General features: G+C 71.2%; 51 protein-coding genes and 3 pseudogenes (2 of these 54 only partly in view). 24 read left to right on the forward strand and 30 right to left on the reverse strand.

The window, feature by feature from the left end; translation table 11 throughout:
- Positions 1-482: pseudogene (locus AB0N16_RS05440) on the reverse strand (alpha/beta hydrolase) (it extends 494 nt beyond the left edge of the window).
- A 152-nt stretch (positions 483-634) separates the two neighbouring features.
- Between AB0N16_RS05440 and AB0N16_RS05445 the strand changes: the two are divergent.
- Both AB0N16_RS05445 and AB0N16_RS05450 read left to right on the forward strand, forming a co-directional pair.
- The gene (locus tag AB0N16_RS05445; protein WP_365793306.1) at positions 635-844 is read left to right on the forward strand and encodes a hypothetical protein; all 210 of its coding nucleotides are present in this window, start codon (positions 635-637) and stop codon (positions 842-844) included.
- A 75-nt stretch (positions 845-919) separates the two neighbouring features.
- Positions 920-1,801: an LLM class F420-dependent oxidoreductase gene (locus tag AB0N16_RS05450; protein ID WP_365793308.1), complete on the forward strand. Its 882-nt coding sequence runs from the start codon at positions 920-922 to the stop codon at positions 1,799-1,801.
- A gap of 181 nt (positions 1,802-1,982) precedes the next feature.
- Here the strand turns inward: AB0N16_RS05450 and AB0N16_RS05455 are convergent, their stop codons facing one another.
- Complete coding sequence (locus AB0N16_RS05455) at positions 1,983-2,540, reverse strand: NAD(P)H-dependent oxidoreductase (RefSeq protein WP_365793310.1); 558 nt, start codon at positions 2,538-2,540, stop codon at positions 1,983-1,985.
- Between the two features lie 102 nt (positions 2,541-2,642).
- On the opposite strand from AB0N16_RS05455, the gene AB0N16_RS05460 reads away from it, so the two are divergent.
- Positions 2,643-3,323, forward strand: a complete 681-nt coding sequence (locus AB0N16_RS05460; protein WP_365793312.1) for a TetR family transcriptional regulator — start codon at positions 2,643-2,645, stop codon at positions 3,321-3,323.
- On the opposite strand, the gene AB0N16_RS05465 is transcribed toward AB0N16_RS05460, so the two are convergent.
- A complete protein-coding gene (locus AB0N16_RS05465; RefSeq protein ID WP_365793314.1) occupies positions 3,298-4,464 on the reverse strand; it encodes an NAD(P)/FAD-dependent oxidoreductase in 1,167 nt (388 codons plus the stop codon). The two genes, AB0N16_RS05460 and AB0N16_RS05465, sit on opposite strands and share 26 nt — an antisense overlap.
- Before the next feature lie 43 nt (positions 4,465-4,507).
- Positions 4,508-5,170 carry a TetR/AcrR family transcriptional regulator gene (locus tag AB0N16_RS05470; RefSeq protein ID WP_351704198.1) on the reverse strand — a complete coding sequence of 221 codons (663 nt, stop codon included), beginning with the start codon at positions 5,168-5,170 and terminating at the stop codon, positions 4,508-4,510.
- A 367-nt stretch (positions 5,171-5,537) separates the two neighbouring features.
- Between AB0N16_RS05470 and AB0N16_RS05475 the strand changes: the two genes are divergently transcribed.
- From AB0N16_RS05475 to AB0N16_RS05485, 3 genes are all read left to right on the forward strand, one after another.
- Positions 5,538-6,584 (forward strand): LacI family DNA-binding transcriptional regulator, encoded by a 1,047-nt coding sequence (locus AB0N16_RS05475; protein ID WP_365793316.1) that lies wholly within the window; start codon positions 5,538-5,540, stop codon positions 6,582-6,584.
- A gap of 121 nt (positions 6,585-6,705) precedes the next feature.
- Positions 6,706-8,142 (forward strand): benzaldehyde dehydrogenase, encoded by a 1,437-nt coding sequence (locus tag AB0N16_RS05480; protein WP_365793318.1) that lies wholly within the window; start codon positions 6,706-6,708, stop codon positions 8,140-8,142.
- 264 nt (positions 8,143-8,406) lie between these two features.
- Positions 8,407-9,315 carry an aldo/keto reductase gene (locus AB0N16_RS05485; RefSeq protein WP_365793320.1) on the forward strand — a complete coding sequence of 303 codons (909 nt, stop codon included), beginning with the start codon at positions 8,407-8,409 and terminating at the stop codon, positions 9,313-9,315.
- A 94-nt stretch (positions 9,316-9,409) separates the two neighbouring features.
- Here the strand turns inward: AB0N16_RS05485 and trxA are convergent, their stop codons facing one another.
- Entirely contained in the window at positions 9,410-9,790 is a 381-nt protein-coding gene (gene trxA / locus AB0N16_RS05490; protein ID WP_365793322.1) for a thioredoxin, read from the reverse strand.
- 135 nt (positions 9,791-9,925) lie between these two features.
- Here trxA and AB0N16_RS05495 point away from each other — a divergent pair, with 135 nt between their 5' ends.
- On the forward strand, positions 9,926-11,353 hold the full coding sequence (locus AB0N16_RS05495) for an NAD(P)/FAD-dependent oxidoreductase (RefSeq protein ID WP_365793324.1): 1,428 nt from the start codon (positions 9,926-9,928) through the stop codon (positions 11,351-11,353).
- 112 nt (positions 11,354-11,465) lie between these two features.
- On the opposite strand, the gene AB0N16_RS05500 is transcribed toward AB0N16_RS05495, so the two are convergent.
- Positions 11,466-12,110 carry a peptide deformylase gene (locus AB0N16_RS05500; RefSeq protein WP_365793326.1) on the reverse strand — a complete coding sequence of 215 codons (645 nt, stop codon included), beginning with the start codon at positions 12,108-12,110 and terminating at the stop codon, positions 11,466-11,468.
- Positions 12,111-12,233: 123 nt separating this feature from the next.
- Here AB0N16_RS05500 and AB0N16_RS05505 point away from each other — a divergent pair, with 123 nt between their 5' ends.
- Together AB0N16_RS05505 and AB0N16_RS05510 are read left to right on the forward strand one after the other, a co-directional pair.
- Entirely contained in the window at positions 12,234-13,682 is a 1,449-nt protein-coding gene (locus AB0N16_RS05505) for a PepSY-associated TM helix domain-containing protein (RefSeq protein WP_365793328.1), read from the forward strand.
- A 60-nt stretch (positions 13,683-13,742) separates the two neighbouring features.
- Positions 13,743-14,162, forward strand: a complete 420-nt coding sequence (locus tag AB0N16_RS05510) for a BlaI/MecI/CopY family transcriptional regulator (protein ID WP_365793330.1) — start codon at positions 13,743-13,745, stop codon at positions 14,160-14,162.
- 372 nt (positions 14,163-14,534) lie between these two features.
- Here AB0N16_RS05510 and AB0N16_RS05515 read toward each other — a convergent pair whose 3' ends face one another.
- On the reverse strand, positions 14,535-14,882 hold the full coding sequence (locus AB0N16_RS05515; RefSeq protein WP_365793332.1) for a tetratricopeptide repeat protein: 348 nt from the start codon (positions 14,880-14,882) through the stop codon (positions 14,535-14,537).
- Between the two features lie 213 nt (positions 14,883-15,095).
- Here AB0N16_RS05515 and AB0N16_RS05520 point away from each other — a divergent pair, with 213 nt between their 5' ends.
- Positions 15,096-15,944 (forward strand): chitosanase, encoded by an 849-nt coding sequence (locus AB0N16_RS05520; RefSeq protein WP_365793334.1) that lies wholly within the window; start codon positions 15,096-15,098, stop codon positions 15,942-15,944.
- A 68-nt stretch (positions 15,945-16,012) separates the two neighbouring features.
- Here AB0N16_RS05520 and AB0N16_RS05525 read toward each other — a convergent pair whose 3' ends face one another.
- Genes AB0N16_RS05525 through AB0N16_RS05535 form a run of 3 tightly spaced genes read right to left on the reverse strand, consistent with a single transcriptional unit; the run spans position 16,013 to position 17,992 of the window.
- Positions 16,013-16,819 (reverse strand): SAM-dependent methyltransferase, encoded by an 807-nt coding sequence (locus tag AB0N16_RS05525; RefSeq protein ID WP_365793336.1) that lies wholly within the window; start codon positions 16,817-16,819, stop codon positions 16,013-16,015.
- A gap of 40 nt (positions 16,820-16,859) precedes the next feature.
- On the reverse strand, positions 16,860-17,120 hold the full coding sequence (locus AB0N16_RS05530; RefSeq protein ID WP_365793338.1) for a DUF397 domain-containing protein: 261 nt from the start codon (positions 17,118-17,120) through the stop codon (positions 16,860-16,862).
- Positions 17,117-17,992, reverse strand: coding sequence for a helix-turn-helix transcriptional regulator (locus AB0N16_RS05535; protein ID WP_365793340.1), 876 nt, complete (start codon positions 17,990-17,992; stop codon positions 17,117-17,119). Before AB0N16_RS05535 ends, AB0N16_RS05530 begins: the two co-directional genes overlap by 4 nt.
- A 235-nt stretch (positions 17,993-18,227) precedes the next feature.
- On the opposite strand from AB0N16_RS05535, the gene AB0N16_RS05540 reads away from it, so the two are divergent.
- Positions 18,228-18,668 (forward strand): ATP-binding protein, encoded by a 441-nt coding sequence (locus AB0N16_RS05540; protein ID WP_365793342.1) that lies wholly within the window; start codon positions 18,228-18,230, stop codon positions 18,666-18,668.
- A gap of 227 nt (positions 18,669-18,895) precedes the next feature.
- Here the strand turns inward: AB0N16_RS05540 and AB0N16_RS05545 are convergent, their stop codons facing one another.
- The 9 genes from AB0N16_RS05545 to AB0N16_RS05585 form a co-directional block, all read right to left on the reverse strand.
- Positions 18,896-19,831, reverse strand: a complete 936-nt coding sequence (locus tag AB0N16_RS05545) for an endo alpha-1,4 polygalactosaminidase (protein WP_365793344.1) — start codon at positions 19,829-19,831, stop codon at positions 18,896-18,898.
- Positions 19,828-20,490: a spherulation-specific family 4 protein gene (locus AB0N16_RS05550; protein ID WP_365793346.1), complete on the reverse strand. Its 663-nt coding sequence runs from the start codon at positions 20,488-20,490 to the stop codon at positions 19,828-19,830. The genes AB0N16_RS05545 and AB0N16_RS05550 overlap by 4 nt, the downstream gene beginning before the upstream one ends.
- Positions 20,487-21,380, reverse strand: coding sequence for an NAD(P)-dependent oxidoreductase (locus tag AB0N16_RS05555; RefSeq protein WP_365793348.1), 894 nt, complete (start codon positions 21,378-21,380; stop codon positions 20,487-20,489). The genes AB0N16_RS05550 and AB0N16_RS05555 overlap by 4 nt, the downstream gene beginning before the upstream one ends.
- A 7-nt stretch (positions 21,381-21,387) precedes the next feature.
- A complete protein-coding gene (locus AB0N16_RS05560; RefSeq protein WP_365793350.1) occupies positions 21,388-22,101 on the reverse strand; it encodes a sugar phosphate nucleotidyltransferase in 714 nt (237 codons plus the stop codon).
- 43 nt (positions 22,102-22,144) lie between these two features.
- Positions 22,145-23,146 carry a GDP-mannose 4,6-dehydratase gene (locus AB0N16_RS05565; protein ID WP_365793352.1) on the reverse strand — a complete coding sequence of 334 codons (1,002 nt, stop codon included), beginning with the start codon at positions 23,144-23,146 and terminating at the stop codon, positions 22,145-22,147.
- A gap of 39 nt (positions 23,147-23,185) precedes the next feature.
- Complete coding sequence (locus AB0N16_RS05570) at positions 23,186-24,613, reverse strand: hypothetical protein (protein WP_365793354.1); 1,428 nt, start codon at positions 24,611-24,613, stop codon at positions 23,186-23,188.
- Positions 24,610-26,127, reverse strand: a complete 1,518-nt coding sequence (gene pelF / locus AB0N16_RS05575) for a GT4 family glycosyltransferase PelF (protein WP_365793356.1) — start codon at positions 26,125-26,127, stop codon at positions 24,610-24,612. Before pelF ends, AB0N16_RS05570 begins: the two co-directional genes overlap by 4 nt.
- A gap of 113 nt (positions 26,128-26,240) precedes the next feature.
- On the reverse strand, positions 26,241-28,379 hold the full coding sequence (locus tag AB0N16_RS05580) for a hypothetical protein (RefSeq protein WP_365793358.1): 2,139 nt from the start codon (positions 28,377-28,379) through the stop codon (positions 26,241-26,243).
- Between the two features lie 318 nt (positions 28,380-28,697).
- A complete protein-coding gene (locus AB0N16_RS05585; protein WP_365793360.1) occupies positions 28,698-29,225 on the reverse strand; it encodes a hypothetical protein in 528 nt (175 codons plus the stop codon).
- A gap of 437 nt (positions 29,226-29,662) precedes the next feature.
- On the opposite strand from AB0N16_RS05585, the gene AB0N16_RS05590 reads away from it, so the two are divergent.
- From AB0N16_RS05590 to sbnA, 6 genes are all read left to right on the forward strand, one after another.
- Complete coding sequence (locus AB0N16_RS05590) at positions 29,663-29,878, forward strand: hypothetical protein (protein WP_352224989.1); 216 nt, start codon at positions 29,663-29,665, stop codon at positions 29,876-29,878.
- 397 nt (positions 29,879-30,275) lie between these two features.
- The gene (locus AB0N16_RS05595) at positions 30,276-32,855 is read left to right on the forward strand and encodes a Pls/PosA family non-ribosomal peptide synthetase (protein WP_365793362.1); all 2,580 of its coding nucleotides are present in this window, start codon (positions 30,276-30,278) and stop codon (positions 32,853-32,855) included.
- Between the two features lie 13 nt (positions 32,856-32,868).
- Positions 32,869-36,120 carry an amino acid adenylation domain-containing protein gene (locus AB0N16_RS05600; RefSeq protein ID WP_365793364.1) on the forward strand — a complete coding sequence of 1,084 codons (3,252 nt, stop codon included), beginning with the start codon at positions 32,869-32,871 and terminating at the stop codon, positions 36,118-36,120.
- Positions 36,121-36,161: 41 nt separating this feature from the next.
- The gene (locus AB0N16_RS05605) at positions 36,162-37,166 is read left to right on the forward strand and encodes a TauD/TfdA family dioxygenase (protein ID WP_365793366.1); all 1,005 of its coding nucleotides are present in this window, start codon (positions 36,162-36,164) and stop codon (positions 37,164-37,166) included.
- Positions 37,163-38,233 (forward strand): 2,3-diaminopropionate biosynthesis protein SbnB, encoded by a 1,071-nt coding sequence (sbnB, locus tag AB0N16_RS05610; protein ID WP_365793368.1) that lies wholly within the window; start codon positions 37,163-37,165, stop codon positions 38,231-38,233. The genes AB0N16_RS05605 and sbnB overlap by 4 nt, the downstream gene beginning before the upstream one ends.
- Positions 38,234-38,269: 36 nt before the next feature.
- Positions 38,270-39,340 carry a 2,3-diaminopropionate biosynthesis protein SbnA gene (sbnA, locus tag AB0N16_RS05615; RefSeq protein ID WP_365793370.1) on the forward strand — a complete coding sequence of 357 codons (1,071 nt, stop codon included), beginning with the start codon at positions 38,270-38,272 and terminating at the stop codon, positions 39,338-39,340.
- A gap of 67 nt (positions 39,341-39,407) precedes the next feature.
- Here the strand turns inward: sbnA and AB0N16_RS05620 are convergent, their stop codons facing one another.
- Positions 39,408-39,539, reverse strand: a complete 132-nt coding sequence (locus AB0N16_RS05620) for a hypothetical protein (protein ID WP_365793372.1) — start codon at positions 39,537-39,539, stop codon at positions 39,408-39,410.
- Between the two features lie 112 nt (positions 39,540-39,651).
- Positions 39,652-40,563 (reverse strand): alpha/beta fold hydrolase, encoded by a 912-nt coding sequence (locus AB0N16_RS05625; RefSeq protein WP_365793374.1) that lies wholly within the window; start codon positions 40,561-40,563, stop codon positions 39,652-39,654.
- 111 nt (positions 40,564-40,674) lie between these two features.
- Here AB0N16_RS05625 and AB0N16_RS05630 point away from each other — a divergent pair, with 111 nt between their 5' ends.
- Positions 40,675-41,292, forward strand: a complete 618-nt coding sequence (locus AB0N16_RS05630) for a TetR/AcrR family transcriptional regulator (protein ID WP_365793376.1) — start codon at positions 40,675-40,677, stop codon at positions 41,290-41,292.
- A 783-nt stretch (positions 41,293-42,075) separates the two neighbouring features.
- Positions 42,076-43,560 carry a UDP-N-acetylmuramoyl-L-alanyl-D-glutamate--2,6-diaminopimelate ligase gene (locus AB0N16_RS05635; protein WP_365793378.1) on the forward strand — a complete coding sequence of 495 codons (1,485 nt, stop codon included), beginning with the start codon at positions 42,076-42,078 and terminating at the stop codon, positions 43,558-43,560.
- A gap of 286 nt (positions 43,561-43,846) precedes the next feature.
- Here the strand turns inward: AB0N16_RS05635 and nrfD are convergent, their stop codons facing one another.
- The 5 genes from nrfD to AB0N16_RS05660 all read right to left on the reverse strand — a co-directional run bounded on the left by nrfD (position 43,847) and on the right by AB0N16_RS05660 (position 50,530).
- Positions 43,847-44,827 (reverse strand): NrfD/PsrC family molybdoenzyme membrane anchor subunit, encoded by a 981-nt coding sequence (gene nrfD, locus AB0N16_RS05640; RefSeq protein ID WP_365793380.1) that lies wholly within the window; start codon positions 44,825-44,827, stop codon positions 43,847-43,849.
- Positions 44,824-45,735 carry a 4Fe-4S dicluster domain-containing protein gene (locus tag AB0N16_RS05645; protein ID WP_365793382.1) on the reverse strand — a complete coding sequence of 304 codons (912 nt, stop codon included), beginning with the start codon at positions 45,733-45,735 and terminating at the stop codon, positions 44,824-44,826. Before AB0N16_RS05645 ends, nrfD begins: the two co-directional genes overlap by 4 nt.
- Positions 45,732-48,977, reverse strand: coding sequence for a formate dehydrogenase (gene fdh, locus AB0N16_RS05650; protein WP_365793384.1), 3,246 nt, complete (start codon positions 48,975-48,977; stop codon positions 45,732-45,734). The genes AB0N16_RS05645 and fdh overlap by 4 nt, the downstream gene beginning before the upstream one ends.
- A 736-nt stretch (positions 48,978-49,713) precedes the next feature.
- A complete protein-coding gene (locus tag AB0N16_RS05655; RefSeq protein ID WP_365793386.1) occupies positions 49,714-49,992 on the reverse strand; it encodes a GlsB/YeaQ/YmgE family stress response membrane protein in 279 nt (92 codons plus the stop codon).
- A gap of 226 nt (positions 49,993-50,218) precedes the next feature.
- The gene (locus tag AB0N16_RS05660) at positions 50,219-50,530 is read right to left on the reverse strand and encodes a DUF3040 domain-containing protein (protein ID WP_365793388.1); all 312 of its coding nucleotides are present in this window, start codon (positions 50,528-50,530) and stop codon (positions 50,219-50,221) included.
- A gap of 199 nt (positions 50,531-50,729) precedes the next feature.
- Between AB0N16_RS05660 and AB0N16_RS05665 the strand changes: the two are divergent.
- The 3 genes and pseudogenes from AB0N16_RS05665 to AB0N16_RS05675 form a co-directional block, all read left to right on the forward strand.
- A pseudogene (locus AB0N16_RS05665) lies at positions 50,730-50,846 on the forward strand (SRPBCC family protein); the annotation flags it as partial.
- Between the two features lie 373 nt (positions 50,847-51,219).
- Positions 51,220-51,669 (forward strand): ATP-binding protein, encoded by a 450-nt coding sequence (locus tag AB0N16_RS05670; protein ID WP_365793390.1) that lies wholly within the window; start codon positions 51,220-51,222, stop codon positions 51,667-51,669.
- Between the two features lie 60 nt (positions 51,670-51,729).
- A complete protein-coding gene (locus tag AB0N16_RS05675; protein ID WP_365793392.1) occupies positions 51,730-51,915 on the forward strand; it encodes a hypothetical protein in 186 nt (61 codons plus the stop codon).
- 97 nt (positions 51,916-52,012) lie between these two features.
- On the opposite strand, the gene AB0N16_RS05680 is transcribed toward AB0N16_RS05675, so the two are convergent.
- Entirely contained in the window at positions 52,013-52,654 is a 642-nt protein-coding gene (locus tag AB0N16_RS05680; protein ID WP_365793394.1) for a hypothetical protein, read from the reverse strand.
- A gap of 256 nt (positions 52,655-52,910) precedes the next feature.
- Between AB0N16_RS05680 and AB0N16_RS05685 the strand changes: the two genes are divergently transcribed.
- Positions 52,911-53,081, forward strand: a complete 171-nt coding sequence (locus AB0N16_RS05685; protein WP_200682075.1) for a hydrophobic protein — start codon at positions 52,911-52,913, stop codon at positions 53,079-53,081.
- Positions 53,082-53,297: 216 nt separating this feature from the next.
- Complete coding sequence (locus AB0N16_RS05690; protein WP_365793396.1) at positions 53,298-53,756, forward strand: TIGR03618 family F420-dependent PPOX class oxidoreductase; 459 nt, start codon at positions 53,298-53,300, stop codon at positions 53,754-53,756.
- Here AB0N16_RS05690 and AB0N16_RS05695 read toward each other — a convergent pair.
- The 3 genes and pseudogenes from AB0N16_RS05695 to AB0N16_RS05705 form a co-directional block, all read right to left on the reverse strand.
- A pseudogene (locus AB0N16_RS05695) lies at positions 53,753-53,857 on the reverse strand (IS481 family transposase); the annotation flags it as partial. The gene AB0N16_RS05690 and the pseudogene AB0N16_RS05695 overlap by 4 nt on opposite strands.
- Positions 53,858-53,969: 112 nt before the next feature.
- Positions 53,970-54,989, reverse strand: coding sequence for an SDR family NAD(P)-dependent oxidoreductase (locus AB0N16_RS05700; RefSeq protein ID WP_365793398.1), 1,020 nt, complete (start codon positions 54,987-54,989; stop codon positions 53,970-53,972).
- 207 nt (positions 54,990-55,196) lie between these two features.
- Positions 55,197-55,851, reverse strand: partial view of a zinc-dependent alcohol dehydrogenase gene (locus AB0N16_RS05705; RefSeq protein WP_365793400.1) — the 3' portion only. Its footprint extends 536 nt past the window's final position; the window shows 655 of its 1,191 coding nt (coding positions 537-1,191); the start codon falls outside the window, past its right edge; its stop codon occupies positions 55,197-55,199.

The following is a 55,851-nucleotide window of genomic DNA, read 5'->3' on the forward strand; positions in this document are numbered from 1 at the left end:
GCTCGGGGTCGCCGCCGATCTCCTTCGCGTGCTCCGCCGTCCACAGCAGCCCGGCGTACACGTCCTCGATCGGCGCCGGATGCGGATGCTCGGGCGCCAGCCGGTACTCCACCGACACCACCACCGCGCCCAGTTCCCGCGCCCAGGCCAGCGGGAGGTCCACCCCCACCCGGTTGTCGCCGATCACCATGCCGCCACCGTGTACGTGGTAGATCACCGGCAGCGGGGTGGGGCCGGCGGGGGGCGGTGGGCCGGCAGATCAGCAGGGAGATCTCGGGGACGCCCGCCGGGCCGGGCACCGTCCGGTCCGCCACCTCGAACGCCCCGTCCAGGGTGAGGTCGATCCCGGCGAGCAGCTGTACCCCCGCGTTCTGCCGGACCGCGGGTATCTCGTCCAGCGTGAACCCCGGGGAGATCGTCTCCCCGATCAGCTCCAAGGCGGCGGCGAGTTCGGGGTCGAACGGGGGCGGTACGGAGGCCATGGCGGCTCCTCGCGACGGTGGTGAACCTGCGGCTCGTACGACCATGCTCGCGTGCCCCGCCGGCCGCCGGGCCCGCCGGACAGCGGAAGCTCCCCGCCATCCGGCGGGTGGTCCACCATGTCGATCCGACTTTTCCACCCTTTCATGCCCATGTGCCCGCCTGTGTCGTCGCCTGGCCGCCGACCGTCGTCTGCCTGTGCCTGCTGGTCGCCGTGGACTTTCTCATCGGCGGCCCGCTCAAGCGGCTGGTGCACCTGTCCTACGGGCTGTCGGTCATCCTCGGCTTCCTCGTGCTCGTCCGTGCGGTCACCATCGTCGCCGGCCCGCACACGCCGAGAACACGGCCGTCCGGCGACATCTGAACCTTGACTTCGAGAGCGCTCGAGGTTCTAGCGTCGGACGGACAGAACACGATCCGGGTGGAACGGAGAACGGCCATGCGCGTGGGCGTGCACATCAACCGGTTCAACCATCCTGGCGGCGGCCCCGCACTGGGTGCCGAACTCGCCGCCGCCGGTGCCGCGGCCGAGGCGGCGGGCGTCAGCTGGGTCTCGGTGATGGACCACTACTTCCAGATGGAGTTCAACGGCGGCGCCGAGGACCCCATGCTGGAGGCCTACACCACCCTCGGCTACCTCGCCGGCCGCACCACCACCGTCCAGCTCGGCGCCCTGGTGACCGGGGTGACCTACCGGCACCCCGGACTTCTCGTCAAGATCGCCACCACCCTCGACGTGGTCTCGGGCGGCCGGGCCACACTGGGGATCGGGGCCGCCTGGTACGACCGTGAGCACCACGGTCTCGGCGTGCCGTACCCGCCGCTCGCGGAGCGCTTCGAGCGGCTGGAGGAGACCCTGCGGATCTGCCTGCAGATGTGGGACCCGGAGAACAACGGCCCCTTCGAGGGCAAGCACTACCGGCTCGCGGAGACGCTCTGCAATCCGGCGCCGGTCAGCTCGCCGCATCCGGAGATCATGATCGGCGGCGGGGGAGAGAAGAAGACCCTGCGGCTGGTCGCCCAGTACGCGGACACCTGCAATCTGATCCCCTCCTCGGCGGAGGAGCTGCGGCACAAGCTGGAGGTGCTGCGCGGGCACTGCGACACCGTCGGGCGCGACTACGACACCATCCGCAAGACCATCGCGTACACCGGGGACGCGGCCACCGACGGAGACCTGGACGCCTTCACCCGGGACATCGAGGGGTACGCCAAGCTCGGCGTCGACACCGTCATCGTGGGCCCGCGCCTGGGGGAGACCTCGGGGTGGATGGAGAGCTTCGTGGCCCCCGCCGTGGAACGGCTCGCCGCCATCGACTGAGACCCGATCGACCGAGACCCGATCGACCGAGACCCGATCGGCCGAGATGTGATCGACTGGGACCCGCTCGGTCGAGACGTGATCGGTCCAGACGTGATCGGTCCAGACATGAAGACGTGATCGGCCGAGACATGAAGGGGCCGGGGCTCATCGAGCCCCGGCCCCTTCGTCAGGCGGTGCCTCAGGCGGCGACGCCCACGTTGCCGTGCAGACGCGCGACGACCTCGGTCAGCTGGGCGGCGACCTCGCTGTCGTCGGCCGGGTGGGTCTCGGCGAAGCGGGTCACCGAGCCGGGGATCGACAGCTTGATGTCCTCGATCACCTTGCCGCCGGCGATCCCCACGGCCTTGCGGGCCTCGTCCTGCGCCCACACGCCGCCGTACTGGCCGAAGGCGGTGCCGATGACGGCGACCGGCTTGCCGCCGAAGCCGCTGGCGCCGTAGGGGCGGGACAGCCAGTCGATGGCGTTCTTCAGGACGGCCGGGATCGTGCCGTTGTACTCGGGGGAGAAGAACAGGAACGCGTCGGCGGCCTGGGCGGCCTCGCGCAGCTTCGCGGCGGCGGCCGGGACGCTGCCCTCGACGTCGATGTCCTCGTTGTAGAAGGGGATGTCGGCCAGGCCCTCGAAGACCTCGACCTCGGCACCCTCGGGGGCGAGCTTGACGGCCGCCTCGGCGAGCTGGCGGTTGTGCGAACCGGCGCGAAGGCTGCCGACGAGCGCAAGGATGCGGACAGACATGGGGGAACTCCAAGGGGGCTGAAACACTGCTGTTACGAATCCGGACCGGGGTCCGGTTAATTTCTAACACCTCAAACGGACCGCGGTCCAGTTCTGTTCCCGATGCTTTACGCTGTCTTCATGTCCAGCGTCCTGCCGCCCTTCCCGCAGCCCCAGGAGCCCTTCGACACACCCCAGTTGCTCGACGTGGGGCCCGCCCCCGAAGAACCGTGCCTGCGCGCCGACGCGGCACGCAACCGTGCCCGGCTGCTGGAGGCCGCCGCCCTGCTGATCGCCGAACACGGCGTGGCCGGCGTCACCATGGAGGCGGTGGCCGCGGCGGCCGAGGTGGGCAAGGGCACGGTCTTCCGCCGCTTCGGCGACCGCACCGGACTGCTGATGGCGCTGCTCGACCACTCCTCGCGCCGGCTCCAGGCCGACTTCCTGAGCGGGCCGCCGCCGCTGGGCCCCGGCGCCCCGCCGGTCGAGCGGCTGCGCGCGTTCGGCGTCGCGGTGCTGTACCGCGCGTCCGAGCAGCTCGACCTCCAGCTGGCCGCCCAGCCCGAGCCCACCCGGCGATACGCCAATCCACCGATGCAGGCGCTGCGCACGCATGTCACGATGCTGCTGCGGCGGATCGAGCCGGAGGCCGACTGCGAACTGCTCGCCCAGACGCTGCTGGCGTACCTGGACCCGGCCCTGGTCCACCATCTGACCAGGCAGTGCGGGATGCCGATGGAGCGCCTGGAGGCGGGCTGGGTCGACCTGGTGGCCCGGGTCACGCGGACGGAGCCGCCCCGCTGACGTCCGCCCCGTGGGCGTTGAACATGTCGACCAGGCCCTGCGGCGCGTCGGCGCGGAACAACAGGGCACCGTTCTCCGCGGACTCCGCCGCGGACCGCTCGGCGCGCGCGAACATCCGCTCCTCGTAGGCGGCCAGGGCGGCCTCGGTGTCGCCGGGGTGCGCGACCAGCGCGAGACCCAGGTCGGCGCCGTCGATCAACGCCAGGTTGGCGCCCTCGCCGGCGAACGGCGACATCAGATGGGCCGCGTCACCGAGCAGGGTGACACCGGGTACCCGGTCCCAGCGGTGCCCGACCGGCAGGGCGTGGATCCGCCGGGGCACCAGGGCGCCCTCGGCGTCCGCGACCAGCGCCCGCAGGCTCTTGTCCCACCCGTCGAAGTGCTGGAGGACGGTCTGTTTGGCGGCGTCGGCGTCGGCGAAGTCGATCCCGTCCAGCCACTCCTCGGGCGCCTCCACCGCCGTGTACACGTGCAGGCTGCCGTCGCTCTCCCGGTGGGCGAGGAAGCCCCGGCCCGCGCCGAGCGCGAACAGCGAGCCGCCACCGACGACCTCGGCGCTCACCGGATGCCGTACGTCCGCGTCCGGCAGGTCCGCCTCCACGAACGAGATCCCGGTGTAGGCGGGCGACGCGTCCGAGAGCAGCGGGCGCACCCGTGACCAGGCGCCGTCCGCGCCGACCAGCAGATCGGTCGTGAAGGAGCCGCCGTCATCGAGCGTCACCTCGTGCCGGCCGTCGCCGAGCGGACGGGCGCCGATGACCTTCGCGCCCCAGCGGATCACGCCCTCGGCCAGCGAGCCGAGCAGGAGCCGGCGCAGATCGCCCCGGTCGATCTCCGGCCGCCCGCCGTCGGCGTCGTCGGGCGTTTCGAGGCGGACCCGCGCGTCCCGGTCCAGCACCCGCGTCGCCTGGCCGCCCGTGTGCACGTGGGCGAGGAACCCGTCGTACAGCCCGGCCGCGCGCAGCGCCACCTGGCCGGAGTCGTCGTGGATGTCGAGCATGCCGCCCTGGGTGCGGGCGGTGGCGGAGGCGTCGAGGTCGAACACGGCCGCCTCGACGCCGTGCAGCTGGAGCACCCGGGCGAGCGTGAGCCCGCCCAGACCGGCGCCGATGATCGCGATGGGGTGGTGGGGGGTGGACATGGTGGTCTCCTGGGGAAGTCGGCCGGTACGGCGGTGGTGGAGGTCAGTCGGGTACGGCGGTGTGCTGGATGCCGTTGACGAGGGCCTGGAACGCCCAGGAGACGCGGGCCTCCGGGGCGCCCGACAAGAGCTCGCCGGAGGCGGCGGCGATGTGCGGGTGGGTGTGGTCCGAGGCCTCGCGCAGGGTCCGTGCGAGGGCGTCCCACTCCTCTTGGGACTCCACGCCCGCGTGCTCGGCGGCGGTCGAGGTGGCGTGCTGGAGCAGTAGGTCGACGCCCCAGGCGGCCCGCTCGCGCGGTACCCCGCCCTCGGCGAGCAGGCCCAGCAGGGTCTCGATCAGGTTCAGGTAGTGCGGGCCATGCGGCCGCGCGGTCAGCGCGGAGCGGGCCAGGCTCGGATGCTCCAGAAGCATCTCGGTGTAGGCGACGAGCACCCGCTCCAGGCGCTCCCGCCAGTCGCCCTCGGCCGGGGCCGGGCCCACGGTGCCGAGTAGCTCGTCCAGGACCGCCGCGTGCAGCTCGGCGGTGTTGCGGACGTAGACGTACAGCGAGGCCGGGCCGGTGTCGAGCTCCTGGGCCAGGCGCCGCATGGTGACCTTCTGCAGCCCCTCGGTGCGCAAGATGTCCACGGCGGCGCTGACGATGCCCTCCCTGGTCAGGGCGGGCTTGGCGGGACGCTCCCGGCGGGAGCGGGGGGTTGCTGGCATGTGCCGACTGTAACGAACATGTTCGTCGCGAACAAGTACGTGACGAACATGTTCGCCCGATGGTGAGGCGCGCAGCGCGGGAAGTGGCGCCGCGAGTGCCATGGGCGTGGTGCGGCCAATGTGGTTGGCGTGGTGCGGGCAGTGCGGGTGGCGTGGTGCGGCGAGTGCCGTGGGCGTGGTGCGGGGAGTGCGGGTGGCGTGGCGCGGCGAGTGCCATGGGCGTGGTGCGGCGAATGTGGTTGGCGTGGTGCGGCGAGTGCGGTTGGCGTGGCGCGGCGAGTGCCGTGGGCGTGGTGCGGCGGCCCCAATTCGTCCAACGGTGAACCACCTTGCCCCGCCGGGCCCCCCTCCCCGGCCTTCTGCCAAGATGCCGTACGTCATGGTGCAGATACCGAAAACGCCCTCGGCAGCGTTGCCGACTCCGCGCTCGGTCCCCACGAGCGCCGATGTGGCCCGTCTGGCCGGCGTCTCCCGCGCGACCGTCTCCTACGTCCTCAACAACACCAGTGCCGTACGGATCAGCGAGCCCACCCGCCGCCGGGTCCACGAGGCCGCGAAGGAACTCGGGTACGTGCCCCACGCGGCCGCCCGCAGCCTGCGCGCGGGCCACAGCCGGATGGTCCTGATGCCCGCCCCGGCCATCCCGATGGGTCCGCTGTACGGCCAGTTCATCACCGACCTCCAGTGGGCCCTCAGCCGCCTCGACTACACGGTCGTCCAGTACGGCACCGCGGGCCTGCGCGGTGACGAAGCCGCGCGCGCCTGGGCCGAGTTGAGGCCGGTGGCCGTACTGGTCCCGGGTGCCGGACTCGGTACCGAGGGCGTCGCCGTCCTCAAACGGGCCGGCGCCCGCGCCGTGGTCACCCTCGGCCCCGAGCGGGTCGACGGCGCGCACGCCCTGCTGATGGACCACGACGCCGTCGGCAGCTGCGCCGGTGCGCATCTGTACGCCCGCGGCCGGCGCCGTATCGGCGTGGTCGTCCCCGAGGAGAGCGGCCTGGAGACCTACTCCCGGCCCCGCCTCGAAGGCGTCCGCCGGGCCCTGTACGGCACCGACGCCACGGTGACCGAGCTGTCCCTCGGCTACACGGAGGAGTCGGCCGCCCGACTCGCGGCGCGCTGGCGGGAGTTGGAGATCGACTCGGTGTTCACGTACAACGACGAGTACGCGATGCTCTTAATGCGCGCCCTCCAGGACGAGGGCGTACGCGTTCCCGAGGACACCGCCGTGGTCGGTGCCGACGACCTGCTGCTCGGCCGGCTGCTGCGGCCCAGGCTCTCCACGATCCGTATCGAACTACCCTCCGGTCGTGACCTCGCCGAACTGGTCGACCGCGTGGTGCGCGACCCGGGCGGCGCACCGGAGACGCACAAGGTGCTCGGCGCCTCGGTGGTACGGCGCGAGTCCAGCTGATGGGCCACCCTGGTCGGGGCGGTGCTTTTCCGGGCCCCCTGACTAGGATGTTGCGCGCTCAACAAAACGGCTCACGGGCGCCGTGGGCCGCGCAACCCCGGTGATCGATCGGAGAGCCGTCATGCCGCTGCTCGACCCGAAGACCTGGCAGGCGAGCGCCCTGTCCGGCCCGCAGTACACCGTCACCGAGCCCGCCACCGGCGACACGCTCGGCACGGTCACCCTGGCCGCCCCCGCGGACGTCTCCCCGGCCGCCACGGCGGCCCGCGCCGCGCAACGCGACTGGGCCCGCGCACCACACTTCGCGCGGGCCCAGGTCCTGCGCCGCGCAGGCGACCTGTTCACCGAGCACGCCGACGAACTGCGCGAGTGGATCGTCCGCGAGTCCGGCTCCATACCCGGCAAGGCGGACTTCGAGCTGCACGTCGCCGCCCAGGAGTGCTATGAGGCCGCCGCCCTGGCCTCCCGCCCGGCGGGCCAGGTGCTGCCCAGCGAGGCGCCCCGGCTGTCGTACACCCGCCGGGTCCCGGTCGGTGCGGTCGGGGTGATCGCGCCGTTCAACGCGCCGCTGATCCTGTCCATCCGGTCGGTGGCGCCCGCCCTCGCGCTGGGCAACGGGGTGGTCCTGAAAGCGGATCCGCGCACCGCCGTCTGCGGCGGGCTCTCCCTCGCCGCGGTGTTCGCCGAGGCCGGGCTGCCCGAGGGGCTGTTGCAGGTACTGCCCGGCGCGGCCGGCGTCGGAGCGGCGCTGGTCGAGGACTCGCGGGTGCCGGTCATCTCCTTCACCGGATCGACGGCCGTCGGCCGCGCGGTCGGCGAGGCCGCCGGCCGCCATCTGAAGCGCGCCCACCTCGAACTCGGCGGCAACTCCGCCCTGATCGTCCTGGAGGACGCCGACCTCGACGCGGTGATCTCCACCGCCGCCTGGGGATCCTTCTTCCACCAGGGCCAGATCTGCATGACCACCGGACGGCACCTGGTCCACAGCTCCCTGGTCGAGGAGTACGTCGAACGCCTCGCCGCCAAGGCCGACTCCCTCGCCGTCGGTGACCCCTACCGCGAGCAGGTCCACCTCGGCCCGATCATCGACGACGGTCAACTCGCCAAGATCCACGGCCTGGTGGAGGCGAGTACCGCGCGGGGCGCGAGACTCGCCGCCGGCGGCACCCACGAGAACCTCTTCTACCGGCCGACGGTCATCACCGGCGTCGACGACCGCACCCCCGTGTACGCCGAGGAGGTCTTCGGGCCGGTCGCGCCCGTCCGCGCCTTCGCCGACGTCGACGAGGCCGCCGCCCTCGCGGCCGACAGCCCCTACGGCCTCTCCGTCGGTATCGTCACCCGGGACCCGGCACGCGGCCTGGACCTCGCCGACCGCATCCCGACCGGCATCGTCCACATCAACGACCAGACGGTGAACGACGAGGCCGTGGCCCCCTTCGGCGGAGTCGCCGCCTCCGGCACCGGGGCACGGTTCGGCGGCGAGTCCAACCTGGAGGCGTTCACGGACGTGCGCTGGACGACCGTGCGCGGGGACGTGGCGCCGTACCCCTTCTGAGCCGCGCTCGACCGAGGAGACGCCGAGGCTGCTGCTTCCCGCCGCCCGCGACCGCCTGATCGGCCGCGGGCCCTGCTGCTAGAATGCTGATCATCACGTAGGCCTTCCTGGTGCGGATTCCGATCCCCCAGGGAGGCTTTTTTCATGCCGTCCGCCCCGGCGCCGGCCGACCCGCTGCGCGGTGCTCGCCCCACCGGGCGGCCCGAACGCGCCGCGCCCGCCCATCGGGCCCCCGTTCCCCATCCGCAAGAGGAGATCCCTGTCATGAGCCCACGCACGAACACCGCGGCACCCGCGGGTACTTGGCAACTCGGTGACCTGACCGTCAACCGCGTCGGGTTCGGGGCGATGCGCCTGACGGGTACCGCGCCCTTCGACCGTGGCGTACCGCGGGACCGCGACCGGTCGATCGGCGTGCTCCGGCGGGCGGTCGAACTCGGCGTGAACCACATCGACACCGCCGCGTTCTACTTCTCGGCGACGCGTTCCGCCAACGAGCTGATCAACCGGGCGCTGGCGCCGTACCCGGAGGAACTGGTCATCACCACCAAGGTGTGGCCGGGCCGCGATCCCTCGGGTGCGTGGTGGTGGGCTTCACCGGCCCAACTGCGCGGCCAGGTCGAGGAGAACCTGCGCCAACTCGGCCGCGATCACCTGGACGTGGTGAACCTGCGCGTGCCACCCAGCGGGCGGACCGGCTCGATCGGCGAGCACTTCGGCGTGCTGGCCGAGCTGCGCGATGCCGGGCTGATCCGCCACCTGGGCGTCTCCAACGTCACGTCCGAGCAGCTGACCGAGGCCCAGGCCATCGCCCCCGTCGTCTGCGTGCAGAACCCGTACGGGATCGGTGCGGCGAGCGAGGAGCGGGCGCTCCTGCGGCTCTGCGGTGAACTCGGCATCGCCTTCGTCCCGTTCTTCGTGGTCGCCGGTGCCGGGCGCGAGGCGGGCCCGGTCGCCGAGGACGACGAGGCGGTTTGCGCCGTCGCCCGCGCGCACGGTGTGTCCGTAGCGCAGGTCCGGCTGGCGTGGACCTTGCAGCAGGGGCCGCATGTGCTGGCGATCCCGGGGACCGGGGATCCGGACCATCTCGCGCAGAACATGGCGGCCGGCGCGTTGCGCCTCTCGGAGGAGGAGATGGCACGCCTCACCTCGTCACGGCCTGCCGTCGCATAGGGGATCCACTTAAAGATATAGCCGCAGTTAGGGGGTCTAACTGCGGCTATGCGGTGTTGCTCAGGCGGTAGCTTGTCACCCGGACGGCAGCCCGTCACTCGCCCTGCGCGCTGCCCTGCTGCGCGGCGATGCTCTTGCGTACCTCGTCCATGTCCAGCTTGCGGGCCTGGCCGATGACGTCCGTCAGGGCGGCCTCCGGGAGGGCACCCGGCTGGGCGAAGACGGCGACCTGGTCGCGGACGATCATCAGCGTGGGGATCGACTGGATGTCGAAGGCCGCGGCCAGCTCCGGCTGCGCCTCCGTGTCGACCTTGGCGAAGACCAGGTCCGGGTTCTCCTGCGCGGCCTTCTCGTACACCGGGGCGAACATACGGCACGGGCCGCACCAGGCCGCCCAGAAGTCGATGAGAACGAACTCGTTCTCGGTGACCATCTGGTCGAAGTTCTCCTTGGTGAGTTCCACGGTGCTGCTCATGCGTGTTTCCCTCTTCCTGATGTGGGGGGGCGCCCCGCTCCGGGGCGAACCGTCCGCACAACACGTCCGGCCGGGTTGGTATTCCGGCCAGGTACCCGTGTGGCCCCGGCGCAGACCACCCGCAAGACTGACCACATGACGGAAACGGAATCCATCGCTTACGACGTCGTGGTGCTCGGTGCCGGGCCCGTGGGGGAGAACGTCGCCGACCGCACCCGTGCGGCCGGCCTCTCCACCGCGATCGTGGAGAGCGAGCTCGTCGGCGGCGAATGCTCGTACTGGGCGTGCATGCCCAGCAAGGCCCTGCTGCGGCCGGTCATCGCCCAGGCCGACGCCCGCCGCCTGCCCGGCCTCTCCCAGGCGGTCCAGGGCCCCCTCGACACCCCCGCGGTCCTCGCCCGCCGCAACTACTTCACCTCGAATTGGAAGGACGACGGCCAGATCGCCTGGCTGGACGGCATCAGCGCCGACCTCTACCGCGGCCACGGCCGCCTCGCCGGACCCCGCACGGTCACCGTGACCGGCCCGGACGGCACCCTCACCACCCTCAGCGCGCGGCACGCGGTCGCCGTCGCCACCGGCACCCGCGCCCAGCTGCCCCACCTGCCCGGACTCGCCGAGCTCAAGCCCTGGACCAGCCGCGAGGCCACCAGCGCCCAGGAGGCGCCCGGCCGGCTGATCGTCGTCGGCGGCGGTGTCGTCGCCACCGAGATGGCCACCGCCTGGCAGGCCCTCGGCTCCCGGGTCACCCTGCTGGTCCGTGGCAAGGGGCTGCTCAACCGCATGGAGCCGTTCGCCGGTGAACTCGTCGCCGAGGCGCTCAAGGAGGCCGGCGTCGACGTCCGCATCGGCACCTCCGTCGCGTCGGTGACCCGCGAGAACGGCACGGTCGTGGCCGTGACCGACGCCGGCGACCGCGTCGAGGCCGACGAGATCCTCTTCGCCACCGGGCGCGTCCCGCACACCGACGACATCGGCCTGGACACCGTCGGCCTGGAACCGGGCTCCTGGCTCACCGTCGACGACACCCTCCTGGTGGAGGGCACCGACTGGCTGTACGCCGTCGGGGACGTCAACCACCGGGCGCTCCTCACCCACCAGGGCAAGTACCAGGCCCGGATCGCGGGCGACACCATCGCCGCCCGGGCCTCGGACACGCCCTTCCTGGACGGCCCCTGGGGTGCCCATGCGGCCACCGCCGACCACCAGGCCGTGCCGCAGGTCGTCTTCACCGACCCGGAGGCGGCGGCGGTCGGCCTCTCCCTCGCGGAGGCGGAGCAGGCCGGCTACCGGGTGCGCGCCGTCGACGTCGAGTTCTCCTCGGTCGCCGGTGCGGGGCTGTACGCCGACGGCTACAAGGGCCGCGCCCGCATGGTCGTCGACCTGGAGGCGGAGATCCTGCGCGGGGTCACCTTCGTGGGGCCCGGGGTGGGCGAGCTGATCCACTCGGCGACGATCGCCGTCGCCGGGCAGGTGCCGATCAGCCGGCTGTGGCATGCGGTGCCGTCGTATCCCACGTTGAGCGAGGTGTGGCTGCGGCTGCTGGAGGCGTACCGGGGGTGAGGGCCGAAGGGGGCCGCCGGTGGGCGGCTGCGGCGTCGTCGTGGCTGGTCGCGCCCGCGCGGCGGTAGCCGCACATGGATACGGCCCCCGCGCCCCTGACGGCGCGCTGTCGTCACGGCAGATCGAAGCCCAGGGACTCGGCTGCCGTCCTCGGGGTCGGCTGCAGCCATCGCTCTGTCATCGCCTCGGTCGACGACAGTGAGCGCAGCTCAGCCCGGTCCAGGTAGAGGGTGCCGTCGAGGTGGTCGGTCTCGTGCTGGACGATCCGGGCCGGCCACCCCGTGAACACCTCGTCGACCGCGCGGCCGTGCTCGTCCTGGCCGCGCAGTCGTACCTCGGCGTGCCGGGCCACCACCGCCTGGTAGCCCGGCACGCTCAGGCAGCCCTCGAAGAAGGCGGCGCGGGCGCCGCCGACGGGCTCGTAGACCGGGTTGACCAGGACGCGGAACGGCTGCGGGACCCGGCCGCGGGCGACGGCGATCTCCTCGGGTACCGGCGCCGGGTCCTCGATCACCGCGAGCCGCAGCGGGACGCCGACCTGCGGCGCGGCCAGGCCCACACCCGGTGCGGCGTGCATCGTCTCGCGCAGCGCCCCGATGAACCGGGCGAGCAGCTCGGGGCCCAACTGGCCGTCGTACGGCTCGCTTCCGCGCCGCAGGACCGGGTCGCCGGCCGCGACGATGGGCAACGGGCCGCCGACGGCGAGGAGTTCCTCGACCCGCTCGGCAAGAGGTGCGCGATCACTGGGAGATGCCATCGCGCCAGCATGCCATGACAGGGAATGTGACAGGGGTCACTTTACCCTCCGGGAACTCGGCCTCTTCGCCCCCCGACTACTGGACCGTCACCGCTCTCGCACGAGTCCCCGGAGAGGCCCCCGATGTCCAGCGCCCCCTCGACCTCCCCCCATCTCGGCTCCGATCGATCGGGGGGACCCCCATCGGACGAGGCCCCGCAACCGACCGTCCCGGCCGCGTCCCCGAGCCGCTGGGCGCCGTTGCGCCCCCTCGTCCTGCGCCTGCACTTCTACGCCGGTGTCCTGGTCGCCCCCTTCCTGCTCGTCGCCGCCACCACCGGCCTGCTGTACGCCTGTTCCTTCCAGGTCGAGAAGCTGGTGTACGCCCATGAGCTGACCGTTCCGGTGGGCAGCACCGAGCTGCCGATCTCCGAGCAGGTCGCCGCGGCCCGCAAGGCCCACCCCGAGGGGACCGTCTCCGCGATACGGCCCGCCCCCGAGGCGGACGCGACCACCAGGGTGCTGCTGTCGGGGGTGAAGGGCGTCGGCGCGGACCACACCCTCGCCGTGTTCGTCGACCCGTACACCGGGAAGGTGCGCGGCGCCCTCGAACAGTACGGCTCGACCGGCGCGCTGCCGCTGCGCACCTGGATCGACGAGCTCCACCGCGATCTGCACCTGGGCGACACCGGGCGGCTCTACAGCGAGTTCGCGGCGAGCTGGCTGTGGGTGATCGCGGGCGGTGGCCTGGTGCTGTGGTTCGCGCGGCGGCGGGCGCTGCGCAAGGTGCGCGGCACCAGCGGGCGGCGGCGCACCCTCGGCCTGCACGGCAGTGTCGGCGTCTGGGCGGCCGCCGGGTTCGTCTTCCTGTCCGCGACCGGCCTGACCTGGTCCACCTACGCCGGTGCCAACATCGACGAGCTGCGCACCTCGCTCGGCCAGGCCACCCCGTCCGTCTCGGCGGCAGCGAGCGGCGGCGACCACGCCGGGCACGACATGGCGTCCATGACCGGCGGCGGAGCCGACCACGGGGTGGGCCTGGACAAGGTGCTCGCGGCGGCCCGCGCCGAGGGCCTCGGCAACCCCGTCGAGATCGTCCCGCCCGCCGACGCGAACAGCGCCTACGTCGTCCGGCAGGTCCAGCGCAGCTGGCCCGAGAAGCAGGACTCCGTCGCCGTCGACCCGGCCACCGGCGAGGTGACGGACGTCCTGCGGTTCGCCGACTACCCGGTGCTCGCCAAACTCACCCGCTGGGGCATCGACCTGCACACCGGCATCCTCTTCGGCATCGTCAACCAGCTGGCCCTGGCGCTGCTCGCGCTCTCCCTGATCCTGCTGATCCTGTGGGGCTACCGCATGTGGTGGCAGCGTGGCCGGGGCTCCTCCTTCGGCCGGCCGATCCCGCGCGGAGCCTGGGCGGAGGTCCCGCCGTACCTCCTAGTCCCGGCGATGGCGGTGATCGCGGTGGTCGGCTACTTCGTGCCCCTGCTAGGGATCCCGCTCGCCGCGTTCATCGCCGTGGACATCGCGCTCGGCGAGGTCGCGCACCGCCGCGGACGACGGACGTACGGGAGCAGAGACGGCGTGAAGTAGCGTGGTCAGACACGCCGACGCGCGTGTCACCACGAGCCGACGCCGGAGGGAGACGGGACTATGGTGCGGGCCCGGCGCGGGCAGGGGGAGCTGGAGGGCCAGGTGCTCGGTGCCCTGCGCGAGGCCGGCGGTCCCGTCACCGCCGCCTGGGTGCAGGAGCGGCTCGGCGGCGACCTCGCCTACACCACCGTGGTGACCATCCTGACCCGGCTGCTCGCCAAGGACGTCGTCGCCCGTGAACAACGGCAGGGCCGCGCCTTCCTGTGGACGCCGACCGCCGACGTGGCCCGGCTCGCCGCCCTGCGGATGCGCCGGCTCCTCGACGGCGAACGGGACCGCGAGGCCGTCCTGGCGAGCTTCGTCACCGATCTGCCGCCCGGGGACGAGCAGGTGCTGCGGGCGCTCCTGGAGACCGCGGGTCCGGGCCGGGCGAACAGTCGGAACACCCCCCACGCCGACCACGGCGGTACGGAAGACTGACCGCCCATGGGGGACTTCGTCTTCCCGCCGCCCGTTCGGTGGATGGGGGCGGGGCCGGCGCACGGTCGGCAGGGCGGCGTTGCTGTCGCGGGGCACCGGCCCCCACCCCGGCCGCGCCGGCCGCCACCGGCCCGGTGCCGCCCGGGTCGCCCGCGTTTCCCGGTCCCGTCCCGTCGGCCCGCGGCCGGCCGGCGGGAGTCGCCGTGGCCGGTCTCGCCGTCCGGGGCGCGGCCGCGGGCTCCCTCGTGTCGGCGATGTCCTCGGCGAACCCGGCGGTCACCTGTTCCTGATCCTGCACGCGGGCACCCCGCTCCGACCACGTCGGACGACGCGAAGGGCCCTGGGGGAGACCCAGGGCCCGACTGCCGTTCCTCACTCCTGCGGGAAATCCCCCGCCAGCGCCGAGGCGAGGCGCAGATGCGGCTCCGCCTCCTCGTGCCGGGCCTGCCGCTGGAGCGTGCGGCCCAGCATCAGCCGGGCGTAGTGCTCCACCGGGTCGCGCTCCACGATCTCGCGCAACTCGGCCTCGGCGCGGCCCAGTTGGGCCGAGTGGTAGTAGGCGCGTGCCAGCAGCAGCCGGGGTCCGGTCTGCTCCGGCACCTCCTCGACCAGCCCGGCGAGCACTCGTGCGGCGCCCGCGTAGTCCTTGGCGTCGAAGAACAGCTGGGCGCGGTCCCAGCGCTCCGCGAGAGTTCCCTGGTCGTAGTACGTGGTGTCCACTCGTGACCTCCTTCGGGGCCGTCAACGAACCCGGGTAGTTGAATATTCCACCAAATGGCCCATCGGACCCGGCCGACCCTGCCGTGGTCCGTACCTGTCTTGTTCGACCCTACGAACTTTCTGTGTGACGGGTACACATCACTGCCAGCCTCTGATAGGAAACCTTCCTATCAGTGGATCCCCGTCCACCCCCCACCACCTTCTGGAGCCCACGTGAGGCACCCGAACAACCCCACGACGACCCCTGCCCCGACCTCCCGGCGCACCCTCCTCGCCCTGCTCGGCGCGTCCGCGGCCGGCGCCGTACTGCTGCGTCCCGCGCATGCCTCGGCCGCCTCCGCCGCCGCGAGCTGTGTGGGCCTCGACGACCCGGCGAAGAAGGAGATCGCCATGAAGCTGGTGTCGAGCGCGGAGAACTCCTCGCTCGACTGGAAGGCGCAGTACAAGTACATCGAGGACATCGGCGACGGCCGCGGTTACACCGCCGGGATCATCGGATTCTGCTCCGGCACCGGCGACATGCTCGACCTCGTGCAGCTCTACACCGACCGCAAGCCCGGAAACGTCCTCGCCAAGTACCTCCCGGCACTGCGTCGGGTCAACGGAACCGACTCACACTCCGGCCTCGACCCGAACTTCCCCGCGGACTGGCGCAAGGCCGCCCAGGACACCGCCTTCCAGCAGGCGCAGAACGACGAGCGTGACCGGGTGTACTTCAACCCCGCCGTACAGCAGGGCAAGACGGACGGGCTCGGCACGCTGGGGCAGTTCGCCTACTACGACGCCATCGTCATGCACGGCGACGGGGACGACTCCACCAGCTTCCGCAACATACGCAAGCGCGCCCTCGGCAACGCGAAGCCGCCGGCGCAGGGCGGCAAGGAGGTGACGTACCTCAACGCCTTCCTCGACGCGAGGGTCTGGGCCATGAAGCAGGAGGAGGCCCACAGCGACACCACCCGGGTCGACACGGAGCAACGTGTCTTCCTGCGCAACGGCAACCTGTGCCTGAACACCCCGCTGGACTGGAAGGTGTACGGGGACAGCTACCACATCGGCTGACCCGATCCCGGGGCGGCCTCGGGCTGTCGTACCGCTGTATCACCGTGCGGTACGACAGCCCGTCCGTGCTACGGCTTGATGCCCACCCCGGTCCACAGGCTGACCTCCGCGTCGGTGGCGGTCGATTCGCCGTCCGGGCGCCAGCGGTGGCCGACCGAGACGCCGGGGTCGAGCAGTTCGAGCCCGTCGAAGAAGCGCGCCACGTCCTCGCGCGAGCGGAACTGCACCGGAGTGCCGGCGCCGTTGTAGATGTCCGTGACCTTCTGCCAGGTGGCCGGGTCGAAGTCGGGCGTGCAGTGACTCAGGGCCAGCGCGCTGCCCGAGGGGAGTACGGCCAGCAGCCGGCTGACGATGCCGTACGGGTCCTGGGCGTCCGTGACGAAGTGCATCAGGGCGTTCAGGGACAGCGCCACCGGCCGGTCCAGGTCCAGGACCTCGGACAGTTCGGGGGCGTCGAGCAGCGCCTGCGGGTCGTTGACGTCCGCCTCGATGTAGGTGGTGCGCCCCTCGGTCGTGCTGCGCATCAGACGCTCGGCGTACTTCAGGACGAGCGGGTCGTTGTCGGCGTACACCACCCGTGCCTCCGGGACCACGGACTGGGCCACCTGGTGCAGGTTCGGCTCGGTGGGGATGCCGGTGCCGATGTCGAGCCACTGCCGGATGCCGTGCTCACGGGCGAGGACGCGGGTGGCGCGGTGCATGAAGGCGCGGTTCTCGCGGGCGCAGACGAAGATGCCAGGGTAGGCGGACGCCACGGTTTCGGCCGCCTGCTTGTCGACCTCGAAGTGGTCCTTGCCACCGAGGTAGTAGTCGTACATACGGGCGGAGTGGGGCCTGCTGGTGTCGATGTCCCGCGCCGCGTGCGAGGTGGTCATCCTGAACCTTTCGGAGGGGGTGCCTGGGGGAGGGGGGAGGTCAGCCAGTGGTCAGATGGTCGGCGAGGCCCCGCTTGACCCCGGCGACGAACGCCGTGATCTCTTCGGGGGTGTAGATCAGCGCGGGGCCGGCGGGGTCGGTCGACTGGCGCAGCGCCACCCGGCCGTCGGCGAGTCGTTTCGTCTGCACGCACTGACCTCCGTTGGGGCCGCTCCACGGCGACTCCCAGCCCTGCTCACCGAGGTCCGAGGCGGGCATGCCGTTGTACACGTCATGGGCACTGCCGTCGATGATGGTCATGCGTACTCCTTGCGCATGCGGTTCAGGAGCGCCCTGCTCTGCGCGTCGGAGGTCAGCAGGGACATGCGGTTGTGCGCCTCCAGATGGGCCACGACGTCGGAGCGCTGGTCCAGGTACATCGCGCCGGAGAGGATCTCGCTGTAGACGACGTCGGGAAGCTCGGGCTCCTCGAAACGGAAGTAGGTGAACGGGGCGCACGCGCCCACATGGGCGCCGGCGGTGAACGGCACGACGTCGACGCTGACGTGCGCCAGCTCCGAGACCTCCAGGAGCCGTTCGATCTGCGTCCGCATCACCTGGGGGCCGCCGACCACCCGGTGCAGGACGGCCTCCTCCATGACCACCCACAGGGTGGGCGCGTCGGCCCGCTCCAGCAGGGCCTGCCGGCGCAGCCGGAGGTTCACGCGCCGTTCCAGGTCCTCGTCGCGGTCGTTCGGGAAGCCGCCGCTCAGCACCGAGCGCGCGTACTCGGGGGTCTGCAGCAGCCCCGTGGCGTAGTGCGGTTCGTAGGTGCGCAGGGTCTTCGCGCCGGTCTCCAGGCTCACGTACGCGCTGAACCAGGTGGGCAGCACATCACGGTAGGTGTGCCACCAACCGGGCTCGTTGGCCCGCTCGGCGAAGGCGACGAACTCGTCGGTCTCCTGCCGGTCGGCGCCGTAGGTCTCAAGGAGTTTCTCGACGTAGAGAGGCTTGAGCGCCACCTCCGCCTTCTCCAGGCGGCGGATGGTCAGGGGAGCGACCCGCAGCGCCCGCGCCGCCTCGTCCAGTGACACGCCCGCTTCCTGGCGCCGCTCCTGGAGCCTGCGGCCCAGGATCATGCGCAGCACGGTGGGCGCACTGGCGCTGCTCGCGTTCGACCGGCCTTCGCTCACGCTCTACCTCCTGAGGGAACGTCACCGATACGAGTTTGACAGGCACTTGATGAAGCGACCACACCGACACCGGCATGCTGAAATTATCAGGGAGTCGGTTGCAGGGTGAACCCGACTGCGCGCATAGTTACTTGAGTAAATCGCGGTCACGCTCACGGGCAACGTACGTCTCCCGTGCGGACGTTGCTCAGCTCTGCCTGCTTCCCGCCGCAGTCGCCTCACGGAAGGCAACCACGTGTCCCCCCACGCGACCTCCCCGCTCGACCTGTTAGACGTAGTCGACCCCGACCAGGCGCACTGGATCGAGCTGCCCTCGCACCGCTCCAGCGTCAGAGTCGCCCGCCGCTCCATGAGAGAGCGCCTGAGCTCGTGGGGGATGCCCGGCGAGCTGTGCGAGGACGCGGTGCTGCTCGTGTCCGAGCTGGTCACCAACGCCGTCCGCCACACGTTCAGCGTCCGCATCTTGTGTGGCATGGGCATGATCACAGACGGGAGTCTGCGGCTGGAGGTGCACGACCACGACTACTCGCGGCGAGGTCTGCTCCGGCGCGAGCCGGGCCCTGACGACGAGGGTGGCCGGGGACTGCTGCTCGTCGAGGAACTCGCCGACTCCTGGGGCGTCGACCGGTCCCGGCTCACCAGCGGCCACGCCGTGTGGGCCACACTGACGCCCTGACACAGGCGCCGGGCACCCAGGGGGAGGGACGGGTGCCGGGCGGGCGAGTGGGGGACTCGCCTGATCCGACTCTGCGGAGAACCTGCAGAGCCGGCGCCGACCCCGGTGAGCACGGTCGCCCCTTGTAGGGGGAGGGCGACCGTGCTCACCGGGGTACATGTGCGCCGCCGAGCGGTCCGCTCGGCAACGTCCTCGACGTCGTTCGCCGACCCGGTCCCGCGCCGTCGTCAGCAGGGCTTGCGCCACACCCCCAGGTCCAGCTTCTTCTGCATCGACGAAAGACCCAGCCGCCGGGACTCGGCGCAGAAGGCACTGGGCGGTTCCTTGTATTCCACGTGGAAGACCGCCTTGCCCGCCTCGATGAACGGGGTGAGCCGCGCGCACTCGTCGTACTGGGCGCACTCCTCGTTGACCGCGAAGTCGAAGTCGGCGAGCAGGTGCGGGATCTGCGGGAGGTCGTTCTTCAGGCCCACGGACAGGCCGCGTTCATGGGCGATGTCCGCGATCATGCGGTTGTAGCGGAGCTGGTCGGCCGCGGTGAGCCGGAACCCGGTGTCGTTGCCGTACCCCTCCACCAGATCGGGCTCGACCGCGTCGAAGCCCTTGTCTCGGCACATGTCGAAGCGCCGCTCCATGATCGGGCGCAGCACGGACAGCTTCCGGATGTCGAGCCAGCGTTCGCCCGCCCAGCCGTTGGCGCTGCCGAGCACCGAGCGCGGGAAGTCGTCCTTGTCGGGCCGGAAGTTCTCCCAGGCGCCGACGTTGACGTAACAGATGACCTTCCGGCCGGCGGCGTGCAACCGGGCCACGTCCGCCCTGGAGTTCTCGAAGCCGTCGATGTCGTAGACGGGCACGTCCACCGTCGGCTTGACCTCTCCGTCCAGTTGCCACTGCCAGGCCAGGCCGGGCTTGGGTTTCCACCGGCCGCCGGCGGGGTGTGCCGCGGAGGAGCTCGTCGGCGAGGCCGGGTGGGCGGTGGTGGACTCGGACGGCGCAGGGGTGGGGGACTCGGTCGGCATGGTGGGGGAACCCCCGCGCGCGGTCGAGGAGTCCGCGGGTCCGGAGGGGGCCTCCGGGTGCGCGGAGGGCGCGTCCCGGTGTGCGGTGCAGGCCGCAAGGAGCCCCGCCATGACGGCCGCGGTCAGCACCACCCGTGCCCTCATAACTGCGCCCCCGTCAGAGCCGGAGTCAACTGGGCCCAGGGATTGGGCGGTTCGCCCGTCACCGGGCCGCACACCGCCGCGCCCCGCTCGTGCGCGGTGCGTACCGCGAGCGGGACGAGGGCCTCGGGCACACCGTAGACCAGATGGCACAGCCGCTCGGGCGGCTGCCGGGCGGCCCACGCCGGTCTGCTGAACGCCGAGACGTACGTCGACCAGTGCCCCTCGAAGGTGACGGTCAGGTCGGCGAGACGGGCATAGCCCGGCGCCGGATGGACGCCCGGGTTGAGCACGACCCTCCCGGCGCCCGACCTCCGTACGGCACGCACCAGCCGGCGGCAGGCGGGCAGCGCCTCCGGAGTGGCGGTCACCCGGTCGAGAAAGCAGCCGTCGGCCGCGTACCACTCCTCGTGCCGGCGCACGTCCTCGGTGACCTCGGCCGGTCCGCGCATCCCGTAGTCGGTGTCGACGTACCCCAGCAGGAGCGCCCCGGCCGACCGCAGGGCGTCGGCCGCCGCGGTGAACGCCGGGTCGGGGTGGTCGCCGGGGCCGTTCGCCGGGTTGAGGACCACACCGTAGGTGCCCTTCGCGGCGGTGATCAGGCGGTGCCAGGCACCCGGGTCCTCGGCCGGGTGCACATACAGCGGGATCAGCAGGCTCACCGCGTACCGTCGCTCTCCCACAGGGCGGCCAGCGCGTCCTCCAGCGTGTGCGCCGGGCGCCAGCCCAGGGCCCGCTCGGCCGCGGAGATGTCGGAGCACTGCCAGGACACCCGCGCCGACCGCACCGAGCCACCCGTGCTCTCCTCGATCCGGCCGCGGAAGCCGGCCCGGGCGGCCAGTGCGTGCACCAGCTCACGCACCGGGACCGCCCGGCCGCCGCCGACGTTGAGGACGGGCGGCGGCGGACCGGCAGCGGTGGCCGCGAGGACCACCGCACGGGCCACGTCCCGCACGTCCACGAAGTCGCGGTACGCCGACAGGTCGCCGAGCCGCAGCACCGCCTCCGGATCCGGACCCGCCTCGCACAGCAGCGCGGTGATCCGGCCGGGCAGCGAGGCGGCCGGCGCCCCGGGGCCCACCGGGTTGCCCACCCGCAGCACCACCGCGTCCAGGCCCGACGTGGTCACCGCGACCGTGCCCGCCAGCTTGGTCGCGCCGTACGGGGTCGCCGGGCTGGTCGGCGCCGACTCGGTGACCGGGGTGTCCGGGGTGCCGGGGCCGTACTCGGCGGCCGAACCGAGGTGCACCAGACGGGCCGCCGGCGCCGCGTCGCGCAGCGCGGCACAGAGCACCGCCGGGCCGCGGCCGTTGACCTCGGCGAGCCGCACCGCGTCGCCGCCGGTCGCGCCCGCGCAGTTGACCACGGTGTCGGGCGCGACGGCCGCCAGGGTCTTGGCCAGCTGCTCCGGGCGGACGGAGGCGAGGTCGACGCGGTGGTCCGCGCCGGCCGAGCGGCCGCCGCCGAGGACCTGCGCGCCGGGCACGGCCCGCAGCCCCGCGGCCACATGGGTGCCCAGATAGCCGGAGTGGCCCAGGACGAGAATGCGCATGACGAGCTCAGGCTCCCTTGAGCAGAAGGGACTTGCGGGTGGTGAACTCGGCGTTGGCCCGGTCGTAGTCGTCCGGGCGTCCGATGTCCAGCCAGTACCCCTCGAACTCGTAGGCGTACGGGGGAGTTTCCGCCCTGAGCAGATCCAGTACCAACTCGTCGAAGCCGAGCGGGAGTCCGGGCGTGTACCCGTCCAGCGTGGCACGGGACAGCCCGTACACACCCATGGAGACGTGGTAGTCCATGCTCGGCTTCTCGGTGAACGCCACGACCCTGCTGTCGTCGGTGGTCAGCACCCCGAAGTCGATGTGCACCTTGCGGGCGTAGGTGGCGATGGTCAGCGGCGCTCCGGAGTCTCGGTGCCGCTCCAGGACGTCGGCGTAGTCGAGGTCGGTGAGGATGTCGCCGTTCATCACCAGGAACGTCTCGGGCAGCCGGTCACGCAGGCTGAGCAGGGGGCCCATGGTGCCCAGTGGGCTCTCCTCGGTGGCGTAGTCGACGGTCAGACCCCACTGGGAGCCGTCGCCGACATACGCGCGGATGATCTCGCCGAGGTGGCCGATGGCCAGGGTGACGCTGGTGAAGCCGGCGGTGGCGAGCTGGCGCAGCACGATCTCCAGGATCGCGTGCTGGTCGCCGATGGGGACCAGCGGCTTTGGCAGCGCGGTCGTGTAGGGCCGCAGCCGGACGCCTTTGCCTCCGGCCAGGATCACTGCGTGCATGGGACTCCTCCTTCGTGTACGTGCGCAGACGTGCCGGACGGGGTCAGATGTTGTAGATGCCGGTCTTGTACCGGGCGAGGTTGGCCGGCTCGCGGAAGAACTCCACGGTGTGTGCGAGGCCTTCCTCCAGGGAGTGGCCGGGCCGCCAGCCGGTCGCCGCGGTGAGCCGGCTCGCGTCGGCGACCAGCCGCATCACCTCGGAGTTGGCGGGCCGGATCCGGGCCTCGTCCTCGCGAACGTCGACGGCGGTGTCCATCACCTTGCCGATCAGCGCGACCAGGTCGCCGACCGAGATCTCCCCGCCGGTGCCGGCGTTGAAGGTACGGCCCACCACCTGCTCGGCGGGCGCGGTGCCGACCGTCAGGAACGCCTGGGCGGTGTCCTTGACGAACATGAAGTCCCGGGTGGGACGCAGATCGCCGAGCGTGATGGTGCGCTCCCCGGCGGCCAGCTGACCGATCACGGTGGGGATCACCGCACGCATCGACTGGCGCGGCCCGAACGTGTTGAACGGCCGCAGCGTCACCACCGGGATGTCGAAGCTGGCGTGGTAGCTGTCGGCGAGCCGGTCCCCGCCGGCCTTCGAAGCGGCGTACGGGGACTGGGTGTTGATCGGGTGGTCCTCGGTGATCGGCACGGTCTGGGCGGTGCCGTACGTCTCACTGGTCGAGGTGTGCACCAACCGGGGTGTGCCGAGCGCGCGGACCGCCTCCAGCACGTTGAGCGTGCCCGTGACGTTGGTGTCCACGTAGCTGTGCGGGGCCTGGTAGGAGTACGGGATCGCGATCAGTGCGGCCAGGTGGTAGGCGGTGTCGGCGCCTTCGAGGAGGCCCCGGACCGACCCGGGGTCCCGGACGTCGCCCAGGACGATCTCCACCTGGTCCAGGACGTCGGGGGAGAGGGACTCCAGCCAGCCGTAGGAGGAGAAGGAGTTGTACTGGGCCATGGCCCGCACCCGGTGTCCGGAGGCGACCAGCGCCTCCGTGAGATGCGAGCCGATGAAGCCCTCGGCCCCGGTGACGGCGGCGAGCGGTTGGGAGGTCAACTGCGGTGTCCTTCCGATCGGTTGTGCCTGGGGGAGTGACTATCCGTGGGGGGCGGGGCGGCCGAGCAGCACCAGTGCGCCGGCCGCGAGACACAGCGCGGCGGCGCCGCAGCACAGCGGCAGCGCGAGACCGGCCCCGGGGAGGTGGAAGAGGGAGAACGTGCCGGCGACGGTGGCGGCGGTGAGACAGAGCGCGGCCGACGGCCAGGCCGCGCCGAACGCCTGCAGCAGCAACGCGGTCCACAGCGTGGCCGCGAGCAGCAGCAGGGCGGCCGGACCGGCGCCCGTGAGCAGGGCGGCGGGCAGCAAAGGCGCCAGGTAGAGCAGCAGGCAGAGGGCGAGGATGCCGGCGGAACGCAGCAGGAACGCGGCGGGCGTTGCGGTGGCGCGCAGCGCGCCGACCGACAGCCCCCGGTAGCGGTACAGCAGCCACTCCGCGGGCCCCATGCTCACGGTGAGCACGATCACCGCGTACGGCGCGTTCGGTTCCTGGCGTCCCTCAAGGAGCACCAGCACCCCGGCGGCCAGCCCGAACAGGCCGTACGGCAGGGACCACAGCACCTTGGGCCGGTGGCCGCCGGTGACGGCCGGAGCCGAAAGAGTCCGCCACAGGACCCACCCGGTGACCGCGAGCGTCGCGGCGAGGGCCAGCAGCGGCAGCCCGGCCCGCAGCGGACGGCCCGGCTCCCACCGGGGCAGCACGGCCGCACCCGCGATCAGCGGGCTGAGCGCGGCCAGCAGCAGCCGTTCCCGGGCCAGCACCAGCAGCACGCCCGCCGCCGCCAGGTACAGCGACTGGGCCGCGGCGGCCGGCACGACCCGGCCGCCCCCGGAGGCCAGGGCGGCGGCCCCCGTGGCCAGCACCGCCCCGGCCGGTGCGCCGATGAGGAGGGTACGGCCCGCCTCGTGCCGTCCGGTCACCATCCTCAGATGGGCGCGGTGACCGAGGGCCTGCCCCCACGCCCAGGAGACCAGCCCGGCCACGATCAGCGCGGGCGCGTGCCCGGCCGCGTTCCACAGCGGAGCGGTGAGCGGATACGCCAGCCCGGGCAGGGCGAACAGCACGCCCCGCAGCAGACAGCGCACGGTGTCCGGGCGCCACGGGTCGGCCGCGGGCGCCGGTTCCGGGAACGTCCTGGGGACCCGTTCGTAGAGCGCCGAGGCGAGTGAGAACAGGTTCGGATGGCCGTACCGCTCGTTGATCAGGGCGGCGGACAGGCCCTCCGACTCCAGCAGCGCGGCCACTTCGTAGGGGTGGACGGCGGGGCCTATCCGGTCGGCGAGTTCGGCGGCGAGTTCGCTGACCGCGTCCTCGTCCGGGCCGTGCCCGGGGAGCCGGATGGTCAGCGTGGTGTCGTCGAGGGCCCAGCGCGGCCGGCGGCGGGATGCCGGGCGGGGCTCGGCCAGCCGCAGGGCCAGCGTGTCCTGTTCGGAGCCGCCGGGTTCGAGGGATATCGGTCCGCTCACAGGGCCACACTCCCGGTGACGGCCGCCGTGGGCAGCTCGGCCGGGGCGGCCGGCTCGGGTGTCGGCCGCCGGGTGCGGTCGGGGAGTTCGAGGTAGATGGCGCGGAAGGTGTCGATGGTCTGCCGGAGGGTGAACTGCTCGATCACCCGCAGCCGGGCCGCCTCGCCCATCGCCCGGCGGCGCGCCGGATCGCCCAGCAGGTCAAGGGCTGCCGCGGCCATCGCCGCCGGGTCGCGGGGCGCGACGACCAGCCCGGTGTCGCCGACCGCCTCCCGGACCCCGCCGACGTCCGTGGAGACCGTGGCCCGCCCGCAGGACATGGCCTCGATCAGGGTGAACGGGAAGCCCTCGCTGATGCTGGAGAGCATCACCACATTGCCGGCCGCGTACGCGTCCTTGATGTCGTCGACGCGGCCCTCGAAGGTCACGGCGTCGCCATGGCCCAGTTCGGCGGCCAGGGCCTCGCAGCGCTCCCGGTAGGCCTCGCCGCCCCGGGGTGTCCCGCCGAACAGCCGCAGTCGCGCCTCCGGGACCCGGGCGCGGACCAGGGCGAAGGCCCGGATCAGGGTCTCCAGGTCCTTGATGGGGTCCACCCGGCCCGCCCAGCTGAGTGTGGGCACCTCCGGCTCCGGTCCGGCCGCCGGGAAGGCGGCCGGGTCCACGCCGTTGTAGACGGTACGGATGGCCTCCGGATCGGCGCCGCCCTCCTCCTCCCAGAGCCGGTTGTAGCGGTTGCCCGGGGTGATCAGGGCCGCCTTGCGGTAGGACTCGCGGGCCAGTAGCCGGAAGAACCCGAGCACGACCGCCTTCACCGGCCAGCGGTAGGGCGCGGTCCGATAGCCGAGGTACCGTTCCCGCAGGTAGACGCCGTGCTCGGTGAGCAGCAGCGGGACCCCGTGCCGTTCCAGTGCGGCCAGGCCGGGCAGCGCGGCGACGCCACCGCTCACCGCGTGCGCGACCCCGCTCTCGGGCAGCGGAGCGGTCAACGGGCGCAGGGCGTGCTCCAGGAGAGCGGTCGCGGTGAGCGCGTCGTGCAGGGTGGGTTGGGCCTCGCGCACGGCCAGCCCCGGCCGGTTCCACAGTGAGGTCAGCACGGTGATCGCGGTGTCGGCGCGCAGGAACGGGCTGAGCGTGCCGTCCGCCGCGGCCCGGGCCATGGCGTACAGGGCGGGCGGGAAGCCGTCCTCCTCCCGGGGGTCGAGCAGCGCGGCGAGGAACCGGCCGTAGGCGTCGGCGAGTTCACGGCGTGCCCGGCCCCGGGGCGCGCGGCCCTCGGGCGGGTCGCCCCACATCGGCACGGACCACACGTGCGAGACCTGCGCGGGCAGGTCCCAGACGACGGGTTCGCGTCCGGTGCCGGTGACGGCGACGATCTCGAAGTCGAAGTCGGGCATGCCCTGCACCAGTTGGTCGCACCAGACGCTGACGCCACCGTGACTGTGCGGGTAGGTGCCTTCGGTGAGCAGGGTGACGCGCGTAGCTCTGACGGGGGGCGCGCCCTGGGGATGGGGCATCGGTTTGCTCCACGGCCGAGTGGTGGGGGAGGCAATGCCGGTTCCGGCCGCCGGCGGGCGGCCGGAACCGCGGATCTGTTCTTGCTTCGGTCGTCGGTGCGGCGGAGCGCTGTTCAGTTGGTGACGGTGACGGTGGCGGGGCGCGGATCGGCCACCCCCGCCGGGACCTGGGTGTCGGGCGCGGGCTCCGTGGCCGGGGCGCTGGAGCCGGCGGCCGTGACGGCCGGGGTCGCGGTGGTGGCGGGCAGGGTGAGGCTGATCGGGTCGCCCGTCGAGGGGGTCCAGCCGGAGACCGCGCCCGCGTACGCCGAGCCGAACGCGGCGCCGCCCACCGTGGTCCCGCTCGGCAGGGTCGCGGTGACCTCCAGGCCGGCCGGTGCCTCGACGGTCACGGCGTCACCGATGCGGTAGGCGGTGACCTGGCCGGCCTGGAGGGCGGCCTGCCACTCCGCGCGGCGCTTCAGCTCGGTCCCGATGTCCTTCAACCGCAGGTTCACCACAGGGGTGTTGGCCGCGAACAGGGCCTGGTACCCGTCCAGTACGCCGTTCAGCACCGGGTAGGCGATCCGGTCCTCGGAGAGGTTCGACTGGTGGATGTAGTGCGGCCGGGGGTCGTTGGACAGCACGTGCCCGAGGTCGATCCGGGTCTCCAGCGGCACGATCTGGTCGGCGTAGCCGGTGCTGGTGTCCAGCGGCTGCGACAGACACGTGGTGGTCGTGGGGTTGTCCTCGCAGATGCCGCTGCCGCCCTGGGCGCGGCTGGTGTACAGCCAGTTGTACTCGTCGACCTCCTCGGAGGCCTTGCCCACGTTGTAGAAGATGTTCATCGGGTAGCGGGGCACGGTCTCGGCCGCGCCGACCTGACGCTGCTGCGGGTCACGGGAGTTGTCGGAGCCGAGCCAGTCGATGCCGTTGGCGGCGAGGGCGGGCGCCAGGTTCGGGTTGTCGTCGGGCTGCTGCGGCAGGATCCGCATCCCGGAGTGCTCGCCCGTGACCAACTCGTCGTTCTCCAGGGGGAGTCCGTTGGTCTGGGCCCAGACCCGGTTGGTAGCGATCTCGTCGGAGATGTCGCTCTCGCCGACCCATTTGGTGCTGCCGTCGGCGTTGGTCTCGCAGACCCACGGCACCACGGTGGTGTTCTGCACGCAGCCGAGGAAGGCGTGCGTGTAGGTGTGGTTGATCCAGCGGAACTCGCTCTTGTCCGCGATCAGCTGGTCGGCGAGCTGGTCGACGCCGTTGTCGTCCTCGCGCTGGTCGACGCTGCCGGAGCCGTTGAAGGCGAGGTCGAAGGTGAGGTTCTTGCTCTGTTCCCAGGCCGCGGCGTAGTCGACGTCGTCGGCCGTCATCCGGATCGGGTCGGCCGTGGCGCCGGAATCGGTGCAGTCGACGTCACCGGGTGTGCAGTTGAGGTCGCTGTTCCAGCGGTCGTCCTCGGCGAACACGTCGTCCACGTGCACGGCGAAGTAGTTGCGGGAGGCGCCGAGGTGCAGCCCGCCGGTCATCCACTCGACGATGCCGCGGGCCAGCAGCCGGAACTGCTCCTGGTACTGGTTGTAGACGAAGGTGACGACGAGTTCGCGCCGGCCGTCGTGCCGGTACTCGCCGACCAGGGAGCCCTTGGTGGACGACCCCGGGATCGTCGCCTCGACGTAGGGAGTGAAGTCGGCGCCGGCCGCCGGCTGTGCGAGGTAGGCGTAACTCTCGCCCACGGACGGGTCGTTGTCCTCGAAGGGCACGGTGCCGTCGAGGTAGCCGAAGGGGCCCGCCTTGCCGGCGTCGGTCACCTGGGCCTGGGTGCCGTCGATGCTGCCGGAGTAGCCGGAGCTGCCGACCGGGTACTGCAAACCGGCTTCCGGGCGTGCGTAGGTATAGGCATCGACTTGGGGTATCTGGTAAACCTGTTCGTACGCTGTGAGTGCGGCCATCTCGGTCGAACCGGTGGCGAACGGGTTGTCGTTGGGCAGTACCACGGCCTGGAACTTGGCGCGCGCCCGTCCGTCGACGGTGTCGGCGAGGAAGGCCGTGTCGATCACCTGTCGTCCGGACTGGGTCAGGTCGATCTCGGTGAACGGCGTGCCGGCTTCGGTGAGTTCGGCTGCGATGGCGTCGGTGGACGGCCCCCCGTCACTGACCACCAACACCCGCAGGTCGATTCTGGGTGCGTCGTCGGCATGGGCCGCGTCGGCCGGCAGGCCGAGCGTGGCTATGAGCGCACCGACCGTGAGCACGGTCGTGCGTAAGGTCCGCTTCATGCGGTGAAGTCCCCTCCCCGGGCGGGGGTGAGTACGGCTCCGTAGAGCGGACGCACCCCTTGCGCCGACGCCGGCCTCCCTCTGAGAGGCCAGTTCGTCGACGCATCCGTCGCGTCACATAGTGGTGTCTGTGTGTAGCTTTCGTGGTCGGGTCGCGAAACATGACGGAAAAGAGCAGGCGCCCAACAGGCCGGCGATGGAACCGAGTTGCCGGATTTTCCGTCCGCGGTGCAGGCCGGGACCTCTCTGCGGGAGAGCGCGCCCGGTCTCGGACCACTGGCTGGTCGCAGACCCTTTCAGGTCAGCCCCGACAGGCCGTCAGGCGCACAGGACGCGCGTCTCGGGTGTGTAGACCGGCCCGCCGCTGGTGTTCGTGGAGTCGCTGAACTCGGCGTAGAAGTATGAGTAGAAGCCGATGTTGCCGTTGCAGCCGGAGTCGGCGGCGACGCTCAGCGTCAGCGTGACGGTGCGGCTCTGCCCGGGCGGGACGGTGGCGCCGTAGTCGGTGCCGAGGTTGGTGGGCCCGGTGCCGGAGCAGGCGGTGCTGGTGCCGTCGGTCGCGGCCAGGCTGCAGCCGGTGAAGCTGTACTTCAGGTCGGGGCGCTGCGTGGTCAGATAGGTCGGGTCGATCGTCTGGTACACGAACCAGATGTCGTACGTCTTGTAGTTGGTGATCGTCATCGACAGGTTCACCGTGCCGCCGGGCGTGGTGGTCGCGGCGTTCGTGGCGAAAGTGAGCTCCGCCGGTGCCGGGTCGGCGCTCGCGCTGGGGACCAGCCCGAAGACGGCGAGGGCGAGAGCGAGAACGGCACCGAGGCCGAAGCGTCTCATCAGTGGTGATCGCATGGGCGGAGGCTAGGCAGCCAGAACGCGGGGCGTCTCCTACCGGCGATCGAGCAGGCACGCTAAGTGACTGAAAGCGTGCGCATCGTGAGAGATATGTGACCGGGCCGTGAAGGCGGCATCGTCGGGTCGAACGGGCACGTGACCGGCGTGCGCCGGAGCTGCCGCCCGGTCCGGCGCCGAGCGCCGCCCGCGCCCTCCGGGCGGTTGTTATTGGCGTGTACCGGACGCACCGAACGTCACTCCCGTCCCCCGGCCTCCCGGGGAATCTCGGCCATCCGCTGCTTTCCGGCCCCGCCCGCCCTCGCACCGGTGGCGCGCCCTGAGGCCCGGCGCGGGGCCGGACTCGGGCGCGGCGACCGTAGCTGCCGGCCGGAACGATGTGTATACGTATGTGCTGCTCCCGCATGACCCGGCCCGGTACGGGGCATTCGGCAATCATGAAAGACGCGCCTGTGGTGGTGCAGCCGCCGGGCCCCGACGGTGGCAGGCGGGTGACCATCCGCGGAGAGTACGTCGGTACCGCGTATCACCTGCTCGACGTGGTCGAGTTCCTGCGCCGGGCCGGGCTGCCCGAGGCCAATACCACGGTCGACGACCCGGACCTGATCGAGTGGCGCGGCATGGGGCCCAAGGCCTGGACGGCCGCCGGCTGATCCGGGCGCGGCTCCCTGCCGGGACGTGGCCCGCACAGGGTCGTGGCCCGGAGCGTTGGCGTGCTCGTAAGGCCACGATTGCCGTCATGGCGTGCCGGAGGCCGCCCGGCCGTGACTCCTGGATATCAGGCGAGTCCCTGGTCTGACAGCGACCGCCCGGCCGCGTCCCGTTTCCCCCTGCGGTCCGGCCGAGGGGGCGCGCGCCGCCGGTTGGGGGACCGCCATGTGGGTGAACCGCGTAGGGACCGTCCCAGCCAGAATCCCGGGGGATAAGGCCTGGAGAATCATTCTTTCCGAACAGTTAAATCAAGGGCAAAAGTGGCAGACATAGATCTCTCTGGACAAACTGAATCCGCCGGTTCGTGATCAGGAACATCCACGTTCTCCAGGAGATCGCATGGTGGAACAGTCCTCCGAGGTCGTTTCGGAGCCGGATGAATCCGTCGTCGCACTGAGCGACACCGGCCGTAGGGGGGCCGAGACCGAGCGGCGGCTCGCGCGGGCGCTGGCCGACCTGCTGGGCGCCGAGAGCGTTCCGGTCGACGGCCACTTCTTCACCGACCTCGGCGCCAACTCCCTGGTCATGGCCCAGTTCTGCGCACGAATACGCAAGACCGCGGATCTGCCCTCCCCGTCCATGAAGGACATCTACCGGCACCCCACGATCCAGAGTCTGGCCACGGCGCTCGGGGACACCACGCCCGCCGCCGGTCCGGCGGACGCCCCGTCCCCGGCGGCGCCCCCGCCGCCGGCCCCGGTGACGCGCGGGAAGCGGCGCACCCACCTGCTCTGCGGGACCGTCCAGCTGCTGGTCTTCCTGGGCTACTCACTGGTCTCCGGATTCGTCACCGCCGCGGGTTACGAGTGGATCGCCGCCGGTTCGGGCCTGGCCGACATCTATCTGCGGTCGGTGCTGTTCGGAGGCATCGCGTTCGTGGCGCTGTGCGCCTTCCCGATCGTCGCCAAATGGCTGCTCGTCGGCCGCTGGCGGTCCGGTGAGTTCCCCGTCTGGGGCCTGGCGTATCTGCGCTTCTGGCTCGTCAAGGTGCTGATCCACGCCAATCCGATGGTCTTCCTCGCCGGGACCCCGCTGTACGTGCTGTACCTGCGGGCCCTCGGCGCACGGATCGGCAAGGGGGTCACGATCCTCTCCCGCACCGTCCCGGTCTGCACCGACCTCCTGACGATCGGCGCGGGCACGGTGATCCGCAAGGACTCCTTCCTCCTCTGCTACCGGGCCGGCGCGGGGCACATCCAGACCGGCCGGATCACCCTCGGCGAGGGCGTCCTCGTCGGCGAGAAGACCGTCCTGGACATCGACACCTCGATGGGCGACGGTGCCCAGCTCGGCCACTCGTCCGCCCTGTACCGCGGCCAGGCGGTCCCGGACGGCGAGCACTGGCACGGATCCCCGGCGGAACCCACCCGGGTCGACTACGCCAGGGTCGCTCCTGCCCCGTGCGGCACCCTGCGCCGGGCCTGGTTCGGCTTCGGCACGCTGACACAGCTGCTCCTCGTGTACATCCCGTTGCTCGTCGGCGGTGTGTACATGCTCTTCACCGAGGTCCCGGCGATCGGCAAGCGACTCGACCCGCAGTCGGTCGCGCTCAGCCCCTCCGAACTGCTCCCCGACGCCCTCGTGCTCTCCTTCGTCCTGTTCTTCGGGTTCGTCGTCCTGGGCCTGCTGGTCCTGTGCACGGTTCCGCGTCTGGTGGGTCTGGTCCTCAGGCCCGACAAGGTCTATCCGCTCTACGGATTCCACTACGTGCTGCAGCGGACCACGGCCCGGATGACGAACATCAAGTTCTTCGCCTGGCTCTTCGGGGACAGCTCGTACATCGTCCACTATCTCCGGGGCATCGGATACGACCTGTCACGCGTCGAGCAGACCGGGTCGAACTTCGGCACCGAAGTGCAGCACGAGTCGCCCCTGCTGGTCACCGTCGGCAGCGGAACGATGGTCGCCGACGGCCTCTCCGTGCTCAACGCGGACTTCTCCAGCACGTCCTTCCGGTTGTCCAGGGTGGTGATCGGGCCGCACAACTTCCTGGGCAACAACATCGCCTATCCGGCGGGCGGCAGGACGGGCGACAACTGCCTGCTGGCGACGAAGGTGATGGTTCCCCTCGACGGCGAGATCCGGCAAGGCGTGGGCCTCCTCGGCTCACCGTGCTTCGAGATCCCCCGCACGGTGGACCGCGACACCCGGTTCGACCACCTCAGAACCGGCGACACACTGCGCCGCCGGCTCGCCGCCAAGAACCGCTACAACCTCCGCTCCATGGCGGGCATGCTGCTCGTGCGCTGGCTGCACACCTTCGCGCTCACCCTGTTCGGACTCGCCTCCGTGGACCTGTACGGCGTGGTCGGACAATTGGTGATCGGCGGATACCTGGCCTTCACGCTCGTCTTCTCCACCGCCTACTTCGTCCTGGTGGAGCGCTGCATCGCCTCGTTCCGAGCGCTGCGCCCCCGGTTGTGCTCCATCTACGACCCGTACTTCTGGTGGCACGAGCGGCTGTGGAAGGTTCCGGACCACTACCTCAACCTTTTCAACGGCACCCCGTTCAAGACCCTGGTCTGGCGGCTGCTGGGGGTCCGCATCGGCAGCAGGGTGTTCGACGACGGCGTCTACATGACCGAGCGGACGCTCACCACCATCGGCGACGACTGCACCCTCAACGCCGGCAGCAAGATCCAGTGCCACTCGCAGGAGGACGGCACCTTCAAGTCCGACGTCACCACGCTCGGCACCGGCTGCACCCTCGGCGTGGGTGCCCATGTGCACTACGGCGTGACCATGGGCGACGGCTCGGTGCTGGCGCCCGACTCCTTCCTCATGAAGGGCGAGGAAGTCCCCCCGAACGCACAGTGGGGCGGCAATCCCGCGGTCGACATGCCGGACAGCGACAGGCCGCCCGGTGTCACCGGCCGGACCACGTCAGCAGCCGACGCCGCCCCGGCGAACCTGAGTTGAGGAAGGCCATTCGATGGGAACGCGCGTGGAATCGGACCGGGAGTTCTGGAGCCGGGTACTGACCGCCGGCGGTGCCACCGCCGTGCCGCGGTGGGCTCCGCAACCGGTCCAGGGTGCGGCCGAGCACGAGATACCCGTGCCGGACGACACGACGCGGGCGGTGCGGGAACTGGCCGGGCAACGGCGCCTGCCGGTCGGCGCGCTGATGCTGGCCGCGCACCTCAAGGTGCTGGCCGCGCTCTCCGGCGAACCCGAGGTGGTCACCGGGTACACCACCGGCGTGGAGGGCGAGCCGCTGCCGTGCCGGGCGTCCGTCCCCGCCGGGCCCTGGCCCGCCCTGCTCGCGGCCGCTCGCGACGCCGAGGCGCAGGTGCTGGCCCACCGCGACTTCCCGGTGGCCGAACTGCGGCGGGAACTCGGGCTGACGGAGCCGCCGTACGAGATCGTCTTCGGGCCGACGGGAGCCGACCGGACCCATGCCGACGACGGTGTCCTGCACGTGCGCTGGTCCGACCGGGACGGACGGCTGACGCTGCTCCTGCGGTACCGCACGGACGTACTCGACGCCCGGGCCGCGGCCCGCATCGGCGGCTACCACCTGACGGCGCTGCGGCTGATGACCGCGGAGCCGGACGCCGACCACACCCGGCAGAACCTGCTGTCCGCCGAGGAGGAACGCGAGCAGCTGGAAGGCCTGGCCGGGCCCGACCGCCCGCTGCCGGACGCGCGGGCACACGAACTGTTCGAGCAGCGCGCCCGCACGCATCCGGAGGCGGTGGCCGCCGTACACGGCGAACGCCAGTGGACGTACGGCGAACTCGACCGGCGGGCCAACCGGCTGGCGCGCGCACTGCTGGCCAGGGGCCTGGGCCGGGAGGACGTCGTCGCCGTCGTCACCGAGCGCGACCTCGACTGGCTGGCGGCCGTGCTGGCGGTGTTCAAGGCGGGCGGCGCCTATCTGCCGATCGAACCGCACTTCCCGGCCGGCCGGATCGCGGCGACGCTGTCCCGGGCGGAATGCCGGCTGGTCCTGACCGAGTCCGGCAGCACCCGCACTCTCGACGAGGCGCTGGCCACCCTGGACGGCGTCGAGAAGCTCCTGGTGGAGACGGCGTACGCCGAGTCGCACGCCGACGACGACCCCGGCATCCGGGTCGAGCCCGGTCAACTCGCCTACATCTACTTCACGTCCGGCTCCACCGGCGAGCCCAAAGGCGCGATGTGCGAGCACGCGGGCATGCTCAACCATCTCCACGCCAAGATCGACGACCTGGCGATCGGCGAGGGATCGGTGGTCGCGCAGACCGCCCCGCAGTGCTTCGACATCTCCCTGTGGCAACTGCTCGCCCCGCTGCTCGTGGGCGGGCGGACCCTGCTCGTCGAGCAGGACGTGATCACCGACGTGGAGCGGTTCGTCGGCACCCTGGAACGCGGCCGGGTCGCGGTGGCGCAGCTCGTGCCGTCCTATCTGGAGGTCGTCGTCTCCTATCTGGAGCGGCACCCGCGGATGCTCCCGGACCTGCGCTGTGTGTCGGTGACCGGCGAGGCACTCAAACGGGAGCTGGTCCAGCGCTGGTTCGCGGTCCAGCCGGGCATCGAGCTGCTCAACGCCTACGGGCTGACGGAGACTTCGGACGACACCAACCACGAGGTCCTCCGAGAGGTACCCGAACGGGTGCTGCTGGGGCGGCCCGTCAACAACGTACGCGTCCATGTCGTGGACGAGCACCTGTCGTTGGTACCGCTGGGCGCCCCCGGACTGATCGCGTTCTCCGGTGTCTGCGTGGGCCGCGGGTACGTCAACGATCCCGAACGCACCCGGGAGGCGTACCGGACCGACCCGTACCGGCCCGGTGAACGGCTCTACCTGGGCGGGGACTGGGGCCGCTGGCATCCCGGCGGCAAGCTGGAGTTCCTCGGCCGCCGCGACAACCAGGTCAAGATCCGCGGCTTCCGGATCGAGATCGGCGAGATCGAGAACTCCCTGCTGCGGGTGGACGGGGTACGGGACGGCGCCGTGGTCGTCGCCGAACGGAGCGGCGGCGGCAAGCAGTTGATCGCCTTCTACGCCGGCGACGAGCAGGAACCGGAGACCCTGCGCAAGGCACTCGGCGCGGCCCTGCCCGCCTACATGGTGCCGTCTGCCTTCCACTGGCAGGACAGCCTGCCGCTGACCGCCAACGGCAAGATCGACCGAAAGGCCCTCACCGCCCTGGCCGAGCGGTCGGCACCGGACACGGAGACCGCGGACGACGCCGCCCCGCTCAGCCCGACCGAACGGCGGCTGGCCGCGGCCTGGGCCGAACTGCTGGGTGTGCCCGAGCGGCGGATCGGCCGCACGGACCACTTCTTCGACGCCGGCGGCACCTCCCTCACCGCGGTCAGACTCAGCCTCGCCCTCGACCGTGCGGTGTCCCTGAAGGACATCACCCGGCACCCGGTCCTGGCCGACCTGGCCGCCCTCCTCGACGGCACGGCCCGGCAGCGCCCCGAACTGCTGCTGCCCCTGTCGGGCGGGAGCCGCACCTCGGAGTGTGCCCTGGTCTGCTTCCCGTACGCGGGCGGCAACGCCGTCAACTACCAGCCGATGGCGAGCGCGCTGGCGGGCAGCGGCCTGCCGGTCCTCGCCGTGGACCTGCCCGGCCACAACCTGGCCGCGCCCCCCGAGCCGTTCGCGTCGATCGAGCAGGTGGCCGAGCGGACCGTCGCCGAGATCACGGACCGTGGTCTGACCCGGGTCGTGCTGTGGGGCCACTCCTCGGGAACCGCGGCGGCCGTCGAGACCGCCCGAAGGCTCCAGGAGCAGGGCGTGCACGTGGCCCGGGTCTTCCTCGCCGCCCAGCTGCTCGGCACCGCCGCCGACCGGTTCAACGCCATCGTCGAACTGACCGCCGGCAGCGACGCCGAGATCGCCGAGCGGCTGACCGCGGACGGCGGCTACGCGGAACTCGTGGAACTCGACGCGCCGCACGCCGAACACATCGCCGCCGCCTACCGCCACGACTGCGTCGCCGCGCACCGCTACTTCCACCAGGCCCTCGAAGCCCCGCCGCCGGTCAAACTGACCGCGCCGGTCTCGGTGGTCGTCGCCGCCGACGACCCGCACACCGCCGGCCACGCCCAGCGCCACCGGGACTGGCAGCTCCTGGCCGACCACGTCGATCTCCACGAACTCGCCGACGGGGGCCACCACTTCCTGCGCACCCGTCCGGTCGAGACGGCGCAGGCCGTCCTGAACACCGTCCTCCCCCTCGCCTCCTCCTGACCCCCGTCACACCCCAGGCGGTCGACCGAAAGGAAAACGAGATGCCGTCCTCATCCCTGGCATCACCACTCGACGTGGAGCTGCGGCCGGACAAACCGGCACTGCTGTGCGTCGATCCCCCCGACGACGCCCCGAGGTGGACGGCCGAGCACCGCGAGGCGCTGCGCGCACAGGTCACCGAGCACGGGGCGCTGGTCGTCCGCGGCCTCGGACTGCGCGACGCCGGCCAGACCGGTGCCGTCTTCGCCCGGCTGGCCGGTGACCTCATGACGGAGCGCGAGGCCTTCGCCCCCCGCGAGGCCCACGGCCGGGGGCTCTACTCCTCCACGCCCTGGCCGGACAACCAGCCGATGTGCATGCACCACGAGCTGAGTTACCAGCAGCAGGTGCCCGGCCTCATGCTGTTCGCCTGTCTCACCGCGCCCCAGCAGGGCGGGGCGACGGCGGTGGCCGACGCCGAAGAGGTACTGCGGGCGCTGCCCACCGGACTCACCGAACGGTTCGAGCGGGAGGGCTGGATCCTGACCCGCAGCTACAACGACGAGATCGGGGCGAGCCTCGCGGAGTCGTTCGGCACCGCCGACCGCGCCGAGATCGAGCACTACTGCCGGACGAACGCCATCAGGTGCACCTGGCAGCCCGACGGGACCCTGCGCACCGAGCAACGCCGCCCCGCCGTCGTCCGGCACCCGGTCACCGGCCGGCGCTGCTGGTTCAACCAGATCGCCTTCCTCAACGAATGGACGCTGGACCCGGAAGTGCGCGAGTACCTGCTCGACGTCTACGGCCCGGACGGACTGCCGTTCAACACCCGCCACGGCGACGGCACCCCGATCGGCGAGGACGTCGTCCGGCTCATCAACAGCACCTACGAGGCGCACACCAGGCGCGAACCCTGGCAGGCCGGTGACCTGCTGCTCGTGGACAACATCCGCACCGCACACAGCAGAGAGGCGTTCACCGGAGAACGCCAGGTGCTGGTCGGCCTGGGCGAGTCCCTGCGGCCCACCGACGACTGCCCGGCCCTGGAGGCGAGCGAGCGATGACCGACACCCTGTCGACCGCCACCCGGTCCGCGGAGCCCGACCGGCCCGCCGTGCCGACCTTCGCGGTGATCACCGGCGAGCAGGTGCAGCGGGCGCTGAGCGGCCGCGAGAAACAGCTCGTGGAGCTGGTCGAGACCGTCTACCGGCTGCACGACGCAGGAGACTCGGTCAACCCGCCGTCGTACTTCCTGCGCTTCACCGACCGACCCACCTCGCGGATCATCGCGCTGCCGGCCTCCCTCGGCGGCCCGTTCCAGGTGGACGGCCTGAAGTGGGTCTCCAGCTTCCCGGAGAACGTGAGTGCCGGGCTGCCCCGGGCGTCCGCGGTGCTCGTCCTCAACGACCACGACACCGGCTACCCGTTCGCCTGCCTGGAGAGCTCGATCATCAGCGCCACCAGGACGGCGGCCTCCGCGGCGTTGGCCGCCGACTGGCTCAGCCGCAACCGCACCCGCCCCACCCGGGTCGGATTCTTCGGTACGGGTCTGATCGCCCGTTACATCCACACCTTCCTGGCCGGCACGGGCTGGGACTTCGACGAGATCGGCGTGCACGACGTGTCCGCCGACAGCTCCGCCGGGTTCCGCGGCTACCTGCGGAAGACCGGCAGCACCGCGCACATCACCGTCCACGACACCGCCGAGGACCTGGTCCGCGCCAGCGACCTCGTGGTCTTCGCCACCATCGCCGGCCGGCCGCACGTGACCGACCAGGCCCTGTTCGCCCACAACCCGCTGGTCCTGCACGTCTCCCTGCGCGACCTCGCCCCGGAGATCCTGCTGGGTTCGGCCAACTTCGTCGACGACGTCGAACACTGCCTCAAGGCCGACACGTCGCCCCACCTGGCCGAACAGCTCAGCGGCAACCGTGACTTCCTGAACGGAACCCTCGGCGACGTCATGGCCGGACGGGCCGCGCCGCCGACCGACCGACCGGTGATCTTCTCGCCCTTCGGACTCGGCGTCCTCGACCTCGCCGTCGGCAAGCACGTCTACGACGAGGTGTCCCGGGCGGGGGACCTGCGTCTCATCGATGACTTCTTCCACGAACTGCGTCGGTACGGCTGAGGCCGTGGTCCTCGGCCCGGCACCAGGAGGCCCGCCGTGCCCGTCATATCCGCTCCCCACGCCTTCAACGAGGGCGACCTCTTCGTCGATCTCGCATCGATCTGCGGATACCCGCTCTACCTGAAGTGCGAGGCCTTCAACTTCGCCGGATCCATCAAGTTGAAGGCCGCGAACGAGATGGTGGAGAGCGCCGAGCGGGACGGAATCCTGACAGCGGATTCCGTCCTCGTGGAGTCCTCCTCCGGAAACCTCGGCGTCGCGCTCAGCATGATCGCAGCAAGCAAGGGCTACCGGTTTCTGTGTGTGACGGACTCCCGGTGCAACCTGTCGACCAGACTCCTCATGGAGGCGCTCGGCAGCGAGGTGCACATCGTGGCCGACCAGGACTCCAACGGCGGGTTCCTGGGCAAGCGGATCGACTACGTCCGCTCGCTGTGCGCCTCCGACGACCGATACGTCTGGCTCAGCCAGTACACCAACGCCGGCAACTGGCTGGCCCACTATCGTACGACGGCCCCGGAGATCGCCCGCCGGTTCCCGGAGCTGGACGTGCTGTTCGTCGGGGCCGGCACCACCGGAACCCTGATGGGCTGTGCGCGCTACTTCCGCGAGTTGTCCCGGCCGGTGCGGATCGTCGCCGTGGACGCGGCCGGCTCGGTGGCGTTCGGCGGCGAGCCGGGCCGCCGGATGATCCCGGGCCTGGGCATGAGCATGCGGCCGCCGTTGCTCGACGAGTCCCTCGTCGACGAGGTGATCCGGGTGGACGAGCCGGACACCATCCGGATGTGTCACCGCATGGCCAGGAACGGCTTCCTGTTCGGCGGCTCCACCGGCACCGTGGTCAGCGGCGCGACGGACTGGCTGTCCCGGCACGACGCGCATGACCTCACCACGGTGGCCATCGCCCCGGACCTGGGCGAGCGCTACCTCGACACCATCTACCAGACCAACTGGCTGCACGACCTGTACGGCGATCAGGTGCTCGACACCGACGTCACCGACGTCACGGACGTCACGGACGTCACCGACGCCGCCGTACAGACGAACCCCCCACCCCGGGAACCCAAGTCCGCGTCACGCGCACCGGCCCGCCGCCGCAGCACCTGACACCTGGCACCCGGCGCAGTCCCTCGGACACCGCCGCACCGGCAGCGTCCGAGGGCCACCGGGAGGCTCATGTCAGCAGCAGGCCGACGCCGCTCAACAGAGCCGCGCCCGCCGGCACGGCAACCAGCGGAACCGTGCGCCGGTGCGCGCCGCGCGTGAGCCGGCGGCCGACCAGGACCGGTGCCGCCGAGGCGACCATGCCCCGCACCTACCCGACAACGGGGCGTGCCGGACCCGCACCGGCTCCCGGAACGCCTCCCGTTCCCGAGCCGGCGGCGCCACTGTTCCGGGTGCGTTGGCGTGGGTGGTTGTCAGCCGACCGAGGCCATGAAGTCCAGCATCCTGCGGTTGATCTCCTCGGCGTGGTCGATCTGCGGCCCGTGGCCCGTGCCGGAGATGATGTCGGCTCGGGCGCCGGGAACCAGGCGCGGTACGCGCTCGGCCTGCCGCCGCGGGTGCACCAGGAGGCTTCGCTTGCCGAGTACCAGATAGAGCGGAGTCCGGATGGCGGACAGTTCCTCCTCGGACAGGGGAAGCGGAACGGGGCGGCGTATGCGGTAGGCGCGGGTGGCCGTTCTGATCATCGTGCGTAGTTCCGGCACGACGAGGACCGGCTGTTCCAGCCAGGCCGCCAGCCGCGGGCGGAGTGCCTTCGGCGCGAAGGTCGCGAAGAGGCTGGCGAAGATCCAGACGAAGAAGCGCAAGCCCACCTTCTCCAGGCCGCCGGGGTCGAGCAGGGTGACCGAGGCGAGGCGACCGGGCCTGCGGTGCGCCAGGTTCAGGGCGAGCCATCCGCCGTACGAGGTGCCCACGAGATGCACGCGGTCGAGGCCGAGTCCGGCGAGAGTCTCGTCCAGCCACTGTGCGGCGCGTTCGGGTTGGTGGATCGGCTCGTCCTGCACACTGCGGCCGGGATCACCCAGGGTGTCGATCGCGTAGACCGGGCGGTCCGCGCTGAGGGCGGGCGTGTTCGGGTACCACATGGCGGAGCAGGAGCCCGCCCCGTGCACCAGAACCACGGGGGTGCGGGACCGGGCGGCTTCGTCCGTGGGGCCGTAGCGATAGACGTGCGTGGTACCGAAGGACGTCTCCACGTCCTCTTCGGCACGCGCGGGCGCTCCCAGCGCGTAGACCGCATCGCAGGCCGCGAAGTAGCGCTCCCGCCAGGCTTCGCTCACATAGCGGCCGACATCGGCCTGAGGTCGGGCAACGGTCTCGGGCATGGCCCCTCCGGTCTCGGTTTTGTGATACGAACGTACCATGATGTTGGTACAGCTGTATCATCAAAGGTCCAGAGGGAGCCATGGCGGGAACGACGAGCGGAGAACCGGCCGATGCCCAGACGGGTGGACCACGCAGAACGGCGCACCGAGATCGCGGAGGCGCTCGTCCGGGTCGCCGGACGACGTGGGCTGCATGCCGTGGGGATGCGCGATGTGGCAGCGGAGGCGGGCGTGTCACTGCGACTGGTGCAGTACTACTTCCAGACCAAGGAGAAGTTGCTGCTCTTCGGGCTCGAGTATCTGGCGAAGAGGTTCGGGGAGCGGGTCTCCGCCCGCGTCCGAGTCGCCGGGGACGGGGCGGGGCCGCGGGCGATGGTCGAGGCGCTGCTGACGGCGGCGCTGCCGACGGACGACGAGAGCCGCACCTTCCACTACATCTACACCTCGTACGCCGTTCTGGCCGTGAGCGACCGGGCTCTGGCAGCCCAGCCCTTCATCAAGAACCCCGATGCCGCCGAAGCGGCCCTCACCGAACTCCTCCGGCAGGCGCAGGATGCGGCGCTGCTCGAGCCGGGCGTGGACGCGCGGTTGGAGGCGGCCGGCCTGCTCGCCATGTCCGCGGGACTCGGCACCGGCGTTCTCGTCGGCCAGCGCAGCCCGGAGTCCGCCGCCGCGGTTTTGGACCACCGTCTGAACCGAATCTTCCGCAGCGGTGAGGCGGTCGGCTGACGGACAGCAGACTCGACGCGCGGGGCTTCGTAGCAGAACCGGCTCTCCGCGTGGTCCGGCGAGCGCTCGGGTCCTCACCGGATGCCGGCAAGCCCGCCTCGGTGAAGTCGTGCCATCCGAAGGCTTCCGGAACGGCCGACCACGCGAAGGCGTTCGAGGCCGCCCTCCGCTGATCGGCCCATACCCCAGCCCGGTGGGGGAGAACCGACGTGGTTCTCCCCCACCGGGCTTTGAGTAGGAGTACGACGGTGGCTGTGCTGAGGGTCGGCCGCAACAACGGTGAGACGGTAATGGCGGCTGAGGTCACTGCCTCGCGGCTGTGCCAGCGCAGGGCGTTCCTCGCGGGGCGGGCGCCGGAGACTGCGTGGCAGCAGTGACGCACATGCGCGAACGAGCGGCAATGGACGATCGCCCCCGCGGCTGGACGTACACTCCACACATGGGTCGCGGATGCGCAGTGCGGGAGTGCCTGTTCCAGGCCGCTCGTGCCCTGTGCCCGTCCACCGCGTGCGCGACGGCGGTCGACCCGGTGAACGCGCCGGCGATCTGCTGTCGCGCGTTGCACGGTCACGGCTAGCGATTCCGGGTAATTCCGGGGATTTCCCAGATCATGCCGCCCCTGTAGGCGCCATTTTCTGCGCGGTCACCCCTCCCCACCTCTGCGACCGCACGGCGACGGTCCTCGCCACAATGTCCTGCTTTCTCATCCGTTGGTGCCCTGGGCGCCGCCTGCGTGCCGACCGCCGGACGACCGGCAGCCGGCGCATCTCCGAGAGGACCCCTGTGAAGCTGAGCGAGCTGCTCGCCGGGCACGATCATGAAGTCATCGAGGGCGATCCGGAGACGAGGATCACCGGAGGCGTCTGCTTCGACGCCCACCGCGCCGCTCCGGGATCCCTGTTCATCGCGGTACCCGGTCATCGCGAGGGCGGCCCCGAGTCCGTCGGACCGGCTCTCGCACGCGGCGCGCTGGCCATACTCATCGACTCCGCGGCGGCGCGACTTCCGGTCGCGACCTGGGCGTCGGCAGCTGGTGTATGCGTCGTGGCCGTCGCGGACACGCGCAAAGCGGCCGCGGTCGTCGCCTCCCGCTACCACGGGGAGCCGGGCCGGCAGATGAAGATGGTGGCCGTCACGGGCACCAACGGGAAGACGTCGGTTTCCTCCATGGTGGAGTCGGTGCTGAGGATCGCCGAGCACGCCAGGGTGGGGGTCATCGGGACGGGCGGCAGCCGGATCGGCGACGAACTGATCCCGATGCCGAGGTCGGTACTGACCACACCGGAGTCGCCGGACTTCCAGTATCTGCTCGGGTACATGCGCGACCGCGGTGTCGGCACCGTGGCGCTCGAAGCCACGTCGATGGGCCTGCTGACCCACCGCCTCGACCACTCGTTCATCGACATAGGGGTGTTCACCAACCTGACGCAGGATCATTTGGACGACCACGGCACCATGGAGAACTACCGGGACGCCAAACTGCGTCTGTTCCAGGGGCTGTGCCGGCATGCGGTGGTCAACGCCGACGACCCGGTCGGAGCCCGCATCGGGGCGATGATGCCCGGCGCGGTCGTCACGTACGGCATCGACGCGGAGGCGGACTACCGGGCGACCGACCTCGCCATGGAGGCGGCCGGCATCCGCTTCACCCTGCACCACGACGGCCACAAGTATCCGGCGGCGATCCCCGTGCCTGGACGCTTCTCCGTCTCCAACGCACTGGCCACTGTGGCGGCCTGCCACCTCATCGGGCACGACCTGGCAGGACTTGTCGCCGCACTCGAGCAGATGCCCCCGATCCCGGGAAGGTTCGAACGCTACGAGACCCCGGACGGCACGTCCGTCATCGTGGACTATGCGCACTCCCCGGACTCACTGGAGAAGGTGCTGACCACCATCCGCGGCTTCGCCTCCGGCCGGGTGGTCACCGTCTTCGGCTGCGGCGGGGACCGGGACGTCACCAAGCGCGCCCGGATGGGGGAGATCGCAGGCACCTACTCCGACCTGTGCGTTCTCACATCGGACAATCCCCGGAACGAAGACCCCCGGGCGATCATGGATCAGATCGTCCCGGGCCTGCTCGCGAGCGGCACCCCTTTCGAGCGGTTCACCGACCGCCGCCGCGCCATCTCCTTCGCCCTGTCCGCCGCAGGGCACGGCGACGTCATCCTGATCGCGGGCAAAGGCAGCGAGCCCTACCAGATCGTCAACGAGGAACTGCTGCCGTTCAGCGACATGGCAACGGTACGCGAACTCGCCACGCGGTAGGCGTACCGGCCTTCCTGACGCCCGGCGCCGGTCGCAGTGCCGGGACGAGGACGTGCGGGACCTTGTGGCCCCGCGGCTACCTGGGGGACGTGCGGGCCGCCCGCGTTTCCGTCGACGTGGACGCCTCATGGCGCTGACCGGGGCAGGCTGGGGTCGGCCCGTCTCGGGCCGGCCGGCCGTGCCGTAGCGCAGGGACAGGGCGATGAACTGGCCTGTTCCCCTGCCACAGTTCGATGGTCTCGGCGGACTCCGTCGGCGTACCGCCCCTGGGGCCGTGTGCCGTCAGTCAGCTCTCTGCCTCGTCGGACGGGTTCGCGCGGGCGCGTTGGGGTGCGACCGTGTACTTCGGGTCCTCGGCCGAGGCCACTCCGGCCGCGAAGATGCCGAAGCGGGTGCAGGCCGAGCCCGCGAGGAGGGCGAGGCCCGCGAGGACGGCCGCCGGGCGGCTGCGGTGGCCGAGCAGCAGGCCGGTGGCGGCGCCGGTCGCGGTGAGCCGACGGGCGGTGCGCAGCAGGGTGCCGGCGCGGCCCTGGCGGTAGGTCTCCGCGACCATGCCGAGGCGCTGTTCGGCCGCCCGGGTCGCGGCCTCCTCGGCGCCGGCGGCGAGCACCGCGGCGCAGCGTGCGGGTGCCGACTCGTGCACCGGGCCGAGGAGCAGGGCCATGCCGGAGGCGGCGGCCGTGGCGGAGGCGGCGAACACGTAGGGCAGTTCGCGGTGCGCGCCGTGCCAGGCGGGAACGGCGGTGTCCGCCGCGAGGACGGCAGTGTAGGAGGCGATCGCCGGTCCGAGCAGCGCCGCCGCCGCGGTCGCCGTGGCCCCGGCCCTGGGCAGCCGCCCGGTGACGGCGGTGATCGCGGCCGTGCCGGCCGCCGGTCCGTAACCGGCGAGGAGCCACGAGCCCACACTCATGGGCGAGGTGGGCTTGAGGACGCGGAGCATGTTGGGGAACCGGCTCGGCACCCCGAGATCGTGCACCAGTGCGGCGGCGGACAGTGAGACCGCGGCGAGAGAGGACACTTTCATCGCTGTGGCGGTCGACGTACGCCCGGTGAGCTGGGCGCCCGCCGCCAGTACGGAGCCCGCGCCGGCGAGCCCGCCCAGAAAGAAGTACCCGGCGATGTCCTGGGCGCTCCAGGAGGGCGCCTTGATGACCGGACGCCCGTAGTACGACTCGAACTCGGCCCGGGGAACCATGAGTTGCTCCCCGCGGCGCTGACGACGCCCCTGCCGGGTGCCCTGCCCGAGGCTGCTCTTGGAGTCGCTCATCGTGTGCCCTTTCTGCCCAGCACACCGGGCAGCGCGAAGGAGACGGCGAAGGCTCCGGCCAGGGAGAGGGCCGCCGCACCGGCGTGCTTCCACATCGTGGGGAGGTCGCGGGTGGTGACGACCGGGTTCGGGGGCAGCCCGTAGACCTCGGGTTCGTCGAGGAGCAGGAAGAACGCGCCGTCGCCGCCGACGCCGTCATCGGGCTCGTGGCCGTACAGCCGTGCGCCGTCCACGCCCGCCGCCTGCAACTGGTCCACGCGCAGCGCGGCTCGTTCGCGCAGTTCGTCCAGCGGGCCGAACTGGATGGACTCGGTCGGGCAGGCTTTGGCGCAGGCCGGTTCCTGGCCGGCGCCGAGCCGGTCGTAGCACATGGTGCACTTGAACGCCCGCCCGTCCCCGGGGCGTTGTTCGATGACGCCGTAGGGGCAGGCGGGTACGCAGTAGCCACAGCCGTTGCAGATGTCCTCCTGGACGACGACCGTGCCGAACTCGGTCCGGAAGAGGGAGCCGGTGGGGCAGACGTCGAGGCAGGCGGCGTGGGTGCAGTGCTTGCACACGTCGGACGACATCAGCCAGCGAAGTTCCCCGGGCTCGGCGGAAGCCTCGGACTCGGCTTCGGCCATCGGAAGTCGGGTACGTCCGTCCGGCGCCGGGACCTGCTGTTCGATGAAGGCGACATGGCGCCAGCTGGAGGCGCCGAGTCCCTGGGTGTTGTCGTAGCTCATGCCGGTGAGGGAGAGGCCGTCCTCCGGGATGGCGTTCCACTCCTTGCAGGCGACCTCGCAGGCCTTGCAGCCGATGCAGACGGAAGTGTCGGTGAAGAAGCCGACCCGGGGCGGGGGTTCGGGGTGCCCCGCGTCGCGCGCGGGGTCCGGCTCGATACCGCTGAGCAGGTGACGTTCGGTCATTTCCGGGTCTCCGTCCCTGTGCTGGCGGTGATGCCCGCGCGCTCGCGGTATTCGGCGACCAGCTTCGGCAAGTCGGGCCCCCGGGGTCGGCGGCCCGGGCGGATGTCGGCGGTCAGCGCCTTGTCCTCCTGGATATGGGCGTTGGGGTCGAGGGCGATCGCGACGAGTTCGTTGGCCGCGTCGCCGGTGGCCACGCCGTTGGGTCCCCAGTGGAACGGCAGTCCGATCTGGTGGATCGTGCGGCCGTGCACCGTGAGGGGTGTGATCCGGGAAGTGACCATGACGCGCGCCTCGACGGCGTTGCGGGCGGTGACGATGGTGGCCCAGCCCAGGTGCTCAAGGCCGCGCTCGGCGGCCAGTTGGGGGGAGACCTCGCAGAAGAACTCCGGCTGGAGTTCGGAGAGATAGGGCGACCAGCGGCTCATGCCGCCCGCCGTGAAGTGCTCGGTGAGGCGGTGCGTGGTGATGACGTACGGGAAGACCTCGGCGCCTTTCTCGTCTCCGCTCGGGTGGTAGCGGTTGCCCTCCCGGGGCAGCAACTGGCGTACGGGGGAGCGCGGTGTGGAGGGGTGCAGCGCGTTGGCGAAGGGCGAGTCCTGCGGTTCGTAGTGCGTGGGGAGCGGGCCGTCCTCCAAGCCCGCGGGCGCGTACAGCCAGCCCTTGCCGTCGGCCTGCATGATGAACGGGTCGTCGCCGCGCAGCGCGTCGGGTCCGGTCGCGTCCTCGTCCGGTACGAAGTCGGGGGCGCGGTCGGGTACGAAGTCCGGGACGTCGTACCCGGTCCACTTCCCCTCGGCCTCGTCCCACCAGACGTACGCCTTGCGCTCGCTCCACGGAGTGCCGTCCGGGGCGGCCGACGCCCGGTTGTACAGGACGCGGCGGTTGGCGGGCCACGCCCAGGCCCATTCGGCGGCCACCCAGTCCTGTTCGCTCCCGGGACGGCGGCGGGCGGCCTGGTTGACGCCGTCCGCGTACACCCCGCAGTAGATCCAGCAGCCGCACCTCGTCGAGCCGTCGTCCTTGAGTTCGGTGTACGCCGAGAGGGGCGCCCCGCCCGGGCCGTGGCCGTTGATCTCGGCGAGTACGGCGCTGGCATCCGGTTCGGCCAGCGGGCCGTCGACGGGATAGTCCCAGGTCAGATCCTGTACGGGCCGGTCCATCGGGTCGGTGGAGGCGGCCAGCCGTTCCTTGATACGGCGGCCCAGGTGGTACATGAACCACAGGTCGCTGCGGGCGTCGCCCTCGGGCTCGACGGCCGCGTGGTGCCACTGCAGCCAGCGGTTGGTGTTGGTGAACGAGCCGTTCTTCTCGGTGTGGGCGGCGGCCGGGAAGAAGAACACCTCGGTGCCGATGTCCTCGGTGCGCAGCTCGCCGGTCTCGATCTCCGGGCCGTCCTGCCACCAGGTCGCCGACTCGATGAGGGAGAAGTCGCGTACGACGAGCCACTCCAGGTTGGCCATGCCGAGCCGTTGGAGCCGAGTGTTGGCGGAGCCGACCGCGGGGTTCTCGCCCATCAGGAAGTAGCCCTTGCACACACCGTCCAGCTGGGCCATCACCGTGTCGTAAGTGGAGTGGGAGCCGGTCAGGCGCGGCAGGTGGTCGAAGCAGAAGTCGTTGGCCGCGGTGGCCGCGTCGCCGTAGTACGCCTTCAGGAGGCTCACGAAGTAGGCCCGCATGTTGCCCCAGAAGCCCTTGTCGGTGCGGCTGGCCTCGATGAAGGCGTCCAGGTCCTCGTGCGCGTGGGCGTGCGGCATGGGGAGGTAGCCGGGCAGCAGGTTGAAGAGGGTGGGGATGTCGCTGGAGCCCTGGATGGAGGCGTGGCCCCGCAGGGCCTGGATGCCGCCGCCGGGCCGGCCGATGTTGCCGAGCAGCAGCTGGAGCACGCTCGCGGCGCGGATGTACTGGGAGCCGACCGAGTGCTGGGTCCAGCCGACCGCGTACACGAACGCGCTCGTCCGCTCGCGGCCCGAGTTCGCGGTCAGGTCCTCGCACACCTGGAGGAACTTCGCGCGCGGTACTCCGCAGACCTCCTCCACCAGCTCCGGGGTGTAGCGGGCGTAGTGGCGCTTGAGGATCTGGTAGACGCAGCGCGGATGCTGCAGCGTCTCGTCGCGGGGTGCCCGGCCCGCGGTGCGCGCCCCGCCCGAGCCGTGGGCCTCCGGGCCGCCGGAGCCGTGGACGCGCTCCTCGTACTGCTCGTCGACCTCACCGGTGGGCTGCTGCACCTCGGCACCCTCGTACTGCCAGCTCGACGGGTCGTAGTGGTGCTTGTCCTCGTCCAGACCGGAGAAGACGCCGTCGAGGTCCTCGGTGTCGCGGAAGTCCTCGCTCACCAGGGTGGCGGCGTTGGTGTAGGCGAGGACGTACTCGCGGAAGTCCTTCTCCTCGGTCAGGACGTGGTTGATGATCGCGCCGAGGAAGGCGATGTCGCTGCCGGCCCGGATCGGGACGTGCAGGTCGGCCAGCGCGCTGGTGCGGGTGAACCGCGGGTCGACGTGGATGATCCGGGCGCCGCGCGCCTTGGCCTCCATCACCCACTGGAAGCCGACGGGGTGGGCCTCGGCGAAGTTGGAGCCCTGGATGACGATGCAGTCGGCGTGCTGGAGGTCCTGCATGAAGGTGGTGGCACCGCCTCGCCCGAAGGAGGTGCCGAGCCCGGCGACCGTGGAGCTGTGGCAGACCCGGGCCTGGTTCTCCACCTGGACGACACCAATGCCGGTGAGCAGCTTCTTGATGAGGTAGTTCTCCTCGTTGTCGAGGGTCGCGCCGCCGAGACTGGCGATGCCGAGGGTGCGCGCGGTGCGCAGCCCCTCGGACTCCCACTCCCAGGTCCGGCGCCGCGTCTCGATCACCCGGTCGGCCACCATGTCCATGGCGGTCTCCAGGTCCAGGGGTTCCCAGTCGGTGGCGTACGGCCGCCGGTACAGCACCTCGTGGCGGCGGGCCGAGCCCGTGGTGAGCTGCAGTGTGGCCGAGCCCTTGGGGCACAGGCGCCCTCGGCTGACGGGCGAGTCCGGATCGCCCTCGATCTGGACGACCTTGCCGTCCTTGACGTAGACCTGCTGTCCGCAGCCCACCGCGCAGTAGGGACATACAGAACGCACCACCCTGTCGGCGGTGTCCGTCCGCGGCCTGAGTTGTCCGGTCCGGGCCGACATGGCGGCCCGGCCCCGGCCCAGCGGGTCGGATCCGGTGAGCTGACGGAAGGCGGGCCAGTCGCTGATCCACGTACGCACACCCATGGTGTGTCCTTTCGGCGGCCGGAATGCCCGGCGGCGTTGGCGGGTGTCACTTCCAGACTGGCCCACCCGGATGGGTACGTCGCGCGGGGTGTCGGCCGGACGGCTCCTCGGACCCGGGGCCCCCGGATCGGGGATCTCCGGAGCCGAGGGAGCCAGGCGGGCCCGTTGCGGCGGCGTCCCCGTCGGGGATTCCGGGGGTCCGGCTGCTCGTCCTCGGCCTTCCGCGTCGTGTCACTGCCGGCTTCCGTCGTGTCACTGCCGGCTTCCAGGGCTTCTCGCCGGCGCCCGTCCGCTGGTCGGGCACGTCCCTGAACGCGGGTCTGGCGCGCTGCGCTCTGTCGTTCCCGGGATCCTTCGGGTGGCGGACGCTCACGGTGCTTTCCCTCTCGCGGCCGGGCGTGGTTCCGGTCTCGGGTACCCGCCGCCGGTGTGGCTACGCAGGGCCAGTGGAGTCTGCCGGGTCGCGGCACAGCAGGCGGCCCCTCGCGTCCGTCAGGGCACCGGGTCCTCCGGCTGGGGCATCCCAGCATGGAGTCTCGCGCACCGCGGCGGGGTGACCGATGTGCATCGGACGCTCTTGCCGTGGCGCGAGGCATCAGCGGTTCCGTACGTCGGCCAGAGCCGGGCCGCCCACGCCCGCCGGGCCTGCGTGGGCGGCCCGTGCACGCTGACGGCTCCCGTCCTGTGAGCAAGGGCGGGAGCCGTTCAGGTGGCGTAGGCGTATGCCTTCAGCGGGTCACGCGTGGCGGTGCGAGCGCCGGTTTCCGGTGATGAGGCGGTAGAGGAGGAGCAGGATGAGGGAGCCGACGATCGCGGCAATCCAGGTGGACAGGTCGAAGAACCCGTCGATGGAGTCGACGCCGAAGATCACCTTGCCGAGCCAGCCGCCGAGCAGACCGCCGACGATGCCGATGAGCATGGTGACGATGATGCCGCCGGGGTCCTTGCCCGGCATCAGGGCCTTGGCGATGGCGCCGGCGAGCAGGCCGATGATGATCCACGCGATGATGCCCATGGTGCGTCTCCGCTTCCTCGGAATAAAGGCTGTGTCAGCTCTTCGTGTGCACCGATCGGGCTCGAACAAACGTCTCGCCCGGGTCTTCCCTGTCGGTTCTCGATCCGAGGGGGAGTGGACGCTCGTGAAGTCCGGGACCGGTTCGCCCTTTCGCGTCGCGGACCCGAGAGGTCACGCAACTTGACCTGCCGTCGTGAACCGCCCGGTCACGGCGTGGAGTTCACGATCATGGCCGGCCGCGGCCCTCGGTGCCGGTCGGACGGCGCGGCAGCCGGAAAGCCAACAGGAGGGTGACGGGCCACAGGGCGGCGAAGCACCACAGGACGGCGAGGTCGGAGGTCAGGATTCCCATGACGAGGAGGAGCAGTGAGGTACACGTCAGGGCGGCCACCGACAGGGGCAGCCACGGCCGGCCGCCCGGGTGGCGCATGCGCCGCACGAGACGTCGGTCCTCGCTGAGCTCCGCTTCGATACGCCACAGGGCGACGCGTTCGTGCGGCGACAGCGCGATGCCATCGGGGTCATTGCGGTTTTCCACGGTGAGCGCCTCATTCGTCCCGGCCTGCGGCACCGGACACCACTTCGCCTGTCCGGCACGGGCGTCCTGCGTACTGATGACCGGACGGGTTCCCCGCAAGAGCCGGCCGACGCCTCCCGGCGGCCGGGCCGGGAGTCCTCGGGCCGCTTTCCCGGTCCTCGGTGCCTCGCACACGCCGCGGCAAGCCGCCCCGCTCCGGACTCAGTTCGAGGAGTTCCCGCAGTTCACGGAAGCCGTCGAGAAGGTCAGACAACTCGACGACCGGCACAACCACCGGACCACCGACACAGGCGGAGTCCGGCGCGAGTTCGACACCGACTACGCGCGGCGGAACAGCATCAAGCTCCGTGAGGTCGTCCGCCGGCTCTGCGAACCTCCTCGCAGGCGGCGACCGCAGGCGCGGGGCGGCGCTGAGGGCGCGTGTTCTGGGAGTGCCGAGGCAACAGGGCTGAGTCCACGTTTTGGGGGGTACCCGAACCACGGGCCAGGCACGGTGTCTTGAGTAGGGGTGCCATGCCGGCCACGACGGAACGCATCAAGCAGCTCGCCGGGAGTCCTCAGGGGCGACAGCTGGCCGAACGGGCACGTAGAGCCGCCGCCGACCCGCGTCGCCGGGCCCACGTTCGGCGCCCGCTGGGGATGCACTGGGGCCGTCGCCGACCGCATCGCCACAACCAGGAAGGAACGCCGTGGAAGGTTCGTCGCTCCGGGCAGTGGGCTGGGCGCGCACGCTGCCCTTGAACAGCCAGGTGAAGACCGCCCGTGACTGGGCACGCGAGCATTTGGACGCGCTGGGCTGGACCGCCGCTGCTCCGCAGACGGTGGACGCGATACTGCTCACCGTTTCCGAGTTGGTGACCAATGCGCACCGGCACGCCCACAGCAGCGCCCAGTTGGTGATGACCTGTAATGACCACTGCCTGCATGTCTCCGTGCACGACAAGTCCGGTGACCTGCCAGTCCCGCGGGAGGCCGGCTCGGAAAGCCTCGGCGGGCGCGGCATGCTCCTGGTGGACGCCATGGCCGACACATGGGAGTCGCACCCCTGTCCCCACGGGAAGTCGGTCAGCGCGTGCTTCCGCGCGCCCGACTCGGCGACGCACGACGTGGACGCGCCGGCGCCGCCACGGCACCAGTAGATCTTTGCTGCTGCTCGGGGAATCCGGCAGCGGACGCTGTTCACTCGTCCGGGAGAGGTCATGACGGAGAAGACCGAAGACCCGCAGGTCCACCGGTTCTGCACGGTGTGCGGGACACCAGCCGGAGACGGCAAGCTGTGCGAGCACTGCGCGACCGTCCTGGATGTTCCGGAAGACGCGGGGCTGGTGGAAGACCAAGGCGCGGCCGTACGACGGGACTTCGAGGGACGCGGCGAGCAGAGCTGACCGGTTCTTGTTCCGTTTGGGCGGTGAGCGATCAAGGCTGCCGTCCTCCCGCCGTGGCTGACCGGCAGTGGCTGTGAGTCGAAGGAAGCCTGCGCCCTCAGTGCAGAATGCTGACCGCGCGGGCGATGACGAGGAGCGACGTCAGGAGAGCGGCGACGCTCTCCACGCTCATCAGGAACTTGGCGCGTGAGGAGAGCGGCATGGTGTCCGTGGGGCTGAAGGCCGTGGAGTTGGTCACCGATACGTAGAGGTAGTCCATCAGCGTGGGCACCCAGTCGGATGTCTTGCTGGCACCGTCGGAGACCTCCTGGACGGCGTCGTCGTTCTCGTCCTGGGAGAATCGGAAGTCCGCCAACGGCAGGTCCTCCCGAGGCACTTGGGTCCGGCTGACCGGGCCGCCGCGGTCGAGCTCCCAGTAGGCCAGACCGAAGACGATGATGTTGGTGAGCCAGATCTGCAACGCGGCCACCAACAGCGCCCGGCCGTCCTTCACTTCCGCGGACACCAGCTCATGGACCAGGGTTCCCAGCGCGAGGAGGTTGCTCGCCGCGATCACGGCCACGAGCGTCAGCGACAGGACACGGAACGCCCGCGTCTGTCGAGTCAGCCGTCGTGGGTTGATCGCTACGAGGGGTACGAGCAGCGCACACTCCAGGGCGGGCAGCACGTAGCGGGGGGTGATCAGGAGCTGCTGGGGCAGGAGAAGGTAGAGCGAGATGGCGACGAGTGTCGCTGCCACACCTGGTAGTCGAGCCTCTCCGCGGCGCTCGTGCCGAGGGTGCCTGAACCGGGCTTCTTCGCGCGCTCGCGGCATGACTCCTCCATCAGGTCGCCCTCACATGGGGCATGAAAACCGACTCACGAGCACAGGACGGGTGTGCTCGAGCCTCGTCTCGGGAAACCCGAATTCCCGGAAAACGCAGGTGTACGCACCGGAAATTCCGGGGTGTGAGGCGGGTAGTGCGGGGCAGATGGCTGGGCGGAGGTTGATAATCATGGTTCCCCTGCTTGTCGTTCTGCTTCTCGCGCTGATTCTTTTCGGCGCCGGTTTCGCCCTCAAGGCCCTGTGGTGGATCGCCGTCATCGTCCTGGTGGTCTGGGCGCTGGGCTTCGTGGTCCGGCCCGCCGGGAGCGGCGGCCGTAAGGGCCGCTGGTACCGCTGGTAAGTGAAACCCGGTTCATGGGCCCCGTCGACCACTGTCGACGGGGCCCATCGATATGCGCTCACGGATACCGGTCCGCGGATTTCCCGCAGGGAACCTTGCGACCTCCGACGCCTCCCGTTCCGGCCGCTTCCGGAAGGTGAAAGGGAGTGTCGGGCTCAGGGCTCATCGGCGGCGCGCCCAGGAAATTACTGGACGGTCAGGGACGTTGATCACTTCATGACTCAACGACCAGCGCCTCGCACACTGTCCGACGAAGCCCTCTCCGACTTGCTTGGCCGGCAGCAGTTCGGCACGCTCGCCACCATCAAGCGCAGTGGCCACCCCCACCTGACAACCATGGTGTACAGCTGGGACCCCGAAGCCCGCATCGTTCGGTTCTCCACCACGGCCGACCGGGTCAAGGTCCAGCACCTGCGGCGCAATCCACGCGCGGCGCTGCACGTGTCGGGCGGTGACGTGTGGTCGTTTGCCGTCGCCGAAGGTGAGACCGTGGTCTCCGAGAGCACGACAGTTCCTGGGGACGCGGTCGGGCGGGAACTGCTCGGGATGATCCCGAAGGCCGGGAGGCCCGAGGACGAGGCCACGTTCCTGGAGGAGTTGGTTGCCGAGCGCCGGGTCGTCATCCGGCTGAAGGTGGACCGACTGTACGGCACCGTGCTCGACATCGACGGCTAGGTGTACTGCCCCGTGAGGTTGGGGACGCGGCCGGCGGGTGGTTGGCCATTCAGCGCGGTGTGTCCGCGGTGGTGATCGTAGGTGTGCAGCCACTCGGGGAAGGTGTCGCGATCGGATGGGACGACCTCTGGGCTGGAGCGGCGGAGCAGCCACAGCCCGTAGACGGCGTGGAAGACGTACACACCCACCTGCCACCCGTGACGCGCTCGTCGCTCAGGCGCTGGTGGGTGGCCCAGCCCAGCGTTGGTTGTAGCGGCGGGCCGCCCGGTCGTTGAGCGCGCTGCCCGCTCTGCGCAGCGTCCGTAGCCAGACGGGCCCGGCGGAGGCGTCCAGGGCGTGCCCCTGGCGCATCCCCGCCCGCTTCCCGGTCTGCTCGGCCGCATCGTCGGGTGCCGGAGGCAGCACTCGGGCGGCCAGTCCGCTCGCCCGTGTCACCAGGCGGGGTGCGACTCCGTGAGCGAGTGAGGCGATGCGGGCCACCGGGGTGAGCACCAGCCGGGTGCGCCTGCGCTCCACAGCGCACACGATCCTGTCTGCCGCGCGCCCGGCGTCCATCGACAGCAGCGGGGTTCCCGCCAGCGCGGAGAACCAGGCGAACTCGGCTTCCGGCCGGCCGCCGAACTCCGCCTGCAGGTGTGAGCCGGTCCGCATCAGACCGGGATGGACCGTGGTCACACTCACTGCGCTCCCGGCGGTTTCCTCCTGGAGCCCCTCGCCGAGCGCGCGCACCGCGGCCTTGGCGCAGGAGTACGGCACCAGATGGGGGACCGCCAGCAGTCCGCCGACCGAGCCCACCAGGCCCAGGCGACCGCCCGCAGGGCTGCGCCGCAGGTACGGCAGGGCGGCGAACGCGGTGTGCAGGGTGCCGAAGAAGATGGTTTCCATGGCATCCCGGAACGCTTGCGATCCGGCCGCCTCGGCGGGCGCCACCTGGATCACTCCGGCGTTGGCGATCACGAGATCGAGGCCGCCCTCCTGCTGTGCCGTCTGCCGGACCGCGGCCGTCACCGCTCGTTCGTCCCGCACGTCGCACACCACGGCACGCGCGGTACGGCCGGTACGGGTCCGTATCCAAGCCACGGCCCGGTCGAGTTCGCCGGCGTCCCTGGCCACCACGGTCACCCGGTAACCGCGCCGGGCCAGCCGGGCCGCTATCAGCAGCCCCAGACCGCGGGAGCCGCCGGTCACCAGGGCCGAGAGCCCGTCCCGCACGGACGGGTCGGTTGCCGTCATGTCGTCACCTCGCCTTTCGCAGAGAGTCCGTAAGCCAGGCGTACGCCAGGGCGTACGGCACTCATCCGGAGGGCCCCGGCCGGCAGCCGCCCGGGGCGGAGCCGGTGGGCGATGCGTGGCAGTGCGCCTCGCAGGGCGACAGCCGTCTGCCATTCCCTCCTGGCCCAAGACCAAAACCGCGGGTCATCGTCGCAGGGCATGTGCTGCTCAGGGCTGCATGAGGATCTTGACCGCGCCGTCCTGCTTGCGCTGGAACATGTCGTACGCGTGCGGGGCGTCCGTCAGGGGAAGCCGGTGCGTGGCGAAGTCGTCGACACCGAGCGGGTCATCGTCCGCGAGGTAGGGCAGGATCGCGTCGGTCCAGCGGCGGACATTGGCCTGTCCCATGCGCAGCTGGATCTGTTTGTCGAACAGGGTGAGCATCGGCATCGGGTCGGCCATACCGCCGTACACTCCGCTGAGCGAGATCGTGCCGCCGCGGCGCACCAGGTCGATGGCCATGTGGAGGGCGCCGAGACGGTCGACGGCGAAGCGTTCGGCGAGCGGTCCGCCGAGCTTGCGGGGCAGCAGCCCGGTAGCGGTCTGGGCCAGCTTGGCGGCCGCGCTGCCGTGGGCTTCGGTGCCGACGGCGTCGATCACGGCGTCCGGGCCTCGGCCTCCGGTCTCGTCCCGGATCGCCTGGACCAGTTCCTTCTCGTCTTCATAGACCCGCAGGTCATATGCGGCGGTGCCCCTGCGACTGGCCCGTGCGAGCCGCTCGGGCACGAGGTCGATGCCGAACACCTGCTCCACGCCCTGGGCTTGCGCGATGCGGCAGCACATGTCGCCGATGGGGCCGAGCCCCAGGACGGCGAGAGTCCCG

It is taken from the genome of Streptomyces sp. NPDC051105 (assembly GCF_040682795.1).
Classification (GTDB): domain Bacteria; phylum Actinomycetota; class Actinomycetes; order Streptomycetales; family Streptomycetaceae; genus Streptomyces.

Coding starts and splice junctions, on each gene's coding strand:
- trxA (WP_365793322.1), bottom strand. CDS start 9,790: ATGAGCAGCACCGTGGAACTCACCAAGGAGAACTTCGACCAGATGGTC.
- AB0N16_RS05555 (WP_365793348.1), bottom strand. CDS start 21,380: ATGCGCATTCTCGTCCTGGGCCACTCCGGCTATCTGGGCACCCATGTG.
- AB0N16_RS05475 (WP_365793316.1), top strand. CDS start 5,538: ATGCCGTACGTCATGGTGCAGATACCGAAAACGCCCTCGGCAGCGTTG.
- AB0N16_RS05625 (WP_365793374.1), bottom strand. CDS start 40,563: ATGCCCGAGACCGTTGCCCGACCTCAGGCCGATGTCGGCCGCTATGTG.
- AB0N16_RS05530 (WP_365793338.1), bottom strand. CDS start 17,120: ATGACCATCATCGACGGCAGTGCCCATGACGTGTACAACGGCATGCCC.
- AB0N16_RS05485 (WP_365793320.1), top strand. CDS start 8,407: ATGAGCCCACGCACGAACACCGCGGCACCCGCGGGTACTTGGCAACTC.
- AB0N16_RS05690 (WP_365793396.1), top strand. CDS start 53,298: ATGACTCAACGACCAGCGCCTCGCACACTGTCCGACGAAGCCCTCTCC.
- AB0N16_RS05675 (WP_365793392.1), top strand. CDS start 51,730: ATGACGGAGAAGACCGAAGACCCGCAGGTCCACCGGTTCTGCACGGTG.
- AB0N16_RS05700 (WP_365793398.1), bottom strand. CDS start 54,989: ATGACGGCAACCGACCCGTCCGTGCGGGACGGGCTCTCGGCCCTGGTG.
- AB0N16_RS05655 (WP_365793386.1), bottom strand. CDS start 49,992: ATGGGCATCATCGCGTGGATCATCATCGGCCTGCTCGCCGGCGCCATC.
- AB0N16_RS05645 (WP_365793382.1), bottom strand. CDS start 45,735: ATGACCGAACGTCACCTGCTCAGCGGTATCGAGCCGGACCCCGCGCGC.
- nrfD (WP_365793380.1), bottom strand. CDS start 44,827: ATGAGCGACTCCAAGAGCAGCCTCGGGCAGGGCACCCGGCAGGGGCGT.
- AB0N16_RS05450 (WP_365793308.1), top strand. CDS start 920: ATGCGCGTGGGCGTGCACATCAACCGGTTCAACCATCCTGGCGGCGGC.
- AB0N16_RS05600 (WP_365793364.1), top strand. CDS start 32,869: ATGGGAACGCGCGTGGAATCGGACCGGGAGTTCTGGAGCCGGGTACTG.
- AB0N16_RS05685 (WP_200682075.1), top strand. CDS start 52,911: ATGGTTCCCCTGCTTGTCGTTCTGCTTCTCGCGCTGATTCTTTTCGGC.
- AB0N16_RS05460 (WP_365793312.1), top strand. CDS start 2,643: ATGCTTTACGCTGTCTTCATGTCCAGCGTCCTGCCGCCCTTCCCGCAG.
- AB0N16_RS05605 (WP_365793366.1), top strand. CDS start 36,162: ATGCCGTCCTCATCCCTGGCATCACCACTCGACGTGGAGCTGCGGCCG.
- AB0N16_RS05585 (WP_365793360.1), bottom strand. CDS start 29,225: ATGCGATCACCACTGATGAGACGCTTCGGCCTCGGTGCCGTTCTCGCT.
- AB0N16_RS05560 (WP_365793350.1), bottom strand. CDS start 22,101: ATGCACGCAGTGATCCTGGCCGGAGGCAAAGGCGTCCGGCTGCGGCCC.
- AB0N16_RS05620 (WP_365793372.1), bottom strand. CDS start 39,539: ATGGTCGCCTCGGCGGCACCGGTCCTGGTCGGCCGCCGGCTCACGCGC.
- AB0N16_RS05470 (WP_351704198.1), bottom strand. CDS start 5,170: ATGCCAGCAACCCCCCGCTCCCGCCGGGAGCGTCCCGCCAAGCCCGCC.
- AB0N16_RS05480 (WP_365793318.1), top strand. CDS start 6,706: ATGCCGCTGCTCGACCCGAAGACCTGGCAGGCGAGCGCCCTGTCCGGC.
- AB0N16_RS05510 (WP_365793330.1), top strand. CDS start 13,743: ATGGTGCGGGCCCGGCGCGGGCAGGGGGAGCTGGAGGGCCAGGTGCTC.
- AB0N16_RS05545 (WP_365793344.1), bottom strand. CDS start 19,831: ATGAGGGCACGGGTGGTGCTGACCGCGGCCGTCATGGCGGGGCTCCTT.
- AB0N16_RS05525 (WP_365793336.1), bottom strand. CDS start 16,819: ATGACCACCTCGCACGCGGCGCGGGACATCGACACCAGCAGGCCCCAC.
- AB0N16_RS05580 (WP_365793358.1), bottom strand. CDS start 28,379: ATGAAGCGGACCTTACGCACGACCGTGCTCACGGTCGGTGCGCTCATA.
- AB0N16_RS05630 (WP_365793376.1), top strand. CDS start 40,675: ATGCCCAGACGGGTGGACCACGCAGAACGGCGCACCGAGATCGCGGAG.
- AB0N16_RS05495 (WP_365793324.1), top strand. CDS start 9,926: ATGACGGAAACGGAATCCATCGCTTACGACGTCGTGGTGCTCGGTGCC.
- sbnB (WP_365793368.1), top strand. CDS start 37,163: ATGACCGACACCCTGTCGACCGCCACCCGGTCCGCGGAGCCCGACCGG.
- AB0N16_RS05500 (WP_365793326.1), bottom strand. CDS start 12,110: ATGGCATCTCCCAGTGATCGCGCACCTCTTGCCGAGCGGGTCGAGGAA.
- AB0N16_RS05590 (WP_352224989.1), top strand. CDS start 29,663: ATGAAAGACGCGCCTGTGGTGGTGCAGCCGCCGGGCCCCGACGGTGGC.
- fdh (WP_365793384.1), bottom strand. CDS start 48,977: ATGGGTGTGCGTACGTGGATCAGCGACTGGCCCGCCTTCCGTCAGCTC.
- AB0N16_RS05505 (WP_365793328.1), top strand. CDS start 12,234: ATGTCCAGCGCCCCCTCGACCTCCCCCCATCTCGGCTCCGATCGATCG.
- AB0N16_RS05455 (WP_365793310.1), bottom strand. CDS start 2,540: ATGTCTGTCCGCATCCTTGCGCTCGTCGGCAGCCTTCGCGCCGGTTCG.
- pelF (WP_365793356.1), bottom strand. CDS start 26,127: ATGCCCCATCCCCAGGGCGCGCCCCCCGTCAGAGCTACGCGCGTCACC.
- AB0N16_RS05465 (WP_365793314.1), bottom strand. CDS start 4,464: ATGTCCACCCCCCACCACCCCATCGCGATCATCGGCGCCGGTCTGGGC.
- AB0N16_RS05595 (WP_365793362.1), top strand. CDS start 30,276: ATGGTGGAACAGTCCTCCGAGGTCGTTTCGGAGCCGGATGAATCCGTC.